Below are 57,671 nucleotides of genomic sequence, written 5' to 3'. Positions count from 1 at the left end.
AGCATATCCACTATTTACAGCGATGATTTTGTTACCCGAAACAACAATTGTTTTTTCGGTAAGTACTTTACCAGATTTTGTATCTATAAGTTTTCCACAGTGTAAATATGTTGTTTGAGCTGTTATAGATACTGTAAATAGTAATACTAAAATCCTGAGTAAAGTCTTCATATTAAATATTTATTTATTTCTTATTTTTTGTTCCCATTTCCAAGCTGAAGCCATAGCATCGTCTAGAGTTAGTTCAGTTTTCCAACCTAAAACTTCATTTGCCTTAGAGGTTTCAGCATAGGCTGCTATAACATCACCTTCTCTCCTGTCCACTATTTGATATTTTAATTTTTTACCTGATACACGATCGAAAGATTGTATAGCTTCTAGTACTGAGCTCCCAGTTCCGGTTCCAAGGTTAAATACTTCAAAGTTTGAAATATTTTTACTTTCAATTAAACGCTGTAAAGCTACTACATGGGCCTTAGCTAAATCAACTACGTGAATATAATCTCTTATACATGTACCATCTGGCGTGGGGTAATCACCTCCAAAAACTGAAAGTTGCTCGCGCATACCAATAGCTGTTTGCGTGATAAATGGCACCAAATTTTGCGGAACACCAATTGGTAATTCACCTATTTCTGTAGAAGGATGCGCACCAATTGGATTAAAGTATCGCAAAGCAATAGCATTTAATTTTTCGTTAACCTTACATGCATCAATTATAATTTCCTCACCAATCTGTTTGGTATTACCATAAGGCGATTCGGCAGGTTTAACAGGAGCATTTTCGGTTATTGGCAACTCATCTGCTTGTCCATAAACTGTACATGACGAACTAAAAATAAAATTCTGTTTTTCTAGTTTTATCATTTCCTGAAGTACGTAAACCAATGTATTAATATTATTCTCATAATACATTAATGGTTTGTTTACGCTTTCACCCACAGCTTTGTTAGCCGCAAAATGAATTACTCCAGCTATATCATTATGCTTCTTAAAAAAGCTTGTAACATCGTCTTTAATTTTTAAATCAAGCTTTTCAAAATGCGGTTTTTTATTAGTTATTGCAGTAATTCCATCTAAAACTTCAATTGAAGAATTACTTAAATTATCAATTATTACAACTTCAAAACCTTCGTTTTGTAACTCTACAACTGTATGCGATCCTATAAAACCTAAACCTCCAGTAACTAAAATTTTCATGGAATTAATTTGCGTTAATAAAGCTTAATACTGTTGATGTAATAAATTCAATTTGTTCATCATCTAACTCTGTATGCATTGGTAAAGAAATCACTGAAGATACTAATTGGTTTGTTACCTTAAAATCATCTTCGTTATAACGTTCATCTTTATAAGCTTTTTGTTTGTGCAATGGAATTGGATAATACACTCCACATGGAATGTTATTTTCTTGTAAATGTACCACTAAAGCATCTCTATCTACATTTTTTAAGTTCAATGTATATTGATGAAACACATGGCAATCTTCACCATCATTAGTCTCTAAACCTGTTGGTGTTGTAATATTAGGATGGTTTTTAAAAGCCTCATTATATTTTTTTGCAGCATTACGTCTTGCTGTATTGTACGCATCCAGATGTGGTAACTTTGCATCTAAAACAGCTGCTTGTATTGAGTCTAAACGCGAATTTACACCTACTACATCATGATGGTAACGTTTGTACATACCATGATTTACAATACCTCTTATGGTATGTGCTAAATCGTCATTATTAGTAAATATAGCTCCACCATCTCCATAGCAACCTAAATTTTTTGATGGAAAAAATGATGTTGAAGCCACATCTCCCAATGCACCAGCTTTTGTTTTACTTCCATTTTTGTGTGTATAACTTGCTCCAATTGCCTGAGCATTGTCTTCAATAACATATAGATTATGCTCTTTGGCAATTTCCAAAATCGCATCCATATCCGCAGGCAAACCAAATAAATGCACTGGTACAATAGCCTTAGTTTTTGGTGTAATTGCTTTTCTTATAGCATCAACATCAATATTAAAAGTTATAGGATCTACGTCTACCAAAACTGGTGTAAGTTGTAAAAGGGCAATAACCTCAACTGTTGCCGCAAATGTAAAATCTGCCGTAATCACCTCATCTCCTGGCTTAAGTCCTAATCCCATCATGGCTATTTGCAAGGCATCCGTTCCGTTAGCACAAGGAATTACATGCTTTACACCTAGATAATTTTCTAAGTTTTTTTGAAATTGATGCACTTTTGGACCGTTGATAAAAGCTGCACTATTCATTACTTCTTCAATTGAAGGATCTACAACATCTTTTATTTTTGCATATTGACCTTGGAGGTCTACCATTTGGATTTTTTTCATTCTGAAGGCTATATTTAGAAAATAGTATAGAGCAAGATGCTCCAAGCGAAAATACAAAATTGTAATTGCTATGACAATGCATTTTATTGAAAGAAATGTATTTTAGCACAAATCTTTGTCTTTGAGAATAATTTATTCCATAGGAATTTACATTGCGAGTTTTTTTATTAAACTCATAGCACTTTTTGACACCAAATTAAAGCAAGGTGTTGTTGGAAGAAAAAACACCTTTAAGAAACTCCAAAATGCGATACAGCCAAACGACAAAACTTTTTGGTTTCATTGCGCATCATTAGGTGAATACGAACAAGGCCTACCTGTTTTTAAAGCCTTAAAGGCTAAGTATCCTAATTATAAAGTTGTTCTATCCTTTTTTTCCCCTTCTGGTTATGAGGTTAGGAAGAATACCAAAATTGCAGATATTGTTGTGTATCTTCCACTAGATACTAAAACAAATGCTAAACGTTTTTTAAATATTGTAAACCCAGACTACACCATATTTGTTAAATATGAAATTTGGCCAAACTTTTTGCTCGAAATCAAAAAAAGAAATCTTAACGCCATCCTTATATCTGCTGTATTTAGAAATAACCAAAGTTTTTTTAAGTGGTATGGTGGCTTTATGAAATCTGCTTTATCAGGGTTTAAACATATATTCACTCAGGATGAAAACTCTAAAACTTTATTAGAAAGTATAGATTATAATAATGTTTCAGTTTCTGGTGATACACGATTTGACAGGGTTTTAAATCAATTAAAAACAGATAATTCAATCAATTTTATAGAGGAATTTAAAAATGATAAATTATGTATTGTCTTTGGAAGTACTTGGCCTGAAGACGACAAACTTTTTATAGATTATATAAACAACAATAGTAACACTAATCTAAAATTTATTATTGCTCCTCACAATATAAAACCAAGCTATACGGCTTCTATAAAATCACAATTAAAAGTAAATGCTATAAGTTTTTCTGAAAAGACCAATCAAAATTTAACCAATTACAATGTATTTATCTTAGATATCATTGGATATTTAAGCAAAGTTTATAGCTATGCAGATATTGCTTATGTTGGAGGAGCTGCAGGCACAACGGGTTTACACAATATATTAGAACCTTCTGTATTTGGAATACCTATCCTAATTGGCAAAAACTACGACAAATTCCCAGAAGCCAAAGCACTTATCAATGCCAATGGAGTTATTTCGGTTTCCAGTGCTCAAGAGTTTAATTCTGCCATTACAGATTTAGTTGAGAACAAGGAAACGAGAGTTACTCAAGGATTTATAAATATTGACTTTATTAACAAAAACAAAGGAGCTGTCATCCAAATTGTAGATTATATCCGTATATAGACAAATTGAGAACACTAATAAACCATGCAAATTTGTTAAAATTTCATTAAAATTAGTATATTCGAATATTAACTACTATTAACACTAAAACTATTAAAATGAAAAAACTTGTATTAAGTTTAGCACTAGTTGCTTTTTTAGGATTATCAATCACTTCTTGCAGAGAAACTGCAGATAAAGCAGAAGAAACAGTAGAAAGTGCTGCTAAAGAAACCGAAGGTGCTATGGAAAAAGCAGGAAAAGCGGTTGACAATGCAGTTGAAGAAACTAAAGAAGCGGGAGAAGCCGTTGAAGATGTTGTTGACGAAATAGATAATGATGATAATTAATTATTGTTATTGTAAAAATTAAAAACTAAAAACTATTAAAATGAAAAAAGTTGTATTAAGCTTAGCACTTGTTGCTGTATTAGGATTATCATTCACCTCTTGTAGAGATACAAAGGAAAAGACTGAAGACAAAATTGAAGAGGCAATAGACGATGCAGGTGATGCTATGGATGACGCAGGTGATGCCATAGAAGATGCAGTAGATGATGTTGAAGATGCTGTTGACGATACTGTTGATGAAGCAGGTGATGCTATGGACAGTGCAGAGAAAGCTGCTGGTGACGCTGTAGACAGCGCTAAAGAAGGGGCAGAAGCATTAGCTGATGACGCTAAAAATGCTGCTAATGAGGCAGTAGATAAGGCTAAAGAAGCAGGAAAAGATGCTGTAGATAAAGCTGCTAACAAAATGAAAAGTTAATTAATAACTTTTTGTTATAAAAATTTAAAAAGCCTGATTTTCATCAGGCTTTTTTATATCTATTTTGAGGATTCGCTTAGTTTTAATTCACTTGGCACAATAATAGTTTTTAATTCATGATCTTCCTCTTTTATACTATCCACTAACAATTTCATAGACATTTCACCTATTTTATGAGCTTTTTGATGAATAATTGAGATTTTAGGACTTGACAACAATTGTGTATGCTCATATCCAAAACCTACAACGGACAAATCTTTCGGAATGTCTTTTCCTAGTTTTTTTGCCATATTTATAGCAACAATTCCTGTGATATGATCAATTGAAAGTATGGCATCAATCTTATTATTCTTTAAATAATTATATATTCTTTTTTCAATATCAACATCGATAGCATTATCTAATTTTAAGATTTCAGGTTTTAAATCATGAGCTTGCACAGCTTTTGAGTAGCCTTTAATTCTAAGCTTACCAACACTTAACTCTTCTATGTTACTTACAAGAAGGATATTTTTTCTGTTTTCTTTTTTAATTAAATATTCGGTAGCTTCATATACAGATTGAAAATCATCAACCACAACTTTATCGCAGTTAATTTCATTCACAACTCTATCAAACATTAAAACTGGAATTTTACTTTTGAGAATTGCATCAATATGTTCCGTTTGTTTCTTAACCTGACTTTCTCTAGCAACAGCTATGATAAAACCATCAACACTACCATTAGATAGTAACTCTAAACTCTTTTTTTCTTTAGTATAGTTTTCGTTAGATAAACAAACAATAATATCATAGTCGTTATCCGTTGCTGTTCTTTCAATACCGTGAAGTACTTCCGCAAAAAAAGGATTGGTAACTGTTGGTAAAATTACACCAATAGTTTTGCTCTTGTTAGTTTTTAGCTGTTGTGCTATTCTATTTGGTTTGTAATTTAGCTTAGTTGCTAACTCCTTAACACGTATTCTTGTTTTTTCACTTATTTCATGGCTATCATTTAACGCCTTTGAAACCGTAGAGACAGAAATATTTAATAGTGCAGCTAACTCTTTTAGTGTTGTCATACCCAAATTTAGTTAAATAAATAATACACAAATAAGTTCTTTACTCTATTGTACAAAAAATATTTGACAATTTTTTTTCAACTTGACAGTTTTACAATCCAATAAAATGAGATTTATAACTATAGACACTACTTTTATGTGAGATTTAGAAATAGTACTTATATCTTGAAGAAAAACACAAAATATTCCAATGGATAAGTGATTTTGATACAAGTTTCTCTATTAGTATCCAGTTACTTTAATATAATCTAAAATAAATTCTTTAGGAAAAATCGTATCATCTACATCTGGTCCACCAAAATCACCACCAATAGCTAAATTTAAAATGAGATAAAACGGTTTATTAAATGGCCATGTTTTATTGTTTTTTACTTCTGGAGAAAAGACATAGACTTCTTTATCATCTATATAGAAGGCAATTTCATTTTCTGTCCATTTTGCTTTGTATATATGAAACCCTTCTTCAATAGTTTCTATGGTTGTTATTTTAGTATTTATTGATTTACCAAAACTATCAGAAGTATGCAGGGTTGTATGTATTTCGTGTGGATTTTTGCCCACATATTCCATTATATCAATTTCACCACAAGCTGGCCAACCAATCTCCTTAATATCATTTCCTAACATCCAAATTGCAGGCCAGAGCCCTGCTCCTTTTGGCAGTTTAGCTCTAGCCTCAATTTCTCCATACTTAAACTCAAATTTATTTTGTGTTGTTATTCTTCCAGATTGGTATAAGGTAGAATCTTTGGTTGCGGTTATAATTAAATTTCCATCCTTTAATGCAACATTATCTTTAGTATAAACTTGTCTTTCATTATTTCCCCATCCACAAAGGTTTGGACAACCATCACCAAGCTCATAATTCCAAAGAGAAGTATTTAATGCTTCATCCATAAAATCTTCAAACAGTAGCACTTTATTTTCTTCATGATTACATGAAAAAAAACAGATTATGAAAAGACTATAAATTATTGATTTATATCCCACTGTAAATCAAATTTTTCCTTTAAAACTGTATTAGAACTTCCTCCTACAAAAACCTCAAATTCACCAGGTTCTAATACATATTTACCTTCATTATTATAGAAACCTAATTCTGCTTTTGTAAGGGTTAGGGTTATAGATTTTTCTTCAAAAGCATTTAATTCTACAAGCTCAAAGCCTTTTAACTCTCTCACAGGTCTGGTGACACTTGCGTACAAGTCTTTAATATAGAGTTGTGCCACTTCTTTTCCTTTAATCTTGCTATTGTTTTTTAAAGTGAAAGAAACGCTTACTTCTTCAGCAGAATTATTAACTACTACCTCCATATTTGAATATTCAAATTTTGAATAGCTTAAACCATGCCCAAACGGATATAATGGTGTATTGCTTTGATCTATATAATGTGACCAAAATACAACACCTGGTTCTGGATTGCTCGGCCTTCCTGTATTCTTGTAGTTATAATAAATAGGTACTTGCCCAACATTTCTTGGAAAACTCATAGGTAATTTACCACTTGGATTGTAATCCCCATAGAGTATTTTAGCAATAGCGTTACCACTTTGGGTTCCGAGTTGCCACGCTTCAACTATTGCAGGAATATGCTCCGCAGCCCAAGGAATTGCTAATGGTCTTCCGTTATTAAGTACTAAAACTATGTTTTTATTTACAGCATATATTTCTTCCAATAATTCTTGCTGTACTCCAGGTAAACCTATTTCAGTTCTACTTCTTGCTTCACCACTTTGAAAACCGTGTTCACCCAGCACCATAATAACAACATCAGCATTTTTTGCAATTGCTTTTGCTTCAGAAAAACCTGATTTATCTGTATTATTTATCTTTAGGTTTTTAACAAAATTAGTTTCGCCGATTGATACATCTGCCCCTTTAGCATAGACGATTTCATTACCATTATATTGCTTTAACCCTTCTAAAACAGATACTGCTGTTTCATCTTTAGCAGCAATTCTCCAACTCCCTAATGGACTGGTTTTATCATTTGCTAAAGCACCTATAACTGCTATTTTTTGATTACCCTTTTTTAATGGCAAAAGATCATTTTCATTTTTGAGCAATACCACAGATTTTACTGCCATATCTAAAACAGCATCATGAAATTCTTGTTTTCCTAATGTTGCTTTTTCACGTTCTTCGTTACAATACTTATACGGATCATCAAATAAACCTAATTCAAATTTTACTTTTAAAATTCTTCTTGCTGCATCATCAATTAAAACTTCATCTACTTTACCTTCTTTTACTAAACCTGCTAATTCTTCAACATACAAATATGATTCCATATCCATGTCAGAGCCAGCTTTTACAGCCATTTCAGCAGCTTGCTTACCATCTTTAGCGTGTCCATGAGCAATCATTTCAGTAATTGAACCCCAATCTGAAACCATAAAGCCATCAAAATTCCACTTGCCTTTTAATATGTCTCTTTGCAAATACTTATTTCCTGTTGCAGGTACACCGTTTAATTCATTGAATGAATTCATAAATGTTTTTACATCTGCTTCTATAGCTGCTTGAAAAGGCGGAAAAATAATATTATTTAATGTTGAAGTTCCAACATCTACCGTATTGTAATCTCTACCTGCTTCAGCAAATCCATAACCTGCAAAATGCTTTGCGCATGCTGCAATTGTTTTGTAATCCGATAAATCATTACCCTGAAATCCTTCTACTCTAGCTTTGGCTATTTTAGACCCTAAAAATGGATCTTCTCCAGCACCTTCCATGACTCTTCCCCATCGTGCATCTCTTGAAATATCTACCATTGGTGCAAATGTCCAATTAATACCTGCAGCCGCAGCTTCTTCTGCCGCTACTTCTGCTGATTTTTTTATAGCTTCTAAATCCCAACTTGCAGATTCTGCCAATGGAATAGGACTCAAAGTTTCATACCCATGAATAACATCAAATCCAATAATTAAAGGAATACCTAATCTCGTCTCTTCTACAGCTACCTTCTGAACTTTTCTGACATCTTCAACTCCTCTAACATTGAGCATTGAACCAACATAACCTTTTCTGAGATGTTCATATTTTTTAGCTGCAGCACCTTCAGCAGGTGCTGGACCTGTTAAATCCCAAAACCCATTATACTGATTCATTTGACCTATTTTTTCCTCTAAGGTCATTTTGCTTAATAATTCTTCTACTTTATTATCTATAGTTGTAGAAGTATCATTTTCAACTTCTGATAAAACTGCTAATTTATCATTGCTTCTATTACACGATATAAAGCATATTGCAATAACCAGAAGCGTTATTATATTTTTTGAAATCTTCATCTTATTCATAAACTCTTACATAATCTATTTCCATACTATCTTGGGTGAAATTGTCCGGAATATCACCTCCTAAAGATCCTCCCATTGCAACATTTAGAATAATGAAAAAGTCGCTTTCAAAAGGGGAACTTGGTATTGATGCACTATTGCTGTTCATAACAAAAAACTGTACATCATCTACTAAAATTTTGATGCTGTTAGCATCCCATACTAATGAGTACACATGAAACTCTGATGTTGATGTCAAAACTGAGGTCTCTAGTCCATAACTGGCCGTACTAGAATTGGCTGTATTAAACCAATGACAAGTACCAAGTGTTTTATTTTTGTCCCATCCGGTTTGTTCCATAATGTCTATCTCACCACATCTTGGCCAACCTTCAGACGGAAAGTTTGAGCCCAACATCCAAATTGCTGGCCATGTACCAGCAGAAGCAGGAAGTTTTGCCCTTACATCAACTCTACCATAAGTAAATTGGAATAGACCTTGAGATTTTAGTCTTGAAGATGTATATCCTGCACCTTCAGATTTAGCGGTTATTTTTAATAAACCATCTTCAACAATAACATTAGATGCATTACTTGTATAGGTTTGAGCTTCATTATTTCCCCAACCACCTGCACCTAAATCATAGGTCCAATTGTTACTATTTGGTGATCCGTCTTGAAAAAATTCATCAGCCCAAACAGGCGGACTCCCTACATAATAAGAAACTGCAATAGTTTCAGACGTGTCAATTGAATCATTTGTACTAGAATAAGCTACAACTGTTATAGTGTGATTTTCAACACCCTCAACACTATTAAAAGTAAATTGGTATGTACCATTAGTACTTTGTACTTCACTAGAGCCATCAATACTATAGCCATACGATACCGCATCGTCTGCTTGAGCCGTAAAGTTAACTACGCCAGAACCATCTCCGTAAGGGTTATCATTATCAAAGCCTTGCACCGAAGCTGTTAGTGTTAAGTTTGAAGGAACGACTATAGTTTCATCTACATACACGGTAACTGTTTCTACAGAGCTTATAGATTCTCCAGCACTAGAATAAGCTTTTACAGTTATATTATAAGTATTAGTACCTCCCTCGGTAAAGGTATGCTGAATGATACCATTAGAACTCGCCTGCTCTAATCCGTTACCAAACTTAAATCCATAATTAATTGCATTATTTGCTGTCGCAGTAACGTTAACCACACCAGAACCATCACCATTAGGGTTAGATGCATCAGAGCCAACAACCTCTACTGTAACTACTAAATTTGAAACTGTATTACCACCAGAGTCATCATCTGAGCTATCACTAGAGCAACTCCAAATAACTAATAGAAGTAATGAAATTGGTAAGGTTATGTATGTCCTTAATTTATATAATTTCATTTTAGATTATTCAGCGATTAATATAAATCCCCAATCAAATTCACCATTTCCGTCAGTAGTTCTAACAGCCATTTCATTTGCAGAACGGCTTTCAATGATATAACTATGACTTCCTCCTACATAGTAACCTAAAAACCCTATTCCTGTTAAGCTTAAGGTCTCTACATCACCTGGGGCAGTCAGTGTCCATTGGGCTGAGTAATCTGAATACGGATAATTTTCTATATCAGCACCATTAACTGAACCCTCACCAGGTCCGTTTAACTCATTAATTAAGACCTCGCGTCCAAATACAGTTCCTGAATCATCGTTTGTTGGGTCATCATTAGTACCATCAGTAATGTGTGTAAATGTTCCATCAACATTAAAAATGTAACGGTCATCATACATACCTACACCTGCTTTATCATTTGGAGCAGCACCATAATACTCATTAAAAATTCCTCCTATAGGTCCTAATCCAAAATGTCCCGTTCCTTCGTTTTTAATTCTCCAAGTTCTTGAACTATCTGCCGTAAGCATTGTAATTAAGTCTGCAGGTGGCTCATATAATGATAGTACATCGACATCTATAGTTGTCGTTGAAGACGCTCCACCTGTACCATAGGCAACAACAGTGATTGAATATGTGTTTAAGCCTAATGTTGCAAAAGTGTATGTTGCCATACCATTTGGTGCTGTTGTACTAGAGCCATTGTAGACATATTGATATGAAATTGCATTATCTGCGGTTGCAGTAAAATTAACAACACCACTGCCATCACCATTTGGGTTAGCAGCATCTGCCCCAACTATATCTACGTCTATTTGTATATTGGAAGGTGCTGTAATATCACCAAATTCCTGATCTTCTTTCTGGCAGCTCGTAACCAACATTACTAAGGCTACCATACTATATATTATATATTTAAAATTTTTCATAATTAGATATTTAATTATTATAGACTATAGGTTAATTGGTTAAAGTATATTCATCAAAATAGTATACGGAATCATCACCAGCATTCCCGAAATCAAAAAATATTACTACTCTAACATAATCTGCTGCAAGTGCTGCAGAAAAATCATAAACCAATTCTTCCCACGCATTAGAAACAGAAGTGTTTAAATCTACTTCGTGTGTAGTACTTGCATCAGCGTTTTCTAATTTTAGTTTTACAACAGCACCAGCAATTGGCGACCATGTTTTAACGCTAATTTTAGAATAGGTATTAAAATCTAGAGCTGTTTCTGTTTCAAAAAATGCTCCTGCCCATGTTTGCGCACCTGAAACTTTAGTTAATTTTGCAACTGTACTCGTTGTATTAACACCTGATTGGTCTGGGTTTGCCACTACTTCTATCCCAGGAATATCACCAAAAACAGTAAACACTGGTGCTACACCTTCAAAATCTTGAAAGCTTAGAGATGCACTGCCTGAATCGTTTACAAGTTCTATTTCGTCATAATAGTATTCTGAACCATCACCAGCATTTCCAAAATCAAAGAAAATTACTATTCTAGAATAATCTGCTATTGGTGCTGCGCTAAAATCGTATAATAAGTTTTCCCATTGGTTTGTTACCGTAGTATTTAAATCAACTTCGTGGGTAATACTAGCATCAGCATTTTCTAATTTTAGTTTTACGACCGCACCAGCATTAGGCGACCATGTTTTTACATTAATTTTTCCGTAGCTCGCTAAATCTATTGGTGAAACTGTTTCAAAAAACGCACCAGCCCAAAATTCTGCACCAGAAGACTTTGTCATTTTCGCAACAGTATTCGTTGTATTAGCACCAGATTGATCTGGATTTGCTACAACTTCAATATCAGCAATATTTCCGAATGTGGTAAATGTAGGTTCTGCACCTTCAAAATCTTCTATCATAGAAGTTACTACACCTGTTGCTTCTCTATAAAAATAAATGTTATCAATAAAGACTGTGCCAGCTGCCCAAGGAGTTCCAACAAATTTTAATTGAAAAATCTCACTTACAGTTAAGCCTTGGTCTGTATAGTCTGAAATAGGTATTTCTATGCTTGTCCAGCTATTTGGCGTTAAAGACGTCGTAACTGGTGCTTCTGTAACTGTACCCGAAGCATTATTAATAAGTGAAGTTTCTATGTCTGTAACAGCTTCAGCCGTCCATACATCTAAATGAAGAAATTCCATTTGAGATACATCTACACTAGTTCCGTCTGCTAAAGCTATACCTTGGTAACTTAAATTAATGTACTGAAGCATCTCATCACCATCCAAGCTAAACAAAGCCCAACCACTTCCTTGACCACCTTGTCCCCAATCAGGAAAATAATTTGTACCAGGAACATCTGTGTATGCACTACTAAAAATAGATATCACATCACCTTCAGCTCTTGACGGAGGCGTTGGTGCAGATGCTATTGGTTGTTCAATTGCTGTTACTTCAAAATCTTCGGTGTAAGTGGTAGTTTCTATTGCACTACCCATTGCTACAACTGTTATTGTATATGTTCCAGCTTCTTGGTAAATATATGAAACTGTCTCTCCTATGTTTGCACTAAGAGGTGTATCATTACCAGCCTCACCAAAATAAACATCAAAGCTCATTGCAAAATCTGCATTTGCTGTAACATTAACTTGTTTAGAAATTGCTACATCATTTTCAATTGTTACTTCTAAATTTTGAGGTGCTTGAAACGATACAACCAGTTGTTGTTCTACTTGTGTTATTAAGCCATTAATAGCTGTTGCAGTAACCGCAACAGTATATGTTCCTTCTGCATAAACATTATCAACGCTTTGTCCTGGATCTAATTCTACAGACTGCCCAGTACCATCACCAAAATTAATATCAAATTTTGATGCACCCACTGCTGTAGGTGTAATAGTAACCAAACCAGAATTATCTTGTGTTGCTCTAAATTGCAGAGACACTTCGCTAGGAGCTTCGGCATTATCTACAAATTTTGTATCTCTATCATCATCTTCACAGCCAATAAAAGCTATAAGAAGAAAGCTTACTAAAATTAATTTTAAATTTTTCATTTCTCTTTTTTTTTAATATCCTGGATTTTGTTCCCACTGATTGCCTGCTAATTGAATTTCTATTAATGGAATAGGGAATAGCTCATGTTTTCCTGCTTGAAAACCTTCAATTTCTGTTGCTGCTCTTCCAGTTCTAACCAAATCAAAGAAATGATGACCTTCACCAACTAGCTCTACTCTTCTTTCGTGGTAAATAGCAGTTGTTAAAGCTGCACCTGAAGCCGATACATTATGATTTGAATCGCCAAATGCTCGAGCTCTAACTCTATTTAAATACATCTGTGCTCTATCGTCACTGATACCTCCTCTGTTTAATGCTTCAGCTGCCATAAGCAAAACATCTGCAAACCTTATAGCTCTATAATTATTTGGATTAGTTAAATTGGCATCGCCTGTATTTGCATCACCCTGTCTAGAAATGTATTTTCTATTAAAATATCCTGTATGTTCATTTCCTGTTCCGTAAGTCGCTCCTGTTTGGGCAGCCCAAGCCTCTATATCTAAAATAGCGGTCTCTAATCTCATATCATCATCTTCAAACTCATCTACAACTTCTTGAGTTGGTACATTAAAGCTAAAACCAGATTCAAACAAAGGTCCACTGTAATTTCTTATACCGTTAAAACCAACTGCTACATTTCCTTCACTACATTGAAGACATTCAAAACCAGCTCCTTCTTCATCTGTATATTGTACTTCGAAAACTGATTCGATATTATTTTCATTATCATTCTCGAACATAGTGCTATAATCTAAAAGCAAATCATAAGGACCATTATCAATAAGATCTTCTAAAACATTTGCTGAAAGACTAAACTTGTCTTGATATAAATACACTTTACCCAACAAAGCTTGAGCAGCTCCTTTTGTTACTCGCCCTGTTTGAGATTGCACATACGGTAAATTATCTGCTGCATAGATAAGGTCTTCTTCCATCTGTGCATAAATTTCTGCCTTTGGTGTTCTACCAATTGAAAACTGATCACCAAACTGAATACGTTGATCTACTGCAAAAGGCACATCGCCAAACCACTTTACGAGTTCGAAATAATAATACGCTCTTAGAAATCTTGTTTGAGCCAATACATTTTCTTTACCAACAAAATCAGTTTTATTCTGAAATTCCATGATGTAGTTAGCTCTATTTATACCTGCATACATCCATTGCCAGATATTTTGTAACTGTGCATTGGTTTCTGTATGCGTCATATCATCTATTTGCTGTATACCAGGAACATCATTTGCATTTTCACCTCCTGCTAATGTATTGTCTGATGCTATTTCACCTAGCATTACATTTAGGTATGTTGACTGCAATAAGTCATAAGCGGCTATTAGTGCTTGTTGGTAATCTTCTTCTGAGTTAAAATAATCCTCAGAGTTTTCGTTGTTAGATTCTACATCTACGAAATCATCACTGCATGAAGCCATGACAACTAACGTTATAAAAACTAATATGATTTTTAATTTTTTCATGCTTCTTTTTATTAAAAGTTTAAGTTCATTCCTACTAAATATGTTCTCGGATTAGGATAAAATCCATAATCAATACCACCACCAATAGGCTCACCTGTTGATGCCGTTGGGTCATAACCACTATATTCTGTTAGTGTAAATAAATTACTAGCTGAGACATAAAAACGAAGTTTATTAATTCCCCATTTTTCTGCCGTATCCGAAGAGATTGAATATCCTAGTTGTACATTCTGTAATCTTATAAAAGAACCATCTTCTACATAAAAATCGGAAAACAGTGTGTTATTAGTTGCTCCTGTTGTTACTCTTGGGAAACTATTAGTTGAACCTTCTCCAGTCCATCTATCTAAGTAATATACAGAACGATTGGTGTTAGGTAGGTTTCTTTCATAATTTCTCACAATATCATTTCCAACTGATGCAAAGGCATAAGCTCCAAAATCAAAGTTTTTGTAATCAAAAGAAATATTTAATCCCATTGTAGCATCTGGTAGTGGATCTCCGATATTTGTTTTATCATCTTCATCTATTACTCCATCGTCATTAATATCTACAAAAATTAAATCACCAGGACGTGTATTGTTGTTTAAGATTGGTGAATTATCAATTTGCGCTTGGTTTTGGAAAATACCGTTGGTTTTATATCCTCTAAAGTAACCGATTGGATGACCAGCCTCCATTCTTGATGGCGCATCTTGTCCAATTCCGAAATTTCCACCTGGAACAAAACCGCCAGATTGGCTTACTGAAACTACATTATTATCTAAGGTAGTAATGTTGTATTTAATGCTCATTTTAAAGTTCTCGCTTAACTCTTCGGAATAACCAATAGCAAACTCAAAACCTTTGTTTTCAACAATACCAGCATTAATAACAGGTGTTGACGATCCTGGAGCGCCTACACCAATAATTCCGGAAGCTGGTGGTGACACCAATAAATCTTCTGTACGCTTTTTAAAATAATCTAGAGTTACATCTATTTTGTTATCCCAAAAACGCATATCCAAACCAAAATCCAATGTTTTTTGTTTTTCCCATTTAATTTCAGGATTAGACACTGCACCAGCAGCAGTACCATAATACAATGTATTATCAAATACATAAGTACCTTCTCCATCTAAAACGGAAACGAACCTAAATGCACCTATTCTATCATTACCTAAAATACCATAAGAGGCTCTTAGTTTTAGGAAGTCTATGAAATTGTTATCTTCTAAAAATGCCTCGTCTGAAGCAATCCAACCTATAGATCCTGAAGGAAAATATCCAAACTTGTTTTCTGGTCCAAAGTTTGACGAACCATCACGTCTTACTACTGCAGACAATAAGTATTTTCCCTTATAATCGTATTGCACTCTTGCAAAATATGACAGTAACCTTGAATCAAAACTTAAGTCTGCACCAGTAGTATTTAAATTTTCTACTCGGAGTGCATCTTCTAAATTAGCATTACCAATATAATTATCTCTAATACCATAACCTCTGTACGCATTAGAATCTCCTGTGGTTTTAAAAACTGAAGTACCTAATAATACATTAACGTTATGAGTGTCATTAAAACTGTTTTGATACTTAACGAAAGCATCAAATGTGTAATCTCTGTAATATGCATTTGATTCTACAACACTATTGTTATCTGCATCATCGTTTGCTATTAAATCAAACACTTTATCAACTGTTCCTTGTTGACCATAGTCTACAAAAGGTGAAAAAGTCTTCCCTCTTACTTTAGCATAGTTAAATTGGTAACTTGCTTGTGCAGTGAAATGCTCTAGGAAGTCATAAGATAAATTAATGTTTCCATTTATTTTATCTACCAATCCTCTGTTATAGGTATTATCTATTTGTTTTAGTGGATTTACCACTTCAAAACCTAAACCAATTGCAGCACCATTTTCTTCTATAGTTGGCGCCATATTTACGGCATTAAACAATACGGATCCAATACCTGTTTCTGGTAAAGTTCTTCTAAAGGTATGTGTCCATGTTACACCTGTGTTTAACTTAAAGTTTTTAAGAAAGTCTAAACTATAACTTAACCTTTTGGTTAATCTCGTAAAGTTTGATTTATCACCTCCAACAATACCATCTTGCGTTAGAAAAGAACTGCCAAAAGCATATGTCGATTTTTCTCCACCTCCCTTTAAGGTTAGTGCAGTACTAAATATTGGTGCTGATTGAAAAACTTCATCTTGCCAGTCAGTTCCTTTACCTAGTCCAGAAACATTAGGATAAGGTAAACTCTCACCATTAGCAGCATAAGCTTCATTTAACAATAAAGCGTATTCAGTAGCATTTAGCATTGGTAGTTGTCTTGTGGTTTCTTGCACACCTCCATAAGTATTGAGGTCTATAGTTAATGGCATGCTTTTTCTTCCTGACTTGGTGGTAATTAATATAACACCATTTGCTGCTCTAACACCATAAATACCTGCTGTTGCATCTTTTAACACATTAATAGTTTCAATATCATTTGGGTTAATAACACTTAAATCCTCAACGACAGTACCATCAACTAAAATTAGAGGTCTAGCATCACCATTAGTAGAGATACCTCTAATGCTTATGGTTGAAGATGCTCCAGGAGAACCAGAGTTTGATACGATATTTACACCTGCTACTTGACCTTGCAGTGCTTGCTCAATCCTTGTAGGCTTGAGCTCCTCAATAGTTTCGCTAGAAACTACAGATACCGCACCTGTAATTTCCTTTTTCTTTTGAGTGCCATACCCAATAACTACAACTTCATTTAACGATTCGGCATCTTCTTGTAATGCGATGCTCAGTGGTTGGTTATTGGTAATAGTGATTTCTTGGGTTACAAATCCAATATAGGATATAACCAATACAGAATTTAATGGTACATCATTTAAACTGAAGTTACCATTAAAATCTGTGGATGTGCCTGTTGCTGTGCTTTTGATAATAATATTAACACCAGGTAAAGGCTGACCTGAAGACGCTTCTGTAACAGTACCTTGTACATTTACATTCTGTGCAGTCAATGTCACAGAAAAAGCGCATACAATAAGGATTAAAAAAAATTTATACATAGTTTGTTGCTTAGATAGCTGCAACTTATAAATAGATATTGACAATTCCTCAAAATACGGCTATACAAAAAACATACATCGCAAAAAATCAGCTAAAATCTTAATAAAATCGCAACGACATGTTAAAGAACTCTTAAATAACAAGGTTTAATAAAGATTTAACAAATCTGCTGTAAATAAGCTTAAATCAATAAATGTTGTGGTGATGTATAGGTGTTTTTGTTTTTTGTATAGGACTTAAAGCTCCAAGATGTAGTTGGTTAAGTTAATATCGTGGTCTAAATTCATCTTTTTTCTTAATCTATAGCGTTTTACTTCTACACTTCTATGCGATATATTCAATAATGGTGCTATCTCTTTTGATGATAAATTAAGCCTTAGATAAGCACAAAGACGTAAATCGTTTGATGTTAAATCTGAATGTTTCTTTTTTACTTTTTTAAGGAAGTCTTTATCTGCATTATTAAATGCTTCTTCAAACAATTTCCAATCACTTGTAGTATTAAGGTTGTTATTAATAAGTTTTATAACAGATTTTAAATCTTCTACTTTTTTTGCTTTTGTCAGCTCCTTTTTTATTTCATTTAAAAGTTCATTCTTATTAATTAAGTTCATTGTAGACATACCCAATTCCCTATTTTTATTTTCGATGTCTTGTTGGAGATTTTTATTATTAAACTGCATTAATTGTTTTTGATTTTCTAATTCTTTAATTTCTAACTCTCTTTCTTTTTTCCGTAGTAACTTAATACGCTGTTTCTTATAATACCTTTGATTTAACCAATGTATTAAAGCTAGCAGGAACACAAAAAACAGTACATAAAAAGCAATAGAAAGTGGCTTTAGAAACCATGGTTTACTTATAACAAATGTATAATTAAGCGTATTGCTTGACACACTGTCTCCCACCTTAGCCCTAGCCTCAAAGGTATAGCTTCCATGTGGCAAATTCTCAAACAATATGGAAGACTCATCAGACCAAGCACTCCAATTATCATTAAAACCAATTAATCTGTATTGATACTTTGATTTTGAATATTTATTGAAGTCTGTTACACTAAAATTAAATACTATGTTATTACTTTTATTTGGAAGTGTATTATTAGCTTTTATATTTAATGGCGTAGGAGTTTTATTAAGAGCATAATTTTCTACACTATTTAATGTTATGGTATAATCACTAACTTCTACTTTATCTAAATCTATAATAATATACCCATTTGTCGCGCCTACTAAATATTTATTCTCATTAAGAAACAGTAAATTTTCATAACCAACCTTTGTTTTCCTTAACTCACTTGGTAATGAAAAAGAGGACATCTTATAATTAGAAGATAATTTACCAGGCTCTGCATAATTGAGGTTATTTTGAGAAAAAACCCATAATTTGTTAGAGTTTTCATTACATATTAACTTTCCTGAATTGTATTCATCATTACTTATAAGCTTACTCAGTGTGCTGTCTTTCAAAAATCCTTGTTTTTCTTTATCGTAATAATATATGCCCTCTTCAAAACAGTAAAGTACTCTATTATTATAACTCATAAGGCTTGATTTCTTGCCTTTAGCAATAGGTTCTTTTTCAAAAGAAAGCACTTTGGTAAAACCTTCATTAAGTTTAAGTTTATAAACCCCCTTATATTCATGACTTACAAGCACTTCCTTGGTGTTTATAAATTCAAAATATCTTGATGATATATCAAATCCTTCTAATTTATTTCTAAGTCTCCATTGGCGATTAGAGTTTTCTAACACATACAACCCACTATAGTTTCCTTGTAACAATAAATTAGGATTACCCTCAATTTCTTTTAGTTGCCAAGTACCTTGTATTTCATTTATTAGTTCAACCCTATTACCTTTAACTATGTACGTTCCTTTATCATGCCCGCAAAATATGGTGTTATTTATCTTTTGTAAATTCCAAACTTGACCTTCTGTACCTTCAATGAATTCAAAACGTTTATCAGAATATAACTCCCTGTAAAACAGACCTTGATTAGTACCTAGATATAAGTTGTTATCAGATTTTAAAGAGGTATATACGGTTCCTAAAATTCCTAAATCATCATTAAAGACTTTAATTGCGGAGTTTATATTTAGAATATTAATTCCATTATCTAAACCCAGCCATATGTTACCTCTATTATCTTCAAGCAATGATAAAACCGTGTTATTACTTAATCCGTTTTTTTGATCTATTCTTAATTTAATATCACCATCTGAGCTAAGATGCACTATGCCGTTAGATACTGTTCCCAATAAATAATCCCCATTCTTCAACTGAACACTGCTATAAATGCTATTATGAAAGAGCAGATCATTTAACTTTTCATTCCATACTACAACACTCTCATTTTTAAATACATAAAATCCCTTTTCCTTGGTCTGAAGCAACAGATCTCCATTGTGATTGAAAATGTTAGTTATAATATCATCTTTAATAATAGCAGAATTGGTGACTAATTTTTCTTTCCCATTCTCAATAACATATAACCCATCATTTAACTTCTGAAAATAAATCAGATCATCTACTTTATACATCTTAATGAGTGTCGTTTTTGACTCTATGGTTTTTAAAGACTCATCTGAAGTATTATAAATGTATATGCGATTTAAGGATTGAAAAAGCACCCAGTTGTCTAATGAAATAATATTCCAAAATTGCTCGTCCTCAACTAAATCAATGTTCAATTTAGCAACTAAAGATGTGTAGTTTAATTTTCCGAAATCATCCTTTACCCAAAAACCAAAATCCATATAACAGCCTGTATAGATTTTATCTTCTACAGCCTTAACGGATCTTAAAATAGATTCATTTGGTGTTGCATACAATTCCCAACGTTCACCATTATACTCTAAAAGCCCTTTATTATTCGCAAAGTAGAGTTCATTAGAAACACCTTGGGATATTGACCAATTCTGATCCTCCGCTCCATAATCTTGAGGTGTATAAACAACTATAGGAGGTAACTCCTGCGGAAACATTTGCGCACAAAATAGCAGTATAACTAACTTAACACAAAAAACAACTTTAAGTTTATATGGAATATTCATAACATTAGTTTGTAACACGTTGTTAAGGTACTAAAATTAAAAACAAACGAATTTTACTAGGTTAATAATTCTCAACCATATAAATTGTATAGGTGATTTCTGTCCTTAAAAAACAATTTAACAGCTTAGTTTCATTAAATAAACTATCAAACTCTAACCCTTCATTATTTTAAATTCAAGAAATAATATGACAACCAATAATAGCAGTCTTTTTGATATCAAATATTTTCGAGAGCGTAATAATTGAACCAAGGGATAATTTAATAGTGGATTGGACTAATACTCACATAGACCCAAAATTTAATACCATGAGTGACATGTCAGTCCTATGAATAATAGACATAAACAGCTACCACTATAATTGTTATTAGTATACCTGAAATTTTAGCGTGCTTCCATGGAGTAATATCCACTTCTTGTGTAAATTTTTGCACATATGCTTCTTCTCTAGGCTTAAAATAGCCAATAATGAGCATTATAATAACATTTAGCAAGAATAATATTGCCATAACATGTAAGAAATGGGGATAAGCACCTACTTCAATTTCATACAGCCGTTCCGTTGACGTTATACCATTTGCAGCGGCTTCCTCCAAGGCGTTTGATACTCTATTAGGACGAATGACAAACTCACTAATTATATACAAGATTGAACCTGACAAAAGCCCTATTTTGGCAGCAATAGCTGGTACTTTTTTAGTTACAAACCCTACAAAAATTATCGTTAATATAGGAATACTATAAATACCATTAACACGCTGTAAATATGAAAAAATACTATCTAAGTCTGACAAGAAAGGAGCTATAATCATCGCACCTATAGCCAATACAATACCAAATAATTTACCGTACTTAACAGTTGTTTTCTCATCAGCATCCTTATTAATATGTTCTTTATAAATATCAATCCCAAACAAAGTTACAGAACTATTTAAAACACTATTGAACGAACTTAAAATTGCACCAAAAAGTACAGCCGCAAAGAAACCTATTAGTCCTGTTGGTAATACTTTTTTTACAAGTTCGCCATAAGCTTGATCTGGAGCAGAAACGTCTAGCATTCCATTTTTATGCATATAAAATGCAATAATACCAGGCAATACAACAATTAAAGGCCCAAGTATTTTAATAAAAGACCCTAACAAAAGTCCTTTTTGACCCTCTTTTAGATTTTTAGCGCCCAATGCCCTTTGGATAATCTGCTGGTTGGTTCCCCAATAAAATAACTGAACCAACATCATGCCAGTAAAAATAGTTGCAAAAGGTACCGAAGCTGTTTTACCTCCGATAGAATTGAACTTTTCTGGTATATTAGTCTGTAGTGTGGTAATTCCTTCTGATATACTACCATCTCCAACAATCAATAATCCAAATACAGGAATTAAAAGCCCACCTATCAACAATCCAATAGCATTAATTGTATCAGATACTGCAACTGCTTTTAAACCTCCAAAAACAGCATATATAGAACCAATAATACCTATTCCCCAAACACATATCCATAAGGCAGTTTGGTCCGACACTCCTAAAAGCTCTGGCACATTAAACATCCCACTTATTGCAAGCGACCCTGAATAGAGTATGGTTGGTAATAACACTACTACATAACCTGTTAAAAACAAAGCTGAAGTTAGTGTTTTTGTGGTGGTATCAAATCGTCTTGATAAGAATTGAGGTATGGTAATTAAACCACTCTTTAGATATCTTGGTAAAAGGTATAATGCCGTTACCACCATAGCAATTGCAGCTAAAGTTTCCCAGGCCATTACCAATATTCCCTCACTGTAAGCTGAACCGTTAAGACCTACAATCTGTTCTGTAGACAAATTGGTTAACAATAAAGATCCAGCAATGACTCCTGCTGTTAAACTTCTACCGCCTAAAAAATAACCGTCTGAAGAAGTTTCATCAGTACTTCGCGTAGCCAAGTAAGATATTATTGCAACGAGAGCTGTAAAGCCCACAAAAGAGATAATTCCTATCATAAAAAATAATTTAGATTGATTGCATTTAGTTAGTATGAGCAATATAAAACTAAAAACTGAGATTTCTAAATTGAGTTTGAAATCTCAGTTTTTAAACAAACATATCCAAGTATAAGACAATAAATTAAAATTTAACTTCAATGTCTATATTTGTTGCGTTCAGTTCCTAAATGTAATTATTTTTTAATTAGTATTTTCTGTATTATGAAAACCAAGACTATATTATCAGGTTTATTTTTAATTTCACTATTTTTTTTCCAAAGTTGTAATGACGCTACAATCAAAAAAAATACAGAACAAAATAAAAATAATACTAATTCAAAAAAATATAAACCAATCACTCAAAAACCTTCAGATATCACAACACCTGAAGGAATGGTTTGGGTAGCAGGAAAAACGTTTTTACAAGGTGCAAAAGAAGGTGACAAATTTGCCATGATGCGCGAAAAACCAGCACATCTAGTTACTGTTGATGGATTCTTTATTGATATTACAGAAGTGACAAATAAACAATTTAAAGCATTTGTTGCCGCAACTGATTATGTCACTGTAGCTGAGCGTGAAATAGACTGGGAAGTAATGAAAAAAGAACTTCCTGAAGGAACGGCCAAACCACACGATTCTATCTTACAACCTGGCAGTCTTATTTTTAATAAAAACGTAAATGCTGTTGTTAGCATGCAAAATTACAGTCAGTGGTGGACGTGGAAAATTGGAGCAAATTGGAAACAACCTGAAGGGCCAAATAGTTCAATTGAAGGAAAAGATAATTACCCAGTTGTTCATATTGCTTATGAAGATGCCATTGCCTATTGCAAATGGGCTAATAGACGTTTGCCTACAGAAGCAGAATGGGAGGCCGCAGCCCAAGGCAATCAAACCGATAATATTTATACTTGGGGAAATAGCGCTAATGGCCTAGATGAAAGAGCCAACACTTGGCAAGGAGTTTTTCCTGTTAAAAACGAAAGTAGAGATGGTTTTGAATTTTTAGCACCAACGAAATCTTACGAAGCCAACGACATAGGTATTTACGATATGTTGGGTAATGTATGGGAAATTACTTCGGATTTATTTAACATCAATTACTACAAACAAATTGATAGCAAAAAAATATTAGTTAACCCAAAAGGTGCAGAAACATCTTATAGTCCAGACAATCCTTACCAAAAAGAAGTTGTAATGAAGGGCGGTTCCTTTTTGTGTCATGAATCCTATTGTGCTAGTTTTAGGATTTCTGCTCGAATGGGAATGAGTTTAGATTCAAGCTCTGACCATATAGGCTTCAGAACCGTTGCAACTGTAGATATGCTTAAATAAAAAAGGGACAAATCAAATAATTCTGATTTGTCCCTTAAAGTACTGAAGGCGGGACTTGAACCCGCACGGCCATAATGGCCATTGGATTTTAAGTCCAACGTGTCTACCAATTCCACCACTTCAGCATCAAGATTACGTCTTTGTAATCTAATTGGTATATTATAATAGAGCGAAAGATGGGATTTGAACCCACGACCTCCACCTTGGCAAGGTGATGCTCTACCCCTGAGCTACTTTCGCAGTTTTTAAAGAACTATTTCGCTGTAAAAGCGGATGCAAATTTAAAATAAATCTCATAAAAGCAAAGCCTTTTTTCAAAATAAATGGAATTTATTTTAAGCTTGTTTTTTCTTTACCAACATTCGCTTAATTTCATTAAGCTTCATCAAGGCTTCCACTGGTGTTAAAGTATCTATATCTGTATGCAATATTTCGTCCTTAATCTCTTCTAACAACGGATCGTCTAAATTAAAAAAGCTTAATTGCAAATCGTCCTTCAAGGTTTTTACCTTATCTGTTAACTCTTCACTAGAGTGTGATTTCTCAAGTTTTGATAAAATTTTATTTGCACGTCTTATTACTTGCTGAGGCATTCCTGCCATTTTCGCGACATGAATACCAAAACTATGTTCACTTCCTCCTTCGACTAATTTTCTAACAAAAAGCACATTATCCTTTAATTCTTTAACAGATACATTAAAATTCTTAATTCTACTGAAGGTTTCCGTCATTTCATTAAGCTCGTGATAATGCGTTGCAAAAAGCGTTTTAGGCTTTGCAGGATGCTCGTGTAAATATTCGCTAATGGCCCACGCAATAGAAATACCATCATAAGTACTGGTTCCTCTTCCTATTTCATCTAACAGCACCAAACTTCTCTCTGAGATATTATTAAGAATAGATGCTGTTTCGTTCATTTCTACCATAAAAGTAGATTCTCCCATAGAAATATTATCGCTGGCGCCAACACGCGTAAAAATCTTATCTACCAATCCTATTCTAGCTTCTTGCGCTGGCACAAAACTTCCTATTTGCGCTAAGAGCACAATTAAAGCCGTTTGTCTTAGAATAGCTGATTTACCAGACATATTAGGACCAGTAATCATTATAATTTGTTGCGAATCTCTATCTAAAAAAACATCATTTGCGATGTATGGTTCACCTATTGGCAATTGTTTTTCGATAACAGGATGACGACCATCTTTAATCTCTAAATCGAAGCTTTCATCCATCAGCGGATACGTATATTTATTTGCTTTTGCTAAACTTGCAAAACCACATAAACAATCTAACTGCCCTATAAGCTGCGCATTTTGCTGAACGGATTTTATAAACTGATGCATCCATGTCACTAATTCGGCAAACAGTTGCTGCTCTATTGCCAAAATACGTTCTTCAGCACCTAATATCTTTGCCTCATATTCTTTTAGCTCTTCGGTAATATAGCGCTCTGCATTGACAAGTGTTTGCTTACGAATCCATTCTTGCGGTACTTTATCTTTATGAGAATTTCTTACTTCAATATAATATCCAAACACATTGTTTGATGCAATTTTTAAAGATGTAATTCCTGTGCGTTCACTTTCGCGTTGCAACATATTGTCCAAGTAGGTTTTCCCAGATTGAGACAACCCTCTTAACTCATCTAATTCTGAAGAAAAACCTTCAGCTATAGTGTTTCCTTTTAACACATTAACCGGAGCTTCTTCATTTAGCGTTTGCTTTATTTTTTCACGAAGTAAATCACAACGGTGTAAATTATCTCCAAGAATTTTTAAGGCTTCATTTTCACAATTTTCGGCAACAGATTTTATTGGCACGATGGCTTCAAGTGAATTTTTAAGCTGAATTACCTCACGCGGACTTACTTTGGTCGTTGCAATTTTAGAGATTAAGCGCTCTATATCACCTATGTGTTTTATCTGACCTTGAATTTTTTGAAGTACCGTTTCATTATCCAGCAAATACTTCACTACCTCGTGACGCTGTTTTATTTTATCGGCATGTTTTAGCGGCAAGGCCAACCAACGCTTTAACGTCCTGCCTCCCATTGCTGAAATGGTCTTATCTATAACACTAATTAAAGTTACCGCATTAGCGTTTGTAGAATGGTAAAGCTCTAAATTCCGGATAGTGAACTTATCCATCCACACATAATCATCTGTAGCAATTCTAGAAATTGTTGTAATATGCTCTAACTTATTATGACGCGTTTCGCTTAAATAATGAAGCACAACACCTGAAGCAATAATTCCTTCGTACAAATCATCAATTCCGTAACCTTTTAATGTTTTTGTATTGAAATGTTTCGTCAAGGTTTCATTGGCATAATCGGCTTGAAACACCCAATCTTCCAAATAGAAAGTGTGAAAATCATTTCCGAAGGTTTCGGTGAAAGCTTTACGGCTTTGCTTGGATATTAAAACCTCACTTGGGTTAAAGTTTTGAAGCAATTTATCTATATACTCAGCATTACCTTGAGAAGTTAAAAACTCGCCTGTTGAAATATCTAAAAATGAAATTCCTATATATTTTTTATCAAAGTAAACGGCTGCTAAAAAGTTATTAGATTTAGAGTGTAATATATCATCATTTAATGCCACTCCAGGTGTTACCAATTCTGTTACACCTCTTTTAACAATGGTTTTTGTTTGTTTTGGATCTTCTAACTGATCGCAAATAGCAACACGCTCACCAGCTCTTACTAATTTTGGCAAATAGGTGTTTAATGAGTGATGTGGAAAACCAGCCAACTCAGTTTCGCTGTCACTTCCAGCACCTCTTTTGGTCAGAATTATATCTAAAATTTTCGAGGCCTTAACAGCATCGCTACCAAAGGTTTCGTAAAAATCACCTACTCTAAACAATAATAATGCATCAGGATACTTTGCCTTTATGGCATTGTACTGCTTCATTAATGGTGTTTCTTTTTTTGCCTTTTTAGCCAAGAGATTTATGTATTTTTGTTGAAATTGTAAGAGTGCTAATTTACTTATAATTTGAGGTTTTTTGAAGCCCAAAAGGTATAAGTTATTTACAAGTGTTGATAATTTTTAAAATTTGAATCGTCATTACGAGCGAAATAAAATGAAGCGCGGTAATCTTTTCAATTGAATGAGAGATTGCCACGTCCTACGTCCTCGCAATGACAATCATTATAATATGACAAGAAAACTAAAAAACGAAGAATTAGACCGACTAGAAATTTCAGAGTTTAAAGCAGCTGAGAAGTCACCAATTATCATTGTTTTAGACAATATTAGAAGTCTAAATAATATTGGCTCAGTTTTTAGAACGAGTGATGCCTTTTTAATAGAAAAAATTTACCTCTGTGGAATTACGGCTCAACCTCCACACAATGATATTCGTAAAACAGCTTTAGGAAGTACAGAAACTGTAGAGTGGGAATATACCGAAAACACGCTTGATGCTATTGAAAAACTAAAAGCTGAAGGCGTACAGATTTGCGCAATAGAACAAGCTGAAAACGCAACTATGCTGAATGACTTTACACCTCAACCAAACACAAAATACGCATTTGTTTTTGGCAACGAAGTAAAAGGTGTAGCTCAAAATGTGGTTAATGTGAGTGATGTAGTCATTGAGATTCCGCAATTTGGCACCAAACACTCTTTGAATATTTCTGTGAGTTGTGGTGTTGTGGTTTGGGATGTGTATAGCAAGATGAAAAAGCCCATCTAAATCTTCCCAGAGGGAAGACTTTTTAATAACGCTGTCATTCCTGCGTAGGCAGGAATCTACATAGTTTAATTAAGTGCAAATTCTAATGGATTCCTGCCTACGCAGGAATGACAAAAGAAATGAAAAAGAAATCAAAAAAAACACCTTGGCCAACAAAAGACGTTATGCGTCAGATTTACGAAAAGCATTTTTGGGGCGGAAAGGCATTTGATTTTTATTCTGGTGAAGGTTCTCACACCCCAGAAATCATTCAACCTTACATTGCATCTGTTTCAGATTTTCTAAGCGCTCACAATAAAGCATTAACAGTTTGCGATTTGGGTTGTGGTGATTTTAACGTTGGAAAACACCTTACCAAACACACCAAAACATATATTGCTATAGATATTGTTGAATCTCTTATTGAACGAAATAAAACGCTTTTTAAAGAAGACAACCTAGAGTTTCGATGCTTAGACATTGTTGAGGATGAACTTCCTCAAGCAGATTGTATTATTTTAAGACAAGTGCTTCAACACATATCAAATTCTGAAATTCTACAACTAATTCAAAAGCTTATAAATTATAAATACATCATTCTCACTGAGCATTTACCAGTTGGAAACTTTGAGCCCAATAAAGATAAAATTACGAGTCAAGGTATTCGACTAAAACAACAAAGTGGTGTTGATATTTTGGCTGAGCCTTTCAACCTAAAAGTAAAGTCGGCTAAAGTTTTACATGAAATTATTCTTAACGAGAAAAAGGGGCGAATTGTAACGATGCTTTACAGATTGTAAATGCTAAAGATGAGATTCTGAAACAAGTTCAGAATGACAAAAACTAAGCACTAATCTCATTCAACAACCACAAATAATCTTCACGATTTTTTACAAAATCACGCTCGGAAATATCAATGATTTTCACGTTTAATTCTGTTTGCGATTTTAAAAATTCAAGATATCCTGAATTGATTTTTTCTAAGTAATCGTCTTTAATATCCTTTTCATATTTACGCCCACGTTTTTTAATATTGGCTTGCAATCGCTCAGTATTTTGATAGAGATAAACGTACAAATCTGGTCTGGCAATATCCTTGTATACTTGGTAGAATAATTTTCGGTATAATCTAAACTCATCTTCAGGCAAAGTAACCTTAGAAAACACTAACGATTTGTGTACATCATAATCGCTCACCATAAAATCTTTAAACAGATCTAACTGCGATAAATCATCTGAAATTTGCTGGTAACGATCAGCCAAAAACGACATTTCTAAAGTAAAAGCATAACGTTCTGGCTCCTTATAAAACTTTGGTAAAAAGGGATTATCAGCAAAACGTTCTAAAATTAACTTCGCATTAAAATCATGAGCAATTTTATTGGCTAAACTCGTTTTTCCGGCACCAATATTTCCTTCAATTGCTATGAAATTATAATTGCTAAAATTGAAACTCTTCTTAGGGTTTTTCAACCAAATTTTAATGGGTTCTATTGCAGATTTATCTTTGCATTCGGCAAGTAAAATCTCAACAGTTTTCTTAAAAACAGGATGTTCTGCATCTTTTGCAACATCCAATAATGGTTGTAAGACAAACTTACGCAGATGTAATCCAGGATGTGGAATTATCAACGATTTTTCATTAACAATTTCACTGTCATAAAACAGAATATCTAAATCTATTTCACGCGACTCATAACCTTTACCTGTTTTTTCAGCTCTTCCTAATTGTAGTTCTATAGATTGTAATTGCTTTAAAAGGTTTTTGGGCTTTAATTCAGTTTCAACCTTAATACAAGCGTTATAAAAATCATCACCTTCAAAACCAAAAGCTGGTGTTTCATAGACTTTAGAAATCTTATTTACAGCACCAATTTTTTCAAAAATAGCATCAATTGCCAATTGCAAATACTGCAATTTATTGCCTTTGTTACTACCTAATGCTATATAAACTGTTTTGGCTAATTTCATCGAAGCAACAAAATAACTAAAACAAATTTTATTACTTTATCTTTACTCAAACTATTTATTAACCATTTTTAATGCCATTAAAAGACAAGCTTTTAGCACAACGTATCTATCTCTTATTAGGAGCCCTTTTTATTACATCGTTAGTAGTTTCTAATCTTATATTTCAAAAGTTCTTTTATTGGTATCCCTTAGATTTAGAAATATTTGGCTCTAAACTATTTGAGATTTCGGTTGGTATTTTACCTTATCCTATAACTTTCTTAATTACAGATTTAATTAGTGAAATTTATGGCAAAAAACGTGCAAATGATGTTGTCGTTGTTGGTATTTTTGCTTCACTTTTTTCTTTACTCATCATATACACAGGCTCACAAGTTCCTGCTACATCATGGTCCTACGTGGATGATAAAATGTTTAATACCGTTTTTGGCAATTCAGCCATTGCGGTATTTGCAAGTATGCTCACTTATTTGTTTGCACAGTTTGTAGATATTCAAATATACCATTTCTGGAAACGCTTAACCAAAGGCAAGCATTTATGGCTACGTAATAATTTTTCCACTTGGTTTTCTCAATTTGTTGACACCTTTACTATTGTCTTTTTGCTCTGTTCTTTTGGCATTATAGATTGGGCAAACTTTAAAGGTTTATTAATTAGTGGGTTTCTTTTTAAAGTCATCGTAGCAGCATTAGACACTCCTTTTCTTTACTTAGGAGTTTATCTTTTTAGAAGACGGTTTAAGTTAAAAATTAATGAAGAAATTGATTTACTCTAACGGTTACTAAATCATTAAAGTCTTCTTAAAGTTTAGTAAAATAACAACTATTCTGCTGACTTTTGCGTATAATATATAGAAGCTATTTTAAAACCATACAACCATAATTATGAAGAAGATTTTCAAAATCATTGGAATTATATTACTTATTTTCATTGCTGTTCTTATTGCTATTCCGTTTGTTCTAGAGTCTAAAATAGATGCTATAGTTCAGAACTACGCAGATGAAAATCTAAATGCCGATTTGAGTTTTGATGATATAAGCCTAAGTTTAATTAGCAGCTTTCCAAAAGCCGAAGTCAATGTTGATAATTTAAAAATAACCAACAGATTACCATTTGAAGGCGAAACACTAGCCACAGCAAAATCAATAGCTTTTGAAATGCCTCTTAGCGAACTGTTTAAAGGCACCGAAGAACCTCTAATTATCAATGAAATTATAGCAGACGAGTTGCTATTAACCATAAAAACCAATAAGAACGGTACAGCCAACTATGACATAGTTAAAGAAAAAGAAAGTAATAACAAAGTTGCGGATACGGCATCTAGCGGTTTTAGCTTTGATTTAAAAAATTACGAATTAAACAATAGCGCTTTTACGTACATCGACGAAAAGGCAAACACTAAAATTTATGCTACAGAAATCAACCATAAAGGAAAAGGTATTTTCTCTGGTGAACTTTCTGAACTCGACACCAATACCGAAGCAAAAATTAGCATGTCTATTGACAGCACCGAGTACTTAACTAATAATATTATAAAACTAGATGCATTAATAGACCTTGATCTTGAAAACCAAAAATACACGTTCAAGGACAACAAAGGCTACATTAACGCACTTCCTTTAGAGTTTCAAGGTTTTGTACAAATGGTTGAAGAAGGACAGCAGGTAGATATTAGTTTTAAAAACCCAGAATCGTCCTTTAAAGATTTTCTTGCTGTTATCCCAAAAGCCTATGCTAAAAATATAGAAAACGTAACTACCACAGGAAACTTTACAGTAAACGGTATTATAAAAGGGTTGGTTTCTGAAGAGACAATTCCGACCTTAGATATCAATATGCAATCTAACAACGCTTCATTTAAATATCCTGATTTACCAAAAAGCGTCACCAATATTATGATTGATGCTTCTGTAAAGAACACAACAGGTAATGCTGATGATACATTTTTAGACATTAATAAATTAGATTTTAAAATAGATGAAGACGTCTTTAAATCTGAAGCACATATTAAAAACCTAACTGGGAATATGTTAGTAAATGCCAACTTAGATGGTGTTTTAAACTTAGCTAACATCACCAAAGCCTATCCTATTGAATTAGAAAATGAATTGAGTGGTATTTTGAAAGGAAAACTAAATACTGCTTTTGATATGGATGCTATTGAAACCAATGCTTACCAACGTATTAAGAACAATGGTAGTGTATCTATAACCAATTTTATTTTTTCATCTGAAGATATTGTAAATCCAATTCAAATAAATAAAGCCGATTTAACCTTTAAACCAGGAACGGTAAGCCTAAATAGCTTTGATGCTTTAACAGGGAAAAGTGATTTTTCTGCTACAGGAACTATTAATAACTTGCTAGGGTTTTTATTGAGTGATAAAAAATTACAAGGTAATTTTAATGTTAGTTCTAATACGTTTGCCATTGCAGACTTTATGGTTGAGAACGAAACGGCTACAGACTCATCTAATAAAACAACATCTGCGGAAGAATCGTTAAAAATTCCGGATTTCTTAGATTGTACGATTACAGCCAATGCAAAAACTGTTATTTACGATAATTTAAATCTAAAAAACGTAAAAGGCGAGTTGCTAATAAAAGATCAAAACGCCAACCTAAAAAACATGACCACAGATTTGTTTAACGGGCAACTTGGTATTTCTGGTAACGTTTCTACAAAAGAAGCCAAACCAAAATTTGATATGAAGTTGGCGATGCAACAATTTGACATTTCGCAATCATTCAAAGATTTAGAAATGCTAAAAGTTTTAGCTCCAATTGCCAAAGTGGTTCAAGGAAAATTAAACTCTACAATTGATGTTAGTGGATTGTTGGATGAAAATTTCTCTCCAGATTTGGCAACAATTACTGGTAGTGCTCTTGCAGAAATATTAACTTCTAATATCGATGTTAGTAAAAGTCCATTACTTTCTGGCTTAGACAGCAAATTGAATTTTATAAATTTTAAAGACCTACAAAAAGACATTACAACCAAATTGAGTTTTGAAAACGGACAAGTTTCAGTAAAACCATTTACTATAAAATATAAAGATATTCCTATTGAAGTCTCGGGTACACATAGTTTTTCTAATAAGATGCAGTATAGTGCAACGCTTCAAGTTCCAGCAAAATATTTAGGATCTGACGTTAACCGTTTAATAGGAAAAATAAACGATCCTGAGGTTGAAAAAATCACGATTCCAGTTACGGCAAATATTGGCGGTACTTTTTCTAGCCCACAAATAACGACAGATTTAACAAGTGGTGTTTCTAACCTTACCAAACAATTAGTAGAAATTGAAAAACAAAAATTAATTGGTAAAGGAAAAGACAAAATCAAGGATTTATTAGGTGGTATTGTTGGTGGCAATTCTAATACTACAAAAACAGATTCTACCACAACTAAAACAGATAGCACCAAAACAAATGCTAATGATAAAATCAAAGAAGGAGTAAAAGATGTTTTAGGTGATTTGTTTGGCGGAAAGAAAAATAGCAAAGACAAAAAAGCTCAGGATTCGACCAAAATTTGATAAATTTTGAGCAAAAACCGCATATTTTTGCCAATTTCTGTTAATTATTTCCTATTTCCTTGCTTTTCTAAATAATTCCGTTATAATGTAGGTTCACTAAATTTAAAAAGGATACATGAGGCAATTAAAAATCACCAAGCAAGTTACCAATAGAGAAGATAAGTCTTTAGACAAATATCTTCAAGATATCAGTAAAATTCCGTTAATAACAGCAGAAGAAGAGGTAGAATTGGCTCAACTTATAAAAAAAGGTGATCAAGCTGCATTAGATAAATTAACTACAGCAAATTTAAGATTTGTTGTTTCAGTTGCTAAGCAATATCAAAATCAAGGTTTAAAATTACCAGATTTAATTAATGAAGGTAATGCTGGTTTAGTTAAAGCCGCCAAGCGTTTTGATGAAACTAGAGGTTTCAAATTTATTTCTTATGCTGTTTGGTGGATTAGACAAGCCATACTTCAAGCTTTAGCAGAACAATCTCGTATAGTGCGTTTACCATTAAATAAAATTGGCACTATAAATAAGATTAATAAAGCTTTTTCGCATTTAGAGCAACTACATCAAAGACCACCAAATGCAGAAGAGGTGGCACGAGAATTGGATATAAGTGTTCGTGAAGTAAAGCAATCGATGAAAAATTCTGGACGTCATTTATCGATGGATGCACCATTAAAAGATGGGGAAACCTTTAGTCTTTATGATGTTGTAAGTTCTGGCGAATCACCTAGACCTGATAAAAACTTAATGAAAGAGTCCTTAAATTTAGAGGTTGAGCGTGCATTAGAAACGCTTACGCAAAAGGAAAGTGATGTTATTCGTTTAAATTTTGGTATTGGAGATCAACCACCTATGACATTAGAAGAAATAGGAAGTATTTACGACCTTACAAGAGAGCGTGTTAGACAAATTAGAGAGAAAGGTATTAGAAGATTAAGACACGCAAGTAAGAGCAAAATTTTAAAAACCTATTTAGGATAAAAAAATAATCTCTAAAACGAACATTTAATTTTTTATTTTCAAATAGTTGCCATATATTTGCCGACCATTTGCAAGAATTAGATAACAAAAATATATCGATATAATGATTAAAATCGAAATCAAAGAAGGAGAAAATATAGAACGTGCTCTAAAACGTTACAAGCGTAAACACAGAAATGTGCAAATTATGCAAAACCTTAGAGAATCTCGTTATTTCACTAAGCCTTCAGTAAAAAGAAGAAGAGAAATTCAAAAAGCTGAATACATTCAAAGTTTAAGAGACGCTGAAAACGTATAGACTTTTTATATAAAGTATATAAAGAGCAACAGAGATGTTGCTCTTTTTTTATTGCTATACATTTAGCTCTATCACCAAGCCTTCATTTGCTCTGACATTGAAAACCGTCTGGTCTTCAAAAATAAGGTACTGCCCTTTTATACCTACCAAATTACCAGCATAACTAATCTGCTTTTCCAAATTCAAACTTTTTGGCTTTAAAGGATATTGTACTACAGGGAAATGCAAATGGGTTTCAGAGTTATTTTCAATAAAATAGTCTTTAGCCTCTTCTGGTATATGCTGTTTTAAATTCTGTCGCCACTCTAATAAATTCTCGTCTGTAACATCATTTTTCAGCATATTGCGCCAATTGGTTTTGTCTGCTACGTAATCCTTTAAAGCGACTTCAGTAATACCAGCCAAATAGCGATTAGGCACTTCAACAATCTCTATGGCTTCGTGCGCACCTTGGTCTATCCAACGTGTTGGTACTTGACTTTTTCGTGTAACACCAACTTTTACGTTACTAGAATTAGCCAAATACACAATATGAGGTTGTAATTGCACTTTCTTTTCGTATTCCAAATCGCGATCTTCCTTGCCCAAATGTGCAGTACTCAACTCTGGACGCATAATCCAATCACCAGCTACTGGCTTATCAAAAAAACAGGTTTTACAAAATCCTTGTCTATAAATTGGCCTATCTAACCCACAGCTTAAGCATTGGTGTCCAACGAGTTTCATTTCAATTGGTTTATTCAACAATTGGTTCATGTGAATAAAATCATTTTCAAAAACCAGATAGTATTGAATTGGCTCTAAAAACTCTGTTTGCATTTTAGTGAGGACACCTTGATAAATCATAGAAGAAATTTAGTAAATTTAACTTTTCAAATTTAGAAAAACTAAACCTAAAAATAAGTAAAACGAATAATTGCCTAATGCCGTTTATCGGTTAAAGATAGCTAATCCATGCCAATTCCTATAGTAAATTCCATTGCTTCCTGGTTTTTAAAAAAACGATTCCATCAGATTGAATTGTTTTTAAAATACCCAAACGAAGTACAGAACGAATTACTTTTCAGCCTCTTAAAAATTGCAAAAGACACAGAAATTGGCAAACAATACGATTTTGCTTCTATAAAATCCTACGAAGATTTTAACGAACGTCTTCCTGTCGTTAACTATGAAGCTATTCAACCAATAATTGAGCGCTCAAGAAATGGCGAACAGAATATCTATTGGCCTAGACCTATTAAATGGTTTGCAAAATCTAGTGGTACTACCAATGCAAAAAGTAAATTTATACCTGTAAGCACAGAGTCGTTAGAAGATTGCCATTATGCAGCAAGTAAAGATTTACTCTGCATGTACCTTAATAATAATGAAGATTCGCAACTATTTACAGGCAAGAGTTTAAGACTTGGTGGCAGCAAAGAGCTTTACAGGGAAAACGGAACTGTATTTGGAGACCTAAGCGCCATATTAATTGACAATATGCCATTTTGGGCTGAGTTTAGCAGTACTCCGAGCAGTAAAGTATCTTTAATGAGCGAATGGGAAACTAAAATGCAAGCCATAGTTGAAGAAACCATTAACGAAAATGTAACGAGCTTGGCTGGTGTGCCTTCATGGATGTTAGTATTACTAAATAATGTTATAGAAAAAACAGGAAAAGATAACCTCTTTGATATCTGGCCTAATCTCGAAGTGTATTTTCATGGTGGAGTAAGTTTCAATCCCTACATAGAACAATACCGAGCAATTCTGCCTAGAAAAAGTTTCAAATACTATGAAATTTACAATGCTTCTGAAGGCTTTTTTGCCATACAAGATCAAAATCATTCTAGCGAATTGTTATTAATGCTAGACTATGGTATTTTCTATGAATTTATCCCAATGGATACTTACGGCACTGAAAACCAGAAAGTCATTCCATTAAGTGAGGTGCAACTCAACACCAATTATGCCGTTATAATTACCACAAATGCTGGACTTTGGCGTTATAAAATTGGAGATACCATTAGGTTTACAAGTTTAAACCCTCACAGAATTAAAGTATCTGGAAGAACCAAACACCACATCAATGCGTTTGGTGAAGAACTCATTATTGAGAATGCTGAGGATGCACTTAAAAAAGTCTGCAAACGAACCTCAGCAGAAATTGTGGACTACACAGCTGCACCTATTTTTATGGAAGGAAAAGAAAAAGGTGCTCACGAATGGATTATTGAGTTTAAGACACCTCCTGAAAACATGTCTTATTTTGAAGAATTATTTGACAACGCGCTCAAAGCTTTAAATTCTGATTACGAAGCCAAGCGTTATAATAATATGACCCTAAACAAACCTAAAATTCATTGTGCTAGAACCAACTTATTCTACGATTGGTTGAGAGACAATAATAAACTTGGTGGACAACATAAAGTACCTCGATTATCTAACTCAAGAGACTATGTTGAAGAACTTTTACGCTTAAATAACGTATAAAAAGCCTTTCCTTCATCGATAAAATTGGTATTCACCTATTGAATTGTCGGAAAAAAGCGTGTCTTATCTAAAAAACACAACAAAAACGTTCGGCTAATGATAGTGGTAGTAATTTGCTATTGCTATTAATCCATTATCCCTACGTTATGAAATCTACGATTCACTTGCTGTTTACAGCATTTATGTTTTGTGCTTATACTTCTTTAAACACAACAGATCCAGTAAAAAAGACCAAACGCGATGACCTCAATAAAAGTGGTTATACTTACGCTGTTAATGTCTCTAAAATCAATTCAAAATATTCTGAAATTGCCAGTGGTACATTTAGGAATAGATTGGTAATTGTTTCTTCAAAAAAAATAGGTGCTTTAGGCAATGGTGTAGATCCTATTACCAATGAACCTTTTACAGATTTATTTTGTACAAGTATCAATAGTTATGGAGAGCTTTCGCAACCTCTATTATTTAGTAGAATAATAAATACTAAAGACAATGAAGGACAAGTCGCTTTTTCGCCAAATGAATACACGATGTATTATACACGTAGTCAGCGCACCAATTCATCAAACTATAAATTATTTAAAGCTGAACTGGAAAAAGACTCCTATGGTAATTGGATAAATGAGTTAGAATTAGCCATTAGCAGTGATGATTACTCTATAGAGAATCCTCATGTTTCCAATGATGGTGCATATTTATACTTTTCTTCAAATATGAAAGGGGGTTTTGGTGGTTTTGATATTTATAAAGCTCCAATCAATGACGATGGAAGTTTGGGTACACCTGAAAATTTAGGCAATACCATTAACACCTCTAGTGATGAGAAATATCCTCATACAACAAAAGATGGCAAAGAACTCTTTTTCTCATCTAAAGGGCATAATAGTATTGGTGGCTTTGATATATTTATTTCAAACATTATCAATAACGATTACAAAAGCCCAAGAAACTTAGGTCATAATATAAACTCTGACAAAGATGAAATTGCTTTTATATTCTTAGACAATGAAAAAGGGGTTTTCTCTTCTAATAAGAACAACGAACACAATGCTTTTAATTTATATAGGTTTAAGTCTAGAGCTATCTATCAAGAACTTAAAGGCATCGTAATAACTGAAGAAGATAAAATATTGCCAAATGCTACAGTTGTACTATTAAATAGTGAAGGGCAAGAACTAGAGCGACAAATTACGAGTAAAGATGCTTCTTACAGTTTTAAGATAAAGGCTTATGAGGATTATCAACTTGTAGTAATTAAAGAAGGTTTTAAAGACTATACGTTAAAATTTCAATCTGAAGAAACGCAACTAAAAGCCATTTTAAAGTTGTCTTCAAAAGTAAGTTATAATCAAAAACATTAACGATTACCATTTACCGTTAAAAATGGCATTGTGTTTTCATATATCGAGATTTCAAATGCCTTTAGCCAATAAATAATTAAAATGTGACTTACATTAAATCTTGACTCTATATTAGCAGTAAATAAATGTGCTATTAATTTTATTTAACCCTTAATTAAATAACTCTAAATATATTGCATGCAATATTAAGTTAATCAATCCTAACACAAAAAACCACAATTTCACTATTAGAAATTGTGGTTTTTTTTATTCTATTAAGGTTAAAGTTTTAAGACACAGCCTTCAACTTCTTCAAGGTAGATTTAGACAACCTATCTTCTGCATAGGCTTTGGTGACGTTAAGCTTTGTTTCACCAGAGCCAGGTAAATCAAACATGGCTTCAGTTAATATCTCTTCGCAAAGCGAGCGCAAACCACGAGCACCTAACTTATATTCTACGGCTTTTTCTACAATGTAGTTTAATGCACCTTCAGTTATTGTAAACTCAACCTCATCCATGGCAAACAACTTTTTGTATTGTTTTATGATGGCATTTTTTGGTTCGGTTAAAATAGCTCTTAAGGTATCCGCATCTAATGGATCCATGTGAGTTAGCACTGGCAAACGACCAATAATTTCTGGTATTAATCCAAAGTCTTTTAAGTCTTTTGGTATAATGTACTGCAGAATATTATCGCTATCTATATTATCATCAGAATTGATGGAACTGTATCCAATGGCTTGCATGTTTAAGCGTTTTGTAATAACACGCTCTATACCATCAAAAGCTCCACCTGCAATAAATAAGATATGTTCTGTATTTACTTCTATGAATTTTTGGTCTGGATGCTTACGTCCTCCTTTTGGCGGCACATTAACAACAGTCCCTTCCAAAAGTTTTAACAATGCTTGCTGAACTCCTTCACCAGAGACATCTCTGGTAATTGATGGATTATCACTTTTGCGCGCAATCTTATCAATCTCGTCTATAAAGACAATACCTCTTTGTGCTTTCTCTAAGTTATAATCAGCAGCCTGTAATAAGCGTGTTAAAATACTTTCAACATCTTCGCCAACATAACCTGCTTCTGTTAATACAGTGGCATCAACAATTGCCAATGGTACATTCAACATTCTGGCAACAGTTTTTGCCATTAATGTTTTACCAGTACCTGTTTGCCCAACCATAATGATATTACTTTTTTGTATTTCAATATCATCATCAGATGGTGGTTGCAATAATCGTTTGTAGTGATTATATACCGCAACAGACATTACACGCTTTGTGTATTCCTGCCCAATAATATATTCGTCCAAAAACGTCTTAATTTCTTTTGGCTTTCTTAGCATTAATTCAGCACTTAACTCTGAATTACCTGTTTGCTTAGATTCTTCAATAACAATACCATGAGCCTGCTCTATACAACGATCGCATATATGCGCATCTAAACCTGCTATAAGTAAATTTGTTTCTGGCTTTTTCCTACCACAAAATGAACATTCTAATTCTTCTTTTGCCATAATCTTAGTTCTAAATTTAGGGTTTTAGTCGTTAGTGAGAATAATTACTTGCGTTCTAAAACCTCATCAATCATTCCGTATTCTAAAGCTTCTTGAGAACGCATCCAATAATCTCTGTCAGAATCTTTCTCTACTTGCTCTATTGTTTGACCAGAATGCTTGGCAATAACTGCGTATAATTCTTCTTTAACTCTTATCGTTTCTTTTAATGCAATTTGCATATCGCTTAACTGCCCTTGCGTACCACTACTTACTTGGTGAATCATTACACGAGAGTGTTTTAATGCAGAACGTTTTCCTTTTTCGCCAGCACATAATAATACGGCTGCCATTGACGCAGCAATACCTGTACAAATTGTAGCTACATCTGGCTTTACAAATTGCATAGTATCATAAATACCCAAACCAGCATAAACACTTCCGCCTGGAGAATTTATATATATCTGAATATCCTTAGAAGCATCTGTACTCTGTAAGAATAACAATTGTGCTTGGATAATATTAGCAACATGATCGTTTACTCCTGTACCTAAGAAAATAATACGATCCATCATTAAACGTGAAAATACATCAAATACAGCGATGTTCATTTGACGCTCTTCAATAATGTTTGGAGTCATGTTTGATGGGTACATGCTCTCTATAATCTTACTGTAATAGTTGCTGTTAATGCCTTGATCTTTTATGGCGAACTTTTCAAATTCTTTTCCGTAATCCATTTAGTTTTTAATCCTTTTTAATTAATGAAATTGTTAGTGCTTTTTCTAATGAGATCCTGAAATACTGAAACAAGTTCAGCACAAGCAAACTCAGGATAACACTTAATTTTCCATTGAAAATTAATGACAAAAAAAGCGTAAAACTCATCAGTTCTACGCTCTAAAGATACTAATATTTTTATTTACTAATTAACTGTAAAATTCTTTAACAAAATCATCATAAGTGATTTCTTTTGTCTTAAGATTTGCTTCAGCTTTATATAGGTTTAATAATTTCTGACTCATTAATTGTTCAGATAATCGCTTTACTTCCTCTTGATTAGAAAGAATACGCGCTGCAATATCCTCTAATTCCTTTTCTGAAGGATTCATTTGACCAAACTGAGCCATTTGTCCTTTTATCATTTCCATAGCGTAAGCTTTTAACTCTTCAAACTGAACTTGAAGGTTATGCTCGGTAATTAATTTACCTTCTATTAACTGGTAACGCATGCTTTTTTCAGACTTTTCATACTCTTCTTTAGCTTGGTCTTCAGTCATAACTTCTTCACCAGCAGTTTGCATCCACTTTTGGAGGAATTCAGCAGGTAAATCAAACTTTGTACTTTCTACTAAATATTCAGTAACATCATTTAATAATTTTTGATCTCCTTGTTGTGCAAATTGCTTTTCAGAATCTTGCTTTATTTTCTCTTTCAGTTCTGTTACAGACGTTACAGCCTTAGGTCCAAAAAGCTTATCAAATAACTCTTGGTCTAAATCTGCAAGTTCTCTTTCGTTGATTTCAGAAACCTCAAAATTAACGTTAACATCTAGTCCGTGAGCATCTTCATGAGATACTTTTAAAAACGTCATTAAATCGTGGTCGTCGTTAAACAAACCTTTTGTTTTTAATTCAATAACATCACCCACTTTAGCTCCGATAAATTTCTTAGCATTGGCTTTTCCTTTTAACTTATCTAAAGTTATGGTTGCAACATTTTCTATTTCTTTTTCTTCGTTTGTAAACTTTCCTGTAATTTCAGAAGTTTCTGTGACTTCGTTTTGAGAAATAAGTTTACCGTATTGCTTTTGAATGTGCTCGATTTGATTATCGATCATTTTGTCATCAGCAACAATATTATAATGAGTTATCGCTTTTTTGCCTTTAAGGTTCACTTCGAATTCTGGCGCTAAACCTAACTCAAACTCAAAAGAAAATGCATCTGCATCCCAATCTAAATCATCTTGTGGTTTTGGTAATGGGTTACCTAAAACGTCTAACTTTTCTTCTACTAAATATTTTCCTAAAGCATCTTGAAGTAATTTGTTTACCTCATCAACCAACACAGCTTTACCGTATTGTTTTTTCACCATTCCCATTGGCACATGCCCTTTTCTAAAACCAGGAATGTTAGCAGACTTACGATAATCCGTTAAGATTTTCTCTACTTTATCGCTATAATCTTCCTTAGCGATATCCACTTTTACAACTGCATTTAATGCATCAATGTTTTCTCTTGTAATGTTCATTATTATTGAAACTAAAATTGGGCTGCAAAAATACAATATTTTTTGCAACCCAACAACAGTTTTAATTGATTGAATTTAAGTTACTTTTTGTCGTCTTTTAAGAAGGATTGCAGCAACGATTGTAGTATGGATAAAAGAATACTAAAAAGAAGTGCTGTCCAGAAACTACTGACTCCAAATCCGTCTATAAGTTTATCTGCCAAAAGTATTATTAACGCATTAATAACCAGCAGAAAAAGACCTAAGGTTATAATTGTTATCGGTAAGGTTAATATAACCAAAACCGGTTTTACCAATAAATTAAGTATTGATAGTACTACCGCGACAATGATAGCACCAACATAGCCATCTACAGTTACTCCGTTTAAGATATGTGCTAAAACAAAAACTGCGATAGCATTAAGCAAAAGTCTAATAATTAAGTTCATAATTTTTTAGTTTTTATTTAAGATACGAAATTAAAAACAGCTTCATAAAAATCTTTTGGATTTTCTGCATGTAACCAATGACCTGCATTTGCTATAGTAACAATTTCCGAATTTGGAAAATGACGATGTATTATAGTTTCATCAGCTTCTCCAATATATTCCGATTTATCACCTCTTAAAAATAAGGTATCTTTTTCAAAAGTAGCATGTATTGGTAAAGCTTCACCCACTTCTGACACGTTTTCTTTTAAAACTGGCAAATTAATTCGCAATCCTAATTGCCCTTTTTCTACCCAATATAGATTTTTTAATAAAAACATACGTGTTCCTACATCACCCACATAATTACTTAGTTCTTTATCTGCTTGTCCTCTACTTTTAATTTCAGAAAAATTCAGACTGCTTAAGCCTTCTAAAATAGCATCATGATGTACAGGGTAATATCTTGGAGAGATATCTGCAACAATCAACTTTTTTACCATTTCTGGATATAAAGCCGAAAAAAGCATAGCCGTTTTCCCTCCCATAGAATGTCCTAAAAGCACAATGTCTTTTAAATCATTTTCATCGCAATACTGTTTTAAGTCTTCTGCCATTAATTCGTAATCAAAATCATCGGAATGAAAACTACGGCCATGATTGCGTTGGTCCACTAAATGAACTTCAAAATTTAATTCTGAAAATTGTTTAGCTAAGGTTTTCCAGTTATCTCCCATACCTAAAAATCCGTGTAAGATTACAAATGGTTTTCCTTCGCCTATAATATTTGAGTGTAATGTCATACTGTTCTTTCTCGCAAAGACGCTAAGGCGCTAAGCTTTGTGTTACTTGTTGAAATGAAATTTCTTTATTTAAAAAAGAGTTTAATACGTTGTTACCAAAAGTATCATCTAGAATACGTTTTTATTTGCGTCACTGTGTCTTTGCGAGACACTTTTATTTCAGCTTATCTAAATACATTTCAATAACATTCTCAACTCCCATGTATAAACTCTCAGCAATTAAAGCATGACCTATGGAAACTTCTAGCAATCCTGTAATATTTTCTTTAAAAAATTTAATGTTATTTAAAGACAAATCATGACCTGCATTAATGCCTAATTGCAATGCATTAGCAAGACCAGCGCATTCCATATAAGGTTTTATAGCTTCTTTATTACCTATACTATATTGATGTGCAAATGCTTCGGTGTATAACTCAATACGGTCCGTTCCTGTTTCTTTAGCCCCTTCAACCTGATACAAATCAGGATCTACAAAAATTGAAGTTCTGATACCGTTGTTTTTAAATTCTTTAATCACTTCTTCCAAAAAGTCTTTATGCTTTACTGTATTCCAACCAGCATTAGACGTAATGGCATCTTCGGCATCTGGCACCAAAGTTACTTGTGTTGGCTTTATCTTTAAAACCATATCAACAAACTTAGGTATTGGGTTGCCTTCAATGTTGTATTCTGTATAAACTTCTGGTTTTAAATCGTAAGCATCTTGATAACGAATATGACGTTCATCTGGTCTTGGATGAATAGTAACTCCTTCTGCACCAAAACGCTGTACATCTTTAGCAAATTGAACTACGTTAGGCACATCGCCTCCTCTACTGTTCCTCAGTGTAGCAATCTTATTTATATTAACACTTAACTTTGTCATATTTTTAGATTTTGAATCACAAAAATACAAAGTAGAACACGCTTTTTATGGTTATTTTTGATTAATTTGCAAGATATTTAAACCCAATTATGGAGCTACAGGATTTTGTAATAAACGATATAAAACCACTGAGTTTAACAGATAAAATAAGCGATTTACAAATGCTTTTTAATCAGTTAACCTACTCTCATATTCCTGTGATGAATAAGGGAGTTTATATGGGTTGTATTTCTGAAACTGATGCGCATTGTTTTGAAGGCGCAAAGTCAATAGAGGATTGCAATTATACTATTGAAGGTTTTTTTGTAAGGCCAACAACCAATTGGCTTGATGTACTTGAGGCTTTTGCTCAAAACGACTCTAACATCATGCCTATTTTAGATAAAAACAATAAGTATTTAGGCTATTATGAGCTTAATGATATTATACACTTATTCAATGAGACTCCATTTTTCTCTGAACCAGGTGGTATTTTAATTGTAGAAAAAGGCATCCACGATTACTCTTTTAGTGAAATTGCTCAAATTGTTGAATCTAACAATGCAAAACTATTAGGTGCTTTTATCTCTAAAATGGATAGTGATTTGGTAAGGGTAACACTAAAAATTGGTAATGCTAGTCTTAATGAGGTTATACAATCGTTTAGGCGTTATAGTTATATCATTGTTTCTGGTCATGAAGAAGATTCATATATAGAAAGTTTAAAAGAGCGCTCTCAGTATCTAGATAAATACCTAAATATGTAATTTTATGAAGGTAGCTATCTACGGTCAAAACTACGCTAAGGAATCCTCTCAAAAAGCTTTCGAAATTCTTTTAGAAGTTCTGCTAAGTCATAAAGTCGGTATTTTTATAGAAGAAGATTTTTTAAAGCATCAAAATGAAGCTATACAAAGAAGTTCTGCTATTAGAACTTTTAAAACCTTAGACAATAGTTACAATTTGCTTATTAGTATTGGCGGAGATGGTACTATTTTAAGAGCTATTACTTATGTACGCGATTTAGGCATTCCTATTGTCGGTATAAACACTGGAAGGTTAGGATTTTTAGCCACTATACAAACCGATGAAATAGAAACTGCGCTTTCAGAAATTTTTAATGGAGAATATAAAATTTCTGAACGCTCCTTGTTAAGTGTATCTACTATTCCTAAAAATAAGGATATAGAAGACACTAATTTTGCGCTTAATGAAATTGCATTGAGTAGAAAAAATACCACATCCATGATTACGGTAAATACGCTCTTAAACGAAGAATACCTTACATCATATTGGGCAGATGGTCTTATCCTATCAACACCAACAGGCTCTACAGGATATTCGCTAAGCTGTGGTGGACCTGTAATAGCACCAGATGCCAACAACTTTGCACTAACACCAATAGCACCACACAACCTAAGTGCTAGACCATTAATTATACCTGACAGTACTACTATTACACTTAGAGTTGACGGACGAGAAGATCAATTTTTAATGTCTTTAGATTCCAGAATTGTAACATTACCAAATACTACAATAGTAACCGTAAAAAAAGCGGATTTTGTAATTAAAATGGTAGAACGCTTAGAAGAAACTTTTTTAGACACCCTTAGAAAAAAGCTACTTTGGGGAGAAGATCGTCGTAACTAAACAAAAATTTTATACAATAAATACCTTCAAAAACTGTTTATCTGTAAGACATTTTGTGTCAAATTGTTAAAGGCTAATCATAATTGTTATATTTGCAAACTTTAAAAATCTTATGAGGTATTTATTCTTAATTTTAATAAGTATATACTTTACCCAAAGCACCACTGCTCAAATTTATGAAGTTGGTGTATTTGCTGGTGGAAGTAATTTCATAGGAGATGTTGGCGCAACAGATTATATTTCGCCCAATCAAGGAGCTTTTGGAGCCATCGTAAAATGGAATAGAAGCCCTAGACATTCTTTTAGAGCGTCTGTTATTTTTTCGGATTTAGAAGGCATTGATGGTAAATCTGATGATCCAAGACGTAAACAACGTGGGTATAGCTTTAACACAAGTATTTTAGAAATTTCCGCAGGTATGGAGTTTACCTTTTGGGATTTTGATTTACATACTAGTGGCATTAAAGGCACTCCTTATTTATATTCTGGTATTACAATAGCTAATCATGATAATTATTATTTCTTAAATGGTGAGTACACCTCTGAAGATACTAATAGTTGGGCCTTCGGTATACCTATGGTCCTAGGCTACAAAACCAACATATCCAATCATCTCATCTTAGCAGCAGAAGTTGGTGCTAGATACACTTTTTCTGATGAGCTAGATGGTAGTGTACCAGATAATGAAGATAGAGAGCAATTCAGTTTTGGAAACACAAATAGCAATGATTGGTATGTGTTTACAGGAATTACATTAACTTACACCTTTGGTAGAAGACCTTGCTATTGCAATTTTTAACATGAGCCTTAAAGAACAAATAAATAAAGAGAAACTTCCTAACCACCTAGCCATTATTATGGATGGTAACGGTCGTTGGGCTAAACAACAAGGCTTTATGCGTGTTATAGGTCATGAAAACGGAACAAAAGCCGTAAGACAAACCGTAGAAGCTAGTGCAGAATTAGGTATAAAAAACTTAACGCTTTATGCCTTTTCTACCGAAAACTGGAACAGACCAAAATTAGAAGTCCAGACTTTAATGAAACTTTTGGTTAAATCTCTAAAAAAAGAAATTAAAACCTTACAGGACAACAACATAAAATTGTCAGCTATTGGCTGTTTAGGCGATTTACCAAAAAAGGCACATCAAGAACTTCTAGATGTTATAGAAAAAACAAAAAATAATACGAATATGACATTAACTTTAGCATTAAGCTATGGTTCTCGTGAAGAAATTGTTAATGTTATTAAAGAATTATCACTTAAAGTTAAAAATAATATAATTTCTACTGAAAGTATTGATGAATCAATTATAAATAAGCATCTTTACACGCAAAATTTACCAGATGTAGATTTGCTTATCCGTACTAGTGGAGAGCAACGCATTAGTAACTTTTTACTATGGCAGATAGCCTATGCAGAATTATATTTTACAGATATTTTATGGCCAGATTTTAAAAAGGAAAATCTATACGAGGCAATCATAAATTATCAAAACAGAGAACGAAGATTTGGAAAAACAAGCGAACAACTTACCTAATAAAACAGTATTGAGCACCTTTACAAAATTAATTTGCACCTTACTACTATTTACAATTTCATTGGTAGGTACTGCCCAAGTTGAAGGTGGAGCAAAATATATAATCAAAGATATTACAGTTACTGGCAACACCAATTTTAGCCAACAAACCATAATTGCTTACTCTAAACTTAGAAAAGATGAAGAGGTACAAGTTGGTGGCGAAAAAATTGCTGAAGCCATAAGAACATTATGGAAATCTAACCTTTTTAGCAGTATTGACATATTTATTACAAATATTGATGGCAATACTGCAGATTTAGAAATTCGTCTTATTGATTTACCAGAACTTAAAGATTTAACCATTGAAGGTATTAAAAAAGGTAAAAAAGAAGAAATTGCTAGAGAAAACAAGCTCCAACAAGGACAAAAAGTAACAGAAAACCTTATCGCTACTACTCGAAACTATCTTACTAATAAGTATAAAAAGAAAGGGTTTTTAAATACTAAAGTAAATATTGTAACTACTGAGGTTATAGATTCTGTTGAAAAAGAGCGTGTTAATATGCTTATTAAAATCGACAGAGGAGAAAAGGTAAAAATTAAGAAAATCAATATTGAAGGTAATGAAAAGATAAAGGACAAAAAACTTCGTAAAGCAATGAAAAATACGAAGCAAAGAAACTTTATCAGAATCTTTAAGCGTTCAAAATATATTGAAGAAGATTTTAGAGAAGATTTAGTAAGTCTTGTAGATAAATACAAAGAGAATGGTTATAGAGATGCTAGAGTTATTTCAGATTCTATTATCTATAACAATGACAAAACCATAAGCCTTAATATCAAAGTAGAAGAAGGGGAAAAATACACCTTTGGAAAAATTGACTTTGTTGGTAACACTGTTTATACAGATAGACAATTAGCTAGTGTACTAAAAATAAGTGAAGGTGACACTTACAACGGAGTAGAGCTTAGAGAGCGTATTGCAAACACTAAAAATCCAGACGCAAATGACTTAACCAATTTGTATCAAAACAATGGTTATATGTTCTCAACCATTAACCCTGTTGAAGTTAGTGCTGATGGAAATGTCATAGACATGGAAATACGTATCTCTGAAGGAAAGCCAGCTTATTTTAACAATGTTACGGTAAAAGGAAATGTTGTTACCAATGACCATGTTATATACAGAGAAATAAGAACACGTCCAGGCGAACTATACAGTAAGTCAGATATAATTAGAACGTTACGAGAACTTGGACAACTTGGATACTTTGATGCACAGCAATTGACGCCAAACATTAAAAATCCAAACCCAGTTGATGGTACACTAGATGTAGAGTATGAAGTTGTAGAGCAAGGTTCTAGCCAAATACAATTACAAGGTGGTTATGGTGGAGGTGGCTTCATTGGTACTCTAGGTCTATCGTTTAATAATTTTGCAATTAAAGATATCTTTAATAAAGATGCTTACAAGCCAGTACCTAGAGGAGATGGTCAAAGTTTAGCTTTAAGATTACAAGCTAGTCAGTTCTTTCAAACCTATAGCTTCTCTTTTAGTGAGCCTTGGTTAGGTGGCAAAAAACCTTTTCAGTTATCAACGTCTTTATCGCATTCTAGACAGTTTTTATACAATTCTTTAACCAGAAGTGCTGATAAAAGTAGACGTTTTAATATTACAGGTTTAACGGTAGGTTTATCTACACGACTTAGAAACCCAGACGATTCATTTGTACTTTCTCAAGCTTTAAGTTATCAGCATTATAATCTCAAAAATTACAACACTGGCTTATTTACTTTTGGTGATGGTACGTCTAACAACTTATCTTATACTATAGGTTTAAGCAGAAATGACTTATATATAGACCCTATTTTCCCTACAGGAGGTTCAAGTTTTACTGCAACAGCTAAATTCTCTTTTCCATATTCTCTTGTCAATGGCGTAGATTATGAATCATTAAAAGAAGAAAGAGATGGATTAGACCCAACAGATGCTGATGATTTTGCCAGAATAGGAGAAATTGACCAAGAACGTTTTAAATGGTTAGAATTCTATAAAATAAAATTCAAAGCAGATTGGTACACATCACTTTTAAAAGTTGGTAAAAGCGATTTGGTTTTAAGACCAAGCATAGAATTTGGTTTCCTTGGAGCTTATAACAATGACAGAGGTGTAATTCCTTTTGAGCGCTTCTTTGTTGGTGGTGATGGTCTAGGTAATTTTTCATTAGATGGAAGGGAAATTGTCCAATTACGTGGTTATCCAAACCAATCACTATCAAGTACAGATGGTGCTTCTATCTATAATAAATTCTCATTAGAATTACGATATCCTATAACATTAGGTGCGCAAGCAAAAATATATGCTTTATCCTTTTTAGAAGGTGGCCAATCTACTAATAGTTTTAGAGATTTTAACCCTTATAACTTCAAAAGGTCAGCAGGATTTGGACTGCGTATCTTCATGCCAGCCTTTGGTTTACTTGGTATAGACTTCGGTCATGCCTTTGATGATCTTTATGATGGAACTTCGCCAAGAAAATGGGAAACTCACTTCATAATTGGACAACAATTTTAAGTTTGGCACGATATTTTCAAATAGCTTAATACGAATTTCATCATGGTGTTAAAATTTTTAAAGATATATTTCGTTAAATTTGAAGATTAGTACACTAAAAAAATAATGAAACATTTAGTTTGTAAAGAAAATGTCTCAAAACAAAAAACAAAAATGATGAAATTTAAAGTTCTTTTTTTACTGGCAATAATAGGTCTAATGAGCTTTAGTGTTAGCGCTCAACGTGGAGTAAGAATTGGCTACATTGATACTGAATATATTCTACAGAATGTACCAGAGTACCAAGAAGCTGCTTCTCAGTTAGACAAAAAAGTTTTAAGCTGGAAAACTGAGATTGAAAAAAAACTCAGTGTTATAGAGCAAAAGAAAAAAGAACTTGAAAATGAAAGTGTGCTATTAACAAAAGAATTGTACGAAGAGCGCATGGAAGATATTTCTTTTGAAGAAGCTGAAATTCTTGATTATCAACAAAAACGTTTTGGTCCAAATGGAGATTTAATTATCCAAAAGCGTCAATTGATAGAACCTATTCAAGATCAAATATTTTCTGCAGTTCAGCAAATCGCTGAAACTAAAAAATTCGATTTTGTTTTTGATAAATCAGCTGATGTTGTAATGTTATATTCTGCTGAACGCTATGACATTAGTGAGCAAGTACTTAGAACTATTAACAGAACTTCTAAGCGAAGCCAAGCAAACAGCAAGAAAGAGCGAAAAGAATTAGAGGATGAAGATGTTGTTCCAGAAGTGAGTGAAGAAAAAGATGAAAGACAAAAAGCATTAGACGAGCGAAAAGCAACTAGAGAAGCTGAGTTGGCAGCAAAACGTGCTGAGCGTGAAAAGGCTTTAGAAGCTAGGAGAGCACAGCAAGATTCTATTAGAGCAGCTAAAAAGAGAGAAGCAGAAGAGCGTCGTCAAAAAGTACTAGATGCACGTAATGGTAACTCTAAAACAGACGAAGCAAAAACTACAAGTAAAGATAGTAGTGTTACTAAAGCAAAGCCTTTTGTAAAAACAGATAGCACAAAAACTGAAGGAGTTGTAAAGAAAGATTCAACAACTGCTAAGAAGCCTTTAACAGTAGCGGAGATAAAAGCAAGAGATCGTGAAGAAAGACGAAAAGAATTAGAAGCCAGAAAACAAAAAATAATAGAGCAAAGAAAAAAAGCACGTGAAGAACGTGAAAAACAACTAAAAAAGAGAGATTCTATAGCCAAGGCTAAGAAAAAAGAAGGAGAAAATAACTAATATTTATAACACACAAATACAATTTAGAAAAATGAAACATTTAAAAACCTTATTATTTGCAACAGTACTTTTTATCGGAGCTACAAGTTTTACAGCTGCACAAAGTAAAATTGCTCATATTAACACGCAAGAGCTTGTAAAAGCAATGCCAGAATACAAAGCGGCACAGGCTGAGGTTGAAAAACTTGGCAAAACTTACCAAGCTACTATCCAAGAGTCTATTAAAGAATTGGAAGCAAAGTTAAAGCAATATGATGCTGAAGCAGCTAACCAAACTGAAGAGGAAAACATGAAGCGTATGCAAGAAGTTGAAAGCATGAAACAAAGCTTAGGTCAATATCAGCAACAAGCGCAAGAAGGTATACAAAAGAAAGAATTCGATTTGTTAAAACCTATAACTGATAAGGCTAAAGCTGCTATAGAAAAAGTAGCTGCAGCTCAAGGCTTTGACTATGTTTTAGAAGCTGGTGGTTTAATCGTTGCTAAAGGAAAAGATCTTTTGGCAGATGTAAAAGCTGAAATGGGAATATAAACCCTAAATAAAAATAACATTTAGAAAGTCGCTTATTTTGTAAGCGACTTTTTACTTTTGTACCATATGAGTAACAAACCTATTGGCATATTCGATTCTGGTGTTGGAGGCACATCTATTTTCAAGGAGATTCACGCACTTCTACCTAACGAAAATTGCATGTATTTAGCAGATAGTAAAAATGCTCCTTATGGTAATAAATCTGAGTCAGAAATTCTTCAACTGAGTATTAAAAACACTGAATTTCTAATCAACAAAGGTTGTAAGATTATAGTTGTAGCTTGTAATACAGCTACCACAAATGCTATATCCTATTTAAGAACCCATTATGATATTCCTTTTATAGGCATAGAACCTGCTATAAAGCCAGCAGCTTTAAAAACTGAAACCAAATCTATAGGTATATTAGCTACCAAAGGTACTCTAAGCAGTCATTTATTTCATAAAACCACGGACTTATATGCTAGTGGTATCAAGGTTATAGAACAAGTTGGTGACGGAATTGTACCGCTAATAGAAAGTGGTAAGTTAGAATCTAAAGAAATGAAAAAGCTGTTAGAGACCTACTTAGAACCTATGCTAGCACAGAATATTGATTATTTGGTTTTAGGCTGCACACATTACCCATATTTAATACCAATGCTAACCAAAATGCTTCCTAATAATGTAAAGATTATTGATTCTGGATTGGCAGTAGCTAAACAAACCAAAGCAGTGCTTTCTGCAAATGATTTGTTGTGTGAATCAACCCAACAACCAACGATTCAATTGTATTCCAATGGAAATGTTGAAATATTAAATTCTATCTTAGACAATAAATTTGAGACTTCTTATTTAGATTTTTAGAAGTGGAGTTTAATTTTCCTGAAGGAAATTCTGAAATATTACTCCTTAAACCAACCCGAATACTTTACATAGTTATTAGCTATACGGTCAATTTCTCCCGAAATTAATTCCTCACTAATATCCTTAACTTTTTTTGCCGGAACACCTGCATAAATACTACCCGATTCTACTATTGTATTTTTTGTAACAATTGCTCCAGCTGCAATAATACTATTACTTTCTACAATACAATCATCCATTACAATACTTCCCATACCTATAAGTACATTATCTTTTATAGTACAACCATGTACAATAGCATTATGCGCAATAGACACATTATTACCAATTGTTGTTGGTGACTTTTGATACGTGGCATGGATAACCGCACCATCTTGTACATTAACTTTATTACCCATTTTAATAAAATGCACATCTCCCCTAATTACAGCATTGAACCATACACTACAATTATTTCCCATGGTTACCTCTCCAACTATAGTTGCATTATCTGCTATAAAACAATCGTCTGGTATTTGCGGATGTATCCCTCTTACAGGTTTTATTATTGGCATAATCTATTCCTTTGAAAAAAGGAAACTCATCAATCTATTAGATGAAAGTCCTTCGTATTACTATTATTTCTTACTTCGCTTGAATTTTTTTGTTCTTGGTAAATTTAAATTTTTAAAATTCCATTTGTAAGATTCCTACTTAACACAGGAATTTATTTCTACTTAAAATAAGACAACAAATCAGATTTCTTGGAAGCAGACACCATAATCTCTTTTCCGTTACTCAATATTACACTTCCACCTTTGCCTTTTACATATTTAACAATCTCATTAACGTTAACAAGATAGCTTTTATGTACTCGAGCAAAATTAGCTTCTTTAAGGCTATCTTCTATATACTTTAATGTCTTACTTACTAATTTCTTTTTATTATTGTTTAAGTAGATCTCTGTATAGTTATCATCTGCTTTACAATACATGATATCAGCAGTGTCGATAATCTCAAAACCATTTTGTTGAGGAATTGTAATCTTACCATTTACCGAATTTGTTTTTGGCACCAATACCTGATCTTGTAAAGCATCTTCTTTGGTTCTTATTTCAGTTACATAATCCACAGCCTTTATTAATTCATCTATAGAAATAGGTTTCATTAGATAATAAGACGCATGCGCATTTAATGCTTCAATAGCATAATGGTTATATGCTGTAACAAAAATAGTTTCAAAATCAATGTTTCCTACTTTATCCAACAAGTCAAAAGCATTGCCATAAGGCATTTCAACGTCTAAGAAAACAACATCTAAATCGTTATTTCTAATCAACACTAAAGCTTCATCTACATTAGAGGCTTCACCAACGATTGAAATATTAGGGCAATACTTATTAAGATAATTTTTAAGAATCGCTCTACTCGTTTCTTCGTCTTCTACTAATATGGCGTTTAGTTTCATATACTATAATTTGAAGTTCGAAGCTTAAAGCGTGAAGTTACTTCAACTTCGTACTTAAGACTTCTTATTTTATTAATCCTTTTTTAAAGTCACTATAACTTTTGTTCCTGTGTCTTTTATATCTTGTAAATCTTCTATAGACACATCTACTTTATCCTTATACATTTCGTTTAAAATAGCAACACGTTTTTTTATGTTATTCATGCCTTTAGAATTCTGCTTTTTTTGATTTGCAGTTTTCAAAGCTTTTGAACGTTCTCTACCAATACCATTATCGGTTATAGTAATGGTAATCTCGTCTTTAGATTTTGACTGCACAGCTATATTTAAATGGCCTTTTTCAGTTTTATATCGTAAGCCATGCCAAACAGCATTTTCAATATAAGGCTGTAATAACATTGGTGGAATCTGAAACTCTTCAACATTAATAGTTTTATCAACATCTATGGAATAATCAAACTTATCCTGAAACCTAAAATGTTCTAGTTTGGTGTATAAATCCAGTAGCTCAATTTCCTTTTTTAAAGGGATGAAATCTTCTTCACTGTTTTCTAATACCGAGCGCATTAATTGAGAAAAATCTGAAAGGTATTTATTTGCTGTACGCTCGTCATTTGTAACTATAAAACTATTTACAGAGTTCAACGCATTAAATATAAAATGTGGATTCATTTGACTCCTTAAAGATTTTAATGCCAATAAATTATTTGCCAAACGTTGTTGCTTAATATATTTAAACATTAAATATCCTGTAATTAATAGCAAAATTAAACCACCTGTAAGGGAATAGATTATAACTTGTTGGCTTTTATTTCGTTCTTGTGTAAGTTCGTATTTACTCCTAGAGAGTGCTCTATCACTTTCTAATGATGTTATTCTGTTTTGTTGCTCCGCAATATTTCTACTAAAGCGAGCTGCTTGCGAAATTTCCTGAATCCGCTTTGCATATAACTCATCTACCGCATTCCTAAACTCATTACTGTATTCCTTAACTTTTTCCGTGTTGCCTATTCTAGAATGTGCTTCAGCAAGTTTACGATTGGTATCTATTTCTACATCAAGATCTCCCTTGTCCTTTGCTTCTTTTCTACTCTTTTCCAAGTAAGTTATGGCATCATCATTTTTATTTTGTAAAAGAAGTGCATTACCTATTTTATAGTTTTGTTTTTGAGATGTCCAAGGGCTCTCATTTGAAATAACAGAATCTCTTTCAATATCTTTAATATCATCTATAATTTCCTTTCTTAATTCAATTTCACTTTCATAATCTTTATTATCGCTATTAAATTCAGCTACTTTTACCTTTTCTTCTACAGCACGTTTTTTGTTTTCTTTGGCTGCCAAATTAAGGGAATTGCTATAGTAATTCTTCGCTTTTGTTACTTCACCTTGTTCATTATAAGCTTGAGCAATTTTTGAATTTAAGTCCGTGATTTTTGGTGAAATTAAATGCCTTTTGGCAATTTCTAAACCTTCTTCATAAGACTTAATTGCCTTTGGTATATTTTTTATTTTTAAGTTGACATCTCCAATACCTTCATATAAGATGGTTTTTTCATAATTAGACAAATCCTTCTCATCTAGACTTTCATAAGTAGATATACTTTGCTGAAAATCGCCATTATTCAAATAAGCCTTTGCTAATTTTAACTTAGCTGAAGAGGTTTCGGCATTTTGGATGCTAATTTTATACGCAGATATGGCTAAATCGTATTGTTTCCAGTGGATGTATATGTCACCCAGTAACTCATGGGCTTCTGCACTTTGATTTGGAGATATCTCTACATTTAGCGCATCTCCAATAAATTTTATACTTTTTTCTGCATCTTTTTTAAGATAAGCATCGGCAGAATCTATCATCATATTGAAACGTTTTAAATCGGCATTTACTTTAGCCGATCTGCTAGACCTTATGCTATCTATAACTTCAATTGTTATGCGCTCATTAGATTTTACAGTATAATATATAGTTTCAAAGTCCTTATGGCTGATGATAAGCTCATCACCAATTTTTGCATTTACGGTAAATGTTCCATCAAAACTTGTTCGTGTATATCTACCTCCGTTAATTAAGATTTCAACATCTTTATATGGAGTACGAGAGGCCTTATCATATACAGAACCTCTTATATTGAATATTTCATCTTTAGACGGTTTTTCTCTTTCTATATGCTGTCCAAAAACAAAAATACCGAGCATCAAAAAAAACAGAGTAAGACAATATGTTTTGTGTGCTTTCACCAATTCATTTAATTAATTGGACTAAACTTACATACTTTATTTGGTTTCAAAAAATGGCTTAAAGAAATTTGAACACTTTTCAACTGTTAAATCACCTTGTTTACTAAAAACCTTTGCCATTTCGCTCATCGAAACCCACGCTTTACTCATCCTTCATTTTTATTGATCTTTTTTAGACAGAGCTTTACGCAATAAATCAAAAAACGTAAATAAAATATGAAAACACCCAATTTTATGTTGTTGCTAACGCTGATGTTCAGCTCTATACTTATCGCGCAACACAAAGGAAACTACAATCAAATTACACCAGATATTTCCAGACAAAACATCTTATCAGCTGGTAATGCAACTATTTACAATCCTGCAGTTCAACAGCAAATCAACAAGATTTTACACCCAAGCAATGTGTTGACTATTGATGTAAAAGCGCTTCAAAATGTCAGCGCAACCACTTATACGGCTGTATTTAATTTATCTCAAATAGGACCTACAGCAGAAATCACCAACGCTTTAATGAAGCAACGTATAGATAGCATTAAAATGCGCTTAAATTCTAAAGGCATTACTCAAAAAAACATCGCTATAGATGTGATATCCTTTGTGCCTGTTTATGAAATTGAAGTCACCAAAAAATTATTCAGTAAAACCTATACTGAAGTTCCTCAAGGTTTTGAATTACAACAAAATATTCACATTCAATTTACTAAGACAAATCAGTTTGAAAGCATTCTTGAAGCATGTGCAAAAAGTGAAGTCTATAACCTGGTTAAGGTTGATTATTTTATTGAAAACATTCAAGAAGTCTATAAAAATATCCAGGATCAATTACTGAAACTTATTGAAGATAAAAAAGCATACTATACTAAGTTAGGTTTTGATTTATCGCAATACAACATTGCCATTGCCGATGATAAGTATTGCTATTTCCCAAAAGACTTCTATCAAAGTTATCAAGCTTATAACAGTGTGTCTTTTGATGCATTAAAAAAAGGGAAAGCTATTACTACAGCAAAAAAGCAGACATCCTATTACTATCAGCCATTAACCTATGAAAGTTACGATGTTGTAATAAATCCTTCAATTTTAGAACCTGTTGTACAAATTGGAATGAATATAAAACTAATGTATACACCTAAGCCAAAAGAACAAATTGAAAAACCAATTACAAAAGCAGAGATTGAGCATAAATACTATGTGATTTCACCAAATGGGACAATTGATGTAAAAGAATTAAAAACAAAATAAAAGAAATATGAAAAATTTAATTAAAACATTAGCCATTGCTTTAAGCCTAACAACAGTTACGGCTTGTAATGCTAATTCAAAACGAAACACTCAAGATTTGGCTATCGTAGAAACAAAACTTGAAACAAATGTAAAATCAGACAATCCTGAAATTAAAGTGGCACTTCTATTAGATACTAGCAA

47 protein-coding genes and 2 tRNA genes (2 of these 49 only partly in view) are annotated in these 57,671 nt (G+C 33.1%); 22 read left to right on the top strand and 27 right to left on the bottom strand.

Features of this window, described 5'->3' with window-relative positions; genetic code table 11:
• The 3 genes in view from ACFFGA_RS04965 to ACFFGA_RS04955 are tightly spaced (at most 9 nt apart) and all read right to left on the bottom strand, a layout consistent with a single transcriptional unit that may run on beyond the window.
• On the bottom strand, positions 1-171 hold the 5' portion of the coding sequence (locus ACFFGA_RS04965) for a metal-dependent hydrolase family protein (RefSeq protein ID WP_386060500.1). Its footprint begins 1,107 nt before the window's first position; only the first 171 of its 1,278 coding nucleotides appear in the window; its start codon is at positions 169-171; its stop codon lies beyond the left edge, outside the window.
• A 9-nt stretch (positions 172-180) separates the two neighbouring features.
• Positions 181-1,200, bottom strand: coding sequence for a UDP-glucose 4-epimerase GalE (gene galE / locus ACFFGA_RS04960; protein ID WP_386060497.1), 1,020 nt, complete (start codon positions 1,198-1,200; stop codon positions 181-183).
• Between the two features lie 4 nt (positions 1,201-1,204).
• Positions 1,205-2,350 (bottom strand): DegT/DnrJ/EryC1/StrS family aminotransferase, encoded by a 1,146-nt coding sequence (locus tag ACFFGA_RS04955; protein ID WP_386060494.1) that lies wholly within the window; start codon positions 2,348-2,350, stop codon positions 1,205-1,207.
• A gap of 121 nt (positions 2,351-2,471) precedes the next feature.
• Here ACFFGA_RS04955 and ACFFGA_RS04950 point away from each other — a divergent pair, with 121 nt between their 5' ends.
• From ACFFGA_RS04950 to ACFFGA_RS04940, 3 genes are all read left to right on the top strand, one after another.
• Positions 2,472-3,707, top strand: coding sequence for a 3-deoxy-D-manno-octulosonic acid transferase (locus tag ACFFGA_RS04950; RefSeq protein ID WP_386060492.1), 1,236 nt, complete (start codon positions 2,472-2,474; stop codon positions 3,705-3,707).
• 98 nt (positions 3,708-3,805) lie between these two features.
• Positions 3,806-4,036 (top strand): hypothetical protein, encoded by a 231-nt coding sequence (locus ACFFGA_RS04945; protein WP_386060489.1) that lies wholly within the window; start codon positions 3,806-3,808, stop codon positions 4,034-4,036.
• 40 nt (positions 4,037-4,076) lie between these two features.
• The gene (locus ACFFGA_RS04940) at positions 4,077-4,454 is read left to right on the top strand and encodes a hypothetical protein (RefSeq protein ID WP_386060486.1); all 378 of its coding nucleotides are present in this window, start codon (positions 4,077-4,079) and stop codon (positions 4,452-4,454) included.
• Positions 4,455-4,513: 59 nt separating this feature from the next.
• Here ACFFGA_RS04940 and ACFFGA_RS04935 read toward each other — a convergent pair whose 3' ends face one another.
• The 10 genes from ACFFGA_RS04935 to ACFFGA_RS04890 form a co-directional block, all read right to left on the bottom strand.
• Positions 4,514-5,515: a LacI family DNA-binding transcriptional regulator gene (locus ACFFGA_RS04935; protein ID WP_386060483.1), complete on the bottom strand. Its 1,002-nt coding sequence runs from the start codon at positions 5,513-5,515 to the stop codon at positions 4,514-4,516.
• 222 nt (positions 5,516-5,737) lie between these two features.
• On the bottom strand, positions 5,738-6,412 hold the full coding sequence (locus tag ACFFGA_RS04930; protein WP_386060480.1) for a glycoside hydrolase family 16 protein: 675 nt from the start codon (positions 6,410-6,412) through the stop codon (positions 5,738-5,740).
• Between the two features lie 74 nt (positions 6,413-6,486).
• Complete coding sequence (gene bglX, locus ACFFGA_RS04925) at positions 6,487-8,805, bottom strand: beta-glucosidase BglX (protein WP_386060478.1); 2,319 nt, start codon at positions 8,803-8,805, stop codon at positions 6,487-6,489.
• 1 nt (position 8,806) lies between these two features.
• Positions 8,807-10,189 carry a family 16 glycosylhydrolase gene (locus ACFFGA_RS04920; protein WP_386060475.1) on the bottom strand — a complete coding sequence of 461 codons (1,383 nt, stop codon included), beginning with the start codon at positions 10,187-10,189 and terminating at the stop codon, positions 8,807-8,809.
• Between the two features lie 6 nt (positions 10,190-10,195).
• On the bottom strand, positions 10,196-11,110 hold the full coding sequence (locus ACFFGA_RS04915) for a glucan endo-1,3-beta-D-glucosidase (RefSeq protein ID WP_386060473.1): 915 nt from the start codon (positions 11,108-11,110) through the stop codon (positions 10,196-10,198).
• A 31-nt stretch (positions 11,111-11,141) separates the two neighbouring features.
• Complete coding sequence (locus ACFFGA_RS04910) at positions 11,142-13,199, bottom strand: PKD domain-containing protein (RefSeq protein ID WP_386060471.1); 2,058 nt, start codon at positions 13,197-13,199, stop codon at positions 11,142-11,144.
• Between the two features lie 12 nt (positions 13,200-13,211).
• On the bottom strand, positions 13,212-14,675 hold the full coding sequence (locus ACFFGA_RS04905; RefSeq protein WP_386060468.1) for a RagB/SusD family nutrient uptake outer membrane protein: 1,464 nt from the start codon (positions 14,673-14,675) through the stop codon (positions 13,212-13,214).
• Between the two features lie 11 nt (positions 14,676-14,686).
• Positions 14,687-17,728, bottom strand: a complete 3,042-nt coding sequence (locus tag ACFFGA_RS04900; protein WP_386060465.1) for a SusC/RagA family TonB-linked outer membrane protein — start codon at positions 17,726-17,728, stop codon at positions 14,687-14,689.
• A gap of 237 nt (positions 17,729-17,965) precedes the next feature.
• A complete protein-coding gene (locus tag ACFFGA_RS04895) occupies positions 17,966-20,785 on the bottom strand; it encodes a triple tyrosine motif-containing protein (protein WP_386060462.1) in 2,820 nt (939 codons plus the stop codon).
• Positions 20,786-21,111: 326 nt separating this feature from the next.
• Positions 21,112-22,770: a solute:sodium symporter family transporter gene (locus ACFFGA_RS04890; protein WP_386060459.1), complete on the bottom strand. Its 1,659-nt coding sequence runs from the start codon at positions 22,768-22,770 to the stop codon at positions 21,112-21,114.
• A gap of 204 nt (positions 22,771-22,974) precedes the next feature.
• Here ACFFGA_RS04890 and ACFFGA_RS04885 point away from each other — a divergent pair, with 204 nt between their 5' ends.
• Complete coding sequence (locus ACFFGA_RS04885; RefSeq protein WP_386060456.1) at positions 22,975-24,090, top strand: formylglycine-generating enzyme family protein; 1,116 nt, start codon at positions 22,975-22,977, stop codon at positions 24,088-24,090.
• 40 nt (positions 24,091-24,130) lie between these two features.
• Here ACFFGA_RS04885 and ACFFGA_RS04880 read toward each other — a convergent pair.
• From ACFFGA_RS04880 to mutS, 3 genes are all read right to left on the bottom strand, one after another.
• Positions 24,131-24,215, bottom strand: a tRNA-Leu gene (locus ACFFGA_RS04880).
• A gap of 43 nt (positions 24,216-24,258) precedes the next feature.
• Positions 24,259-24,330: transfer RNA gene (locus ACFFGA_RS04875), tRNA-Gly, on the bottom strand.
• 95 nt (positions 24,331-24,425) lie between these two features.
• Positions 24,426-27,038, bottom strand: coding sequence for a DNA mismatch repair protein MutS (gene mutS / locus ACFFGA_RS04870; protein ID WP_386060453.1), 2,613 nt, complete (start codon positions 27,036-27,038; stop codon positions 24,426-24,428).
• A 214-nt stretch (positions 27,039-27,252) separates the two neighbouring features.
• Between mutS and ACFFGA_RS04865 the strand changes: the two genes are divergently transcribed.
• Both ACFFGA_RS04865 and ACFFGA_RS04860 read left to right on the top strand, forming a co-directional pair.
• On the top strand, positions 27,253-27,792 hold the full coding sequence (locus tag ACFFGA_RS04865) for an RNA methyltransferase (RefSeq protein WP_386060450.1): 540 nt from the start codon (positions 27,253-27,255) through the stop codon (positions 27,790-27,792).
• A 119-nt stretch (positions 27,793-27,911) separates the two neighbouring features.
• On the top strand, positions 27,912-28,571 hold the full coding sequence (locus ACFFGA_RS04860) for a class I SAM-dependent methyltransferase (protein WP_386060447.1): 660 nt from the start codon (positions 27,912-27,914) through the stop codon (positions 28,569-28,571).
• 43 nt (positions 28,572-28,614) lie between these two features.
• Here the strand turns inward: ACFFGA_RS04860 and folK are convergent, their stop codons facing one another.
• Positions 28,615-29,742: a 2-amino-4-hydroxy-6-hydroxymethyldihydropteridine diphosphokinase gene (gene folK / locus ACFFGA_RS04855; RefSeq protein WP_386060445.1), complete on the bottom strand. Its 1,128-nt coding sequence runs from the start codon at positions 29,740-29,742 to the stop codon at positions 28,615-28,617.
• 71 nt (positions 29,743-29,813) lie between these two features.
• On the opposite strand from folK, the gene ACFFGA_RS04850 reads away from it, so the two are divergent.
• The 4 genes from ACFFGA_RS04850 to rpsU all read left to right on the top strand — a co-directional run bounded on the left by ACFFGA_RS04850 (position 29,814) and on the right by rpsU (position 34,559).
• Positions 29,814-30,518, top strand: a complete 705-nt coding sequence (locus ACFFGA_RS04850) for a queuosine precursor transporter (protein ID WP_386060442.1) — start codon at positions 29,814-29,816, stop codon at positions 30,516-30,518.
• A 109-nt stretch (positions 30,519-30,627) separates the two neighbouring features.
• The gene (locus ACFFGA_RS04845; RefSeq protein ID WP_386060439.1) at positions 30,628-33,282 is read left to right on the top strand and encodes an AsmA-like C-terminal region-containing protein; all 2,655 of its coding nucleotides are present in this window, start codon (positions 30,628-30,630) and stop codon (positions 33,280-33,282) included.
• Positions 33,283-33,397: 115 nt separating this feature from the next.
• Entirely contained in the window at positions 33,398-34,261 is an 864-nt protein-coding gene (locus ACFFGA_RS04840; RefSeq protein WP_386060437.1) for a sigma-70 family RNA polymerase sigma factor, read from the top strand.
• 103 nt (positions 34,262-34,364) lie between these two features.
• Positions 34,365-34,559, top strand: a complete 195-nt coding sequence (gene rpsU / locus ACFFGA_RS04835; RefSeq protein ID WP_386060435.1) for a 30S ribosomal protein S21 — start codon at positions 34,365-34,367, stop codon at positions 34,557-34,559.
• A gap of 54 nt (positions 34,560-34,613) precedes the next feature.
• On the opposite strand, the gene ACFFGA_RS04830 is transcribed toward rpsU, so the two are convergent.
• A complete protein-coding gene (locus ACFFGA_RS04830) occupies positions 34,614-35,405 on the bottom strand; it encodes a DUF2797 domain-containing protein (RefSeq protein WP_386060433.1) in 792 nt (263 codons plus the stop codon).
• Between the two features lie 108 nt (positions 35,406-35,513).
• On the opposite strand from ACFFGA_RS04830, the gene ACFFGA_RS04825 reads away from it, so the two are divergent.
• The gene (locus tag ACFFGA_RS04825) at positions 35,514-37,031 is read left to right on the top strand and encodes a GH3 auxin-responsive promoter family protein (protein WP_386060430.1); all 1,518 of its coding nucleotides are present in this window, start codon (positions 35,514-35,516) and stop codon (positions 37,029-37,031) included.
• A gap of 146 nt (positions 37,032-37,177) precedes the next feature.
• Positions 37,178-38,392 (top strand): hypothetical protein, encoded by a 1,215-nt coding sequence (locus ACFFGA_RS04820; protein ID WP_386060427.1) that lies wholly within the window; start codon positions 37,178-37,180, stop codon positions 38,390-38,392.
• 268 nt (positions 38,393-38,660) lie between these two features.
• On the opposite strand, the gene clpX is transcribed toward ACFFGA_RS04820, so the two are convergent.
• From clpX to ACFFGA_RS04790, 6 genes are all read right to left on the bottom strand, one after another.
• Positions 38,661-39,893, bottom strand: coding sequence for an ATP-dependent Clp protease ATP-binding subunit ClpX (gene clpX, locus ACFFGA_RS04815; RefSeq protein WP_386060424.1), 1,233 nt, complete (start codon positions 39,891-39,893; stop codon positions 38,661-38,663).
• A gap of 44 nt (positions 39,894-39,937) precedes the next feature.
• Complete coding sequence (locus ACFFGA_RS04810) at positions 39,938-40,612, bottom strand: ClpP family protease (RefSeq protein WP_386060422.1); 675 nt, start codon at positions 40,610-40,612, stop codon at positions 39,938-39,940.
• 189 nt (positions 40,613-40,801) lie between these two features.
• Positions 40,802-42,124, bottom strand: coding sequence for a trigger factor (gene tig, locus ACFFGA_RS04805; protein ID WP_386060419.1), 1,323 nt, complete (start codon positions 42,122-42,124; stop codon positions 40,802-40,804).
• Between the two features lie 80 nt (positions 42,125-42,204).
• Positions 42,205-42,552 (bottom strand): phage holin family protein, encoded by a 348-nt coding sequence (locus ACFFGA_RS04800; RefSeq protein WP_386060416.1) that lies wholly within the window; start codon positions 42,550-42,552, stop codon positions 42,205-42,207.
• 17 nt (positions 42,553-42,569) lie between these two features.
• A complete protein-coding gene (locus tag ACFFGA_RS04795; protein WP_386060413.1) occupies positions 42,570-43,334 on the bottom strand; it encodes an alpha/beta fold hydrolase in 765 nt (254 codons plus the stop codon).
• A 154-nt stretch (positions 43,335-43,488) separates the two neighbouring features.
• Positions 43,489-44,202 (bottom strand): pyridoxine 5'-phosphate synthase, encoded by a 714-nt coding sequence (locus tag ACFFGA_RS04790; protein WP_386060411.1) that lies wholly within the window; start codon positions 44,200-44,202, stop codon positions 43,489-43,491.
• Positions 44,203-44,291: 89 nt separating this feature from the next.
• Between ACFFGA_RS04790 and ACFFGA_RS04785 the strand changes: the two genes are divergently transcribed.
• The 8 genes from ACFFGA_RS04785 to murI all read left to right on the top strand — a co-directional run bounded on the left by ACFFGA_RS04785 (position 44,292) and on the right by murI (position 52,555).
• Entirely contained in the window at positions 44,292-44,948 is a 657-nt protein-coding gene (locus ACFFGA_RS04785) for a CBS domain-containing protein (protein ID WP_386060408.1), read from the top strand.
• Positions 44,949-44,952: 4 nt separating this feature from the next.
• Entirely contained in the window at positions 44,953-45,831 is an 879-nt protein-coding gene (locus ACFFGA_RS04780) for an NAD kinase (protein ID WP_386060406.1), read from the top strand.
• Between the two features lie 112 nt (positions 45,832-45,943).
• Positions 45,944-46,630: a type IX secretion system protein PorG gene (gene porG, locus ACFFGA_RS04775; protein WP_386060403.1), complete on the top strand. Its 687-nt coding sequence runs from the start codon at positions 45,944-45,946 to the stop codon at positions 46,628-46,630.
• A gap of 1 nt (position 46,631) precedes the next feature.
• Complete coding sequence (gene uppS, locus ACFFGA_RS04770; RefSeq protein ID WP_386060401.1) at positions 46,632-47,372, top strand: undecaprenyl pyrophosphate synthase; 741 nt, start codon at positions 46,632-46,634, stop codon at positions 47,370-47,372.
• Positions 47,344-49,929 (top strand): outer membrane protein assembly factor BamA, encoded by a 2,586-nt coding sequence (bamA, locus tag ACFFGA_RS04765; RefSeq protein ID WP_386060398.1) that lies wholly within the window; start codon positions 47,344-47,346, stop codon positions 49,927-49,929. The genes uppS and bamA overlap by 29 nt, the downstream gene beginning before the upstream one ends.
• Positions 49,930-50,082: 153 nt before the next feature.
• Entirely contained in the window at positions 50,083-51,177 is a 1,095-nt protein-coding gene (locus ACFFGA_RS04760) for an OmpH/Skp family outer membrane protein (RefSeq protein WP_386060396.1), read from the top strand.
• Positions 51,178-51,208: 31 nt separating this feature from the next.
• Entirely contained in the window at positions 51,209-51,709 is a 501-nt protein-coding gene (locus ACFFGA_RS04755) for an OmpH/Skp family outer membrane protein (RefSeq protein ID WP_386060394.1), read from the top strand.
• A gap of 66 nt (positions 51,710-51,775) precedes the next feature.
• Positions 51,776-52,555, top strand: a complete 780-nt coding sequence (murI, locus tag ACFFGA_RS04750) for a glutamate racemase (RefSeq protein ID WP_386060391.1) — start codon at positions 51,776-51,778, stop codon at positions 52,553-52,555.
• Between the two features lie 38 nt (positions 52,556-52,593).
• On the opposite strand, the gene ACFFGA_RS04745 is transcribed toward murI, so the two are convergent.
• The 3 genes from ACFFGA_RS04745 to ACFFGA_RS04735 all read right to left on the bottom strand — a co-directional run bounded on the left by ACFFGA_RS04745 (position 52,594) and on the right by ACFFGA_RS04735 (position 56,201).
• Entirely contained in the window at positions 52,594-53,109 is a 516-nt protein-coding gene (locus tag ACFFGA_RS04745) for a gamma carbonic anhydrase family protein (protein ID WP_386060389.1), read from the bottom strand.
• A gap of 158 nt (positions 53,110-53,267) precedes the next feature.
• The gene (locus ACFFGA_RS04740; protein WP_386060386.1) at positions 53,268-54,002 is read right to left on the bottom strand and encodes a LytR/AlgR family response regulator transcription factor; all 735 of its coding nucleotides are present in this window, start codon (positions 54,000-54,002) and stop codon (positions 53,268-53,270) included.
• 72 nt (positions 54,003-54,074) lie between these two features.
• Positions 54,075-56,201 carry a tetratricopeptide repeat-containing sensor histidine kinase gene (locus ACFFGA_RS04735; RefSeq protein WP_386060383.1) on the bottom strand — a complete coding sequence of 709 codons (2,127 nt, stop codon included), beginning with the start codon at positions 56,199-56,201 and terminating at the stop codon, positions 54,075-54,077.
• 258 nt (positions 56,202-56,459) lie between these two features.
• On the opposite strand from ACFFGA_RS04735, the gene ACFFGA_RS04730 reads away from it, so the two are divergent.
• On the top strand, positions 56,460-57,488 hold the full coding sequence (locus tag ACFFGA_RS04730) for an SIMPL domain-containing protein (RefSeq protein WP_386060380.1): 1,029 nt from the start codon (positions 56,460-56,462) through the stop codon (positions 57,486-57,488).
• Between the two features lie 7 nt (positions 57,489-57,495).
• Positions 57,496-57,671: the beginning of a vWA domain-containing protein gene (locus ACFFGA_RS04725; protein WP_386060378.1), read on the top strand. It continues 991 nt past the right edge of the window; only the first 176 of its 1,167 coding nucleotides appear in the window; it begins with the start codon at positions 57,496-57,498; its stop codon lies off the right edge, out of view.

It is taken from the genome of Winogradskyella pulchriflava (assembly GCF_042434315.1).
Classification (GTDB): Bacteria; Bacteroidota; Bacteroidia; order Flavobacteriales; family Flavobacteriaceae; genus Winogradskyella; species Winogradskyella pulchriflava.
The sequence above is the reverse complement of the archived record's forward strand: the minus strand, read 5'-3'. Positions and strand labels throughout refer to the sequence as shown.

Excerpts from the sequence above, each read along its gene's own strand:
- ACFFGA_RS04825 (WP_386060430.1), top strand. The coding sequence starts at position 35,514 with ATGCCAATTCCTATAGTAAATTCCATTGCTTCCTGGTTTTTAAAAAAA.
- murI (WP_386060391.1), top strand. The coding sequence starts at position 51,776 with ATGAGTAACAAACCTATTGGCATATTCGATTCTGGTGTTGGAGGCACA.
- ACFFGA_RS04740 (WP_386060386.1), bottom strand. The coding sequence starts at position 54,002 with ATGAAACTAAACGCCATATTAGTAGAAGACGAAGAAACGAGTAGAGCG.
- ACFFGA_RS04795 (WP_386060413.1), bottom strand. The coding sequence starts at position 43,334 with ATGACATTACACTCAAATATTATAGGCGAAGGAAAACCATTTGTAATC.
- ACFFGA_RS04845 (WP_386060439.1), top strand. The coding sequence starts at position 30,628 with ATGAAGAAGATTTTCAAAATCATTGGAATTATATTACTTATTTTCATT.
- uppS (WP_386060401.1), top strand. The coding sequence starts at position 46,632 with ATGAGCCTTAAAGAACAAATAAATAAAGAGAAACTTCCTAACCACCTA.
- ACFFGA_RS04790 (WP_386060411.1), bottom strand. The coding sequence starts at position 44,202 with ATGACAAAGTTAAGTGTTAATATAAATAAGATTGCTACACTGAGGAAC.
- ACFFGA_RS04730 (WP_386060380.1), top strand. The coding sequence starts at position 56,460 with ATGAAAACACCCAATTTTATGTTGTTGCTAACGCTGATGTTCAGCTCT.
- folK (WP_386060445.1), bottom strand. The coding sequence starts at position 29,742 with ATGAAATTAGCCAAAACAGTTTATATAGCATTAGGTAGTAACAAAGGC.
- ACFFGA_RS04840 (WP_386060437.1), top strand. The coding sequence starts at position 33,398 with ATGAGGCAATTAAAAATCACCAAGCAAGTTACCAATAGAGAAGATAAG.
- ACFFGA_RS04785 (WP_386060408.1), top strand. The coding sequence starts at position 44,292 with ATGGAGCTACAGGATTTTGTAATAAACGATATAAAACCACTGAGTTTA.
- tig (WP_386060419.1), bottom strand. The coding sequence starts at position 42,124 with ATGAACATTACAAGAGAAAACATTGATGCATTAAATGCAGTTGTAAAA.
- ACFFGA_RS04945 (WP_386060489.1), top strand. The coding sequence starts at position 3,806 with ATGAAAAAACTTGTATTAAGTTTAGCACTAGTTGCTTTTTTAGGATTA.
- ACFFGA_RS04930 (WP_386060480.1), bottom strand. The coding sequence starts at position 6,412 with ATGGATGAAGCATTAAATACTTCTCTTTGGAATTATGAGCTTGGTGAT.
- galE (WP_386060497.1), bottom strand. The coding sequence starts at position 1,200 with ATGAAAATTTTAGTTACTGGAGGTTTAGGTTTTATAGGATCGCATACA.
- bglX (WP_386060478.1), bottom strand. The coding sequence starts at position 8,805 with ATGAAGATTTCAAAAAATATAATAACGCTTCTGGTTATTGCAATATGC.
- ACFFGA_RS04810 (WP_386060422.1), bottom strand. The coding sequence starts at position 40,612 with ATGGATTACGGAAAAGAATTTGAAAAGTTCGCCATAAAAGATCAAGGC.
- ACFFGA_RS04800 (WP_386060416.1), bottom strand. The coding sequence starts at position 42,552 with ATGAACTTAATTATTAGACTTTTGCTTAATGCTATCGCAGTTTTTGTT.
- ACFFGA_RS04910 (WP_386060471.1), bottom strand. The coding sequence starts at position 13,199 with ATGAAAAATTTAAAATTAATTTTAGTAAGCTTTCTTCTTATAGCTTTT.
- rpsU (WP_386060435.1), top strand. The coding sequence starts at position 34,365 with ATGATTAAAATCGAAATCAAAGAAGGAGAAAATATAGAACGTGCTCTA.
- ACFFGA_RS04920 (WP_386060475.1), bottom strand. The coding sequence starts at position 10,189 with ATGAAATTATATAAATTAAGGACATACATAACCTTACCAATTTCATTA.
- ACFFGA_RS04735 (WP_386060383.1), bottom strand. The coding sequence starts at position 56,201 with ATGCTCGGTATTTTTGTTTTTGGACAGCATATAGAAAGAGAAAAACCG.
- ACFFGA_RS04745 (WP_386060389.1), bottom strand. The coding sequence starts at position 53,109 with ATGCCAATAATAAAACCTGTAAGAGGGATACATCCGCAAATACCAGAC.
- ACFFGA_RS04890 (WP_386060459.1), bottom strand. The coding sequence starts at position 22,770 with ATGATAGGAATTATCTCTTTTGTGGGCTTTACAGCTCTCGTTGCAATA.
- ACFFGA_RS04850 (WP_386060442.1), top strand. The coding sequence starts at position 29,814 with ATGCCATTAAAAGACAAGCTTTTAGCACAACGTATCTATCTCTTATTA.
- ACFFGA_RS04830 (WP_386060433.1), bottom strand. The coding sequence starts at position 35,405 with ATGATTTATCAAGGTGTCCTCACTAAAATGCAAACAGAGTTTTTAGAG.
- ACFFGA_RS04780 (WP_386060406.1), top strand. The coding sequence starts at position 44,953 with ATGAAGGTAGCTATCTACGGTCAAAACTACGCTAAGGAATCCTCTCAA.
- ACFFGA_RS04940 (WP_386060486.1), top strand. The coding sequence starts at position 4,077 with ATGAAAAAAGTTGTATTAAGCTTAGCACTTGTTGCTGTATTAGGATTA.
- ACFFGA_RS04915 (WP_386060473.1), bottom strand. The coding sequence starts at position 11,110 with ATGAAAAATTTTAAATATATAATATATAGTATGGTAGCCTTAGTAATG.
- clpX (WP_386060424.1), bottom strand. The coding sequence starts at position 39,893 with ATGGCAAAAGAAGAATTAGAATGTTCATTTTGTGGTAGGAAAAAGCCA.
- ACFFGA_RS04935 (WP_386060483.1), bottom strand. The coding sequence starts at position 5,515 with ATGACAACACTAAAAGAGTTAGCTGCACTATTAAATATTTCTGTCTCT.
- ACFFGA_RS04820 (WP_386060427.1), top strand. The coding sequence starts at position 37,178 with ATGAAATCTACGATTCACTTGCTGTTTACAGCATTTATGTTTTGTGCT.
- ACFFGA_RS04865 (WP_386060450.1), top strand. The coding sequence starts at position 27,253 with ATGACAAGAAAACTAAAAAACGAAGAATTAGACCGACTAGAAATTTCA.
- ACFFGA_RS04860 (WP_386060447.1), top strand. The coding sequence starts at position 27,912 with ATGAAAAAGAAATCAAAAAAAACACCTTGGCCAACAAAAGACGTTATG.
- ACFFGA_RS04900 (WP_386060465.1), bottom strand. The coding sequence starts at position 17,728 with ATGTATAAATTTTTTTTAATCCTTATTGTATGCGCTTTTTCTGTGACA.
- ACFFGA_RS04905 (WP_386060468.1), bottom strand. The coding sequence starts at position 14,675 with ATGAAAAAATTAAAAATCATATTAGTTTTTATAACGTTAGTTGTCATG.
- ACFFGA_RS04755 (WP_386060394.1), top strand. The coding sequence starts at position 51,209 with ATGAAACATTTAAAAACCTTATTATTTGCAACAGTACTTTTTATCGGA.
- ACFFGA_RS04885 (WP_386060456.1), top strand. The coding sequence starts at position 22,975 with ATGAAAACCAAGACTATATTATCAGGTTTATTTTTAATTTCACTATTT.
- ACFFGA_RS04895 (WP_386060462.1), bottom strand. The coding sequence starts at position 20,785 with ATGAATATTCCATATAAACTTAAAGTTGTTTTTTGTGTTAAGTTAGTT.
- porG (WP_386060403.1), top strand. The coding sequence starts at position 45,944 with ATGAGGTATTTATTCTTAATTTTAATAAGTATATACTTTACCCAAAGC.
- ACFFGA_RS04760 (WP_386060396.1), top strand. The coding sequence starts at position 50,083 with ATGATGAAATTTAAAGTTCTTTTTTTACTGGCAATAATAGGTCTAATG.
- ACFFGA_RS04955 (WP_386060494.1), bottom strand. The coding sequence starts at position 2,350 with ATGAAAAAAATCCAAATGGTAGACCTCCAAGGTCAATATGCAAAAATA.